We start from the raw sequence: 55,489 nt of genomic DNA, 5'->3' as shown, positions 1-55,489 counted from the left end.
CACCCCCAGCCAGACACCCACAACACGTCCATCCACCCCACCCACCAGAACCGGTGGATCAAGGCTCAGGGAACGACTCCGGGCGGCCGGCTCAGGGGGCGAATTCGGTCAGAGCAGCGTGTTGAAGTACTCGTACAGGTTCAGCACGCCCAGGAGGGCGGGGATGATCCCGATGATCGCGACCCATTCCAGGATGTCGCCCCAGCGGCCCCAGGTGGGGGCCATGATGCGCTGGTAGAGCGCCGCGGAGTAGTGGGCGAAGACGTAGGTGAGCACGAGCGCCACGGCGAAGAGCGTGACCATCCCGGCCAGCGACTGCACCGGGCCCATCGCGATGGCGTAGAGGCCGATGACGACGGTGATCGCGCCGCCGAGCAGGAGCGCCAGCCGCTGGGTGAAGCCGACGAAGGCCCGGGCGCGCAGCACGTAGGCGAAGCCGATGCACAGCACGAGCATCGTCGACCAGATCGTGGCCTGGCTGATCACCACGAAGGCGCCCAGCACCGTCACCACCGACATCGCCGCCAACATCGCGCCCAGCAGGCGGTCGGCGAACAGCGCCCGCTTCACGATGTCCGACTGCACCGGCGTCTCGTCCGCCAGGATGCCCTCCGCCGTCGTCGGCAGGTTGGGCAGCGCGATGCCGGCGATGCGGTACGCCAGCGTCGGCAGGAACGTGGTGAGCAACGACGTCACGGTCACCGCGATCGCGGCCACCTCGACGTCGCGGCCGGGGAACAGGAGCATGAAGCTGGAACCGGCCACCACGAGCAGCGCGGCCAGTGCCGCGCTGAACAGCGCCATGGGATGGACGCTGGCGGCCAGGGCGCAGGTGGCGGCGGCGATCAGCACGAGGCTGGCGGCCAGGATGATCCGCACGGCCAGCGGCACGATCTCCGAGATGGGGTCCGGCAGGAACCAGCCGGTGATGCCGGCCAGCGCGACGCTGCCCCAGGCCAGCGCGGCCGCGGTGCGCCTCTCGCCCGCCGCGCGGGCCAGTGCGATGGAGCCGATGGCTGCGGCGAAGCCCAGGAAGCCGGTGACGCCGACGGCCAGCGCCATGGGCAGGCGCAGCGAGGGGTCGAAGCGGGCCTCTGCCAGGTCGATGGGGGGCTGGCCCAGGATGATCAGCAGCGGGATGCCGATGAGTGCCAGCAGCATCAACGTGATGCCCACGCGTTGGGAGTGCGCGGCCTGCCACGAGGGACGCGAGTTGGTGGCGCCTGCGACGGCGTCGACCACGTCGTCGAAGGCCGCGTCGGGGATGGCGTTCTCGCGCTGCCGCAGGTGGAGGGTCTCGCCGTCGCGGATGCCGAGCTTGTTCACCGGGGTGTAGAGGTCGAACGGGTCCGAACCGAAGCGCTGCAGCACCCAGGCATGCACGGCGTCGGTGGGGTTGTTCGACTCGAGGCCGGAGAACCGCAGGATGCTCGGCAGCAACTCGCTGAGCGAAACGGAGCCCGGCAAGGCCAGATCCACGCGACGGCTGCTCGAGATCACCGTGACGCGCGACAGATCTTCCTCGGCCGGGGTATTCACGTCGGATACCTTAACGGGCGGCAGGCGCAAGCGGGCCGCGTTGCCCCTCCGGTCGATTAAGTTGTACCCCCATGGGCCAGATCACGTTCCACCGGCCGAAGCGCGTGTCGCCCCCGGCGATGCCGCGCGGAGACCTGCTGCTGGAGTCGCCCCCGGAGATCCCACCTCCCGCGGCGTCGAAGCCGTTCGGCAACCTCCTGCGCATGCTGCCCATGGTGGCCGGCGGCCTGGCGATGGGCCTGATGATGTTCAACATGGGCGGCATGGGCGGTGGCCGCGGCGCGCTGGGCGGAGTCATCGGCGGCCTCTACGCCGTGTCGATGATGGGCATGATGCTCTCGCAGGTGGGCCGCCAGAACGACGACCAGTCGGCCCAGCTCGACGCCAACCGCCGCGACTACTTCCGCTACCTCGGCCAGGTGCGCCGCAACTTCGCACGGACGGCGGACGAGCAGCGCGAATCGGTCGCCTACCGCCACCCGTCGCCGGATTCGCTGTGGACCGTCGTCGGCGGCATGCGGATGTGGGAGCGGCGGCCCGACGCGGAGGACTTCGGGTCGGTGCGCGTCTCCGTCGGCCGGCAGCAGTCGGCCAAGCGCATCACGCCGCCGGAGTCGCAGCCCATCGAGGACCTCGAACCGCTCACCACCGGCGCGTTGCGCCGCTTCATCCGGACCCACCGCGTGATCCAGTCGGTGCCCCTTGCCGTCGACCTGCGCGGCTTCCGCGCCATCCAGCTCGTCGGCGACGATGAAGGCTGCCGCGCGCTGGCCCGCTCGATGGTCGCGCAACTGGTGACGTGGCACGCGCCCTCCGACGTGGCGCTGATGGTCGCCGCGGAGCAGGCCCAGCAGCCGTCGTGGCAGTGGGTCAAGTGGCTGCCGCACCTCCACCACCCCACGGAATCCGACGGCGTCGGCCCCGTCCGCATGTTCGCCACCGGCGCCGGAGAGCTGTCCCAGATGGCCACCTCCGCCCAGGGCGGCGACAACCCTCCGTCGTTGGCCGTGATCGTCTCCGACGGCGTGGAGGGCGTCGCCTCGCAGCAGTTCGTCACGCCCGACACCAGGGCCGTGACCATCGAGGTCACCGGCAACCGCGAGGTGCCCCGCGCCCTCGAGCTTGGCGTGGCGGTGTTCGAGGTGCGCGGCGACACCGTCGTCCTGCACCGCCGCACCACCCGCACGCCGCATGCGCAGACGCCCTTCGGCCGGCCCGACGACGTGCCGGTGGTCTACTGCGAGATGCTCGCGCGGGCGATGTCGCCGTACCGGATGCCGGTGCTGGCCGCCGGCGTGCAGGCCGACGACGGCCCGGCCGAGGTCGTCTTCGAGGCGCCGAAGGACTACCCGAGCATGCTGGGCGTCGGCGACCCCCTCACGCTCGACCCGCGCGTGGCGTGGCGGCCGCGCCCGCTGCGCCAGCACCTGCGCATCCCGTTCGGCACCGCCGACGACGGCAGCCCCGTCGAGCTCGACATCAAGGAGTCGGCGCAGGGCGGCATGGGCCCGCACGGCATCTGCATCGGCGCCACCGGCTCCGGCAAGTCGGAGTTCCTCCGCACGCTGGTGCTGGGGCTGGCGATGACGCACTCCACGGAACAGCTCAACTTCATCCTCGTCGACTTCAAGGGCGGCGCCACGTTCCTCGGCCTGGAGCACCTGCCGCACGTGTCGGCCGTCATCACCAACCTGGAGGGCGAGCTGGGCCTCGTCGACCGCATGCAGGACGCCATCGGCGGCGAACTCGACCGGCGCATGGAGGTGCTGCGCGCCGCCGGCAACTTCAAGAACCGCGAGGACTACGAGGCGGCCCGCCAGAACGGCGCCGACCTGCCCCCGATGCCCAGCCTGTTCATCGTCGTCGACGAGTTCTCGGAGCTCCTGTCGGCCAGGCCCGAGTTCATCGACCTGTTCGTGCAGATCGGCCGCGTCGGCCGCTCGATCGCCGTCCACCAGTTGCTCGCCTCGCAGCGCCTCGAGGAGAACAAGCTGCGCGGCCTCGACACGTTCCTGAGCTACCGCATCGCCCTGCGCACCTTCTCACCCGCGGAATCGCGCACCGTGATCGGCGTGCCCGACGCCTACGAGCTGCCCACCCCGCCCGGCAACGGCTACCTCAAGTACGACACCACCGGCATGACGAGGTTCAAGGCGGCCTACGTCTCCGGGCCGTGGCACGGAAGCTCCGAGCCGGTCGCCGCACCGCAGCAGCACAGCCCGCTCGACGACCTCGTCATCGAGCCCAGGTCCTGGACCCCGCCCGTGCTCGAGTTCACCGTCGACTACGTCATGCCCGTCCAGCCGCCCGCGCCCGAACCGGCGGCCGAGCCGGCCCGCGCCGCCCTCCCGGCGCAGGAGCAGGCCGAGGAGGACGGCGACGACGAGGACGAGACGCTGCTCAGCATCTCCGTCGCCCGGCTCAAGGGCCACGGCTGGCCCGCGCACCGGGTGTGGCTGCCGCCGCTGGACGAGCCGCCGACGATGGACCAGCTGCTCGGCGGGCTCGCCGAGGTCGACGCGCGGGGCCTCCAGGTCGCCGAGCCCGGCATGCGCGGCAGGCTGCAGGCCCCCGTCGGGCTCATCGACCGGCCTCGGCAACAGCGTCGCGACCCCTGGTGGATCGACTTCTCCGGCTCAGGCGGCAACCTCGGCGTCGTGGGCGGCCCGCAGTCGGGCAAGTCGATGGCGCTGCGCGCCGCCATCGCCGGGCTGGCGCTGACCCACACCCCGCAGGAAGTGGGCTTCTACGTCCTCGACTTCGGCGGTGGCGCGCTCACCTCGATGCGCGACCTCGCCCACATCGGTTCGGTCACCGGCCGCCTCGACGTCGACCGCGTGCGGCGCACCGTCGCCGAGCTGATGTCGCTGCGTTCCGCGCGAGAGGCGCAGTTCGCGGAACTCGGCATCGACTCGATGACCACGTACCGCCAGGGCCGTCGTGACGGCTCGGTGCCGGCGGACCGTTTCCCCACCGACGTGTTCCTCGTCGTCGACGGTTGGGCCACCCTCAAGACCGAGTTCGAGAACCTCGAACCGCAGATCCAGACCCTGGCCAACAGCGGCCTGGGCTTCGGCATCCACGTGTGGGTCAGCGCGTCGAAGTGGATGGAGGTGCGTGCGGCGACGAAGGACGCGCTGCAGTCGCGCATCGAGCTCAAGCTCGGCGACGCCTTCGACTCGGAGGTCGACCGAAAGCTCCAGGGCGCCATCCCCGTCGGCCGCCCCGGCCGCTCGATCACCGCGGGCGGGCTGCACGCGCTGATCGGCCTGCCCCGCATCGACTCGGTCGAGGACGCCGACGACGTGGCCGCCGGCCAACGCCAGTTCATCGAGGCCGTGAACCGGGCATGGAAGGGCCCGCGCGCCGCCGAGGTGCGCATGCTGCCGGAGAGCCTCGAGTTCGGCGAGCTGCCCGTCGTCGGCCACGACCCGGCGGACCGCCGCATCCCGTTCGCCATCGACGAGCTGGAACTGGCGCCGGTCTTCCTCGAGACGATGACCGAACCGCACCTGGTGGTGTTCGGCGCGCCCGAATCCGGCAAGTCGAACCTGCTGCGCGTGCTGCTCAAGGGCATCACCACGCGGTTCACGCCGAAGGAGGCCAAGATCATGATTGTCGACTACCGGCGCTCGCTCCTGGGTGAGGTCGAGACCGACCACCTCATCGGCTACTACCCGTCGGCCTCTGCGGCGACCCCGATGCTGCAGCAGACGGCGGAGGCCGTCCGCGCCCGCCTCCCAGGCCCGGACGTCACGCAGCAGCAGCTGCGCGACCGCTCCTGGTGGACGGGTGCAGAGGTGTTCCTCATCGTCGACGACTACGAGCTGGTGGCCACGCAGTCGGGCAACCCGATGGCGGTGTTCTCGGACCTCATCAACCAGGCCGGCGACATCGGCCTGCACATCATCATGACCCGCGCCTTCGGTGGCGCGAGCCGTGCGGTGTTCGGCGACCCGCTGATCACCAAGATGAAGGACGCCGTCAACCCGGCGCTGATCCTCAGCGGCAACAAGGAGGAGGGCAAGCTCTACGGCGACGTGCAGGGCTCGCCCATGCCCCCCGGCCGCGGCACGCTGGTCACCCGCACGTTCAAGGGCCTCATCCAGACGGCCCAGCTGCCGTCCATCAACGACTGAGCGGTCAGCGGGCGCGGCGGGTGGCGGCGGGGATCGCGATGGCGGCCACCACGCCCAGCCCCACCGCGAGGACGGCCCCGACGGCGACGCCCAGCCCCAGCACCGGCATGCGGGCGTCGACGGGCTCGGCCTCCGGGGTGGGCGGCGGCGGCGCGGTGAACCCCGCGGCCTCCGTCGACATGGGCGCGGGCCGGGTGTCCATCAGGGCGCGCAGCGGGTTCACGATGCCCCACCCCAGCTGCCTGTCGGGCGCCGAGGCGGGCGGCGGGTCCGCCGTCGCCTGCAGCCGGGTGACGATCTCTTCGGCCGTGGCCCGTTCGCGGCCCATGGCCTGGTCGTAGTCGAGCATCAACGCGATGACGCCGCTGACGATGGGGGCGGCGAACGACGTGCCGGTGTCGAGGTGGAAGGCCTGGTTCGCCGTCGTGGCGTTGAGGTCCGGCTGCGACGGCGCCAGCCCGACGATGCCGGCACCCGGCGCGCCGATCTCGGCCTCCGACCACGCGTACGACATGCGGTGGGCCGACTCCTGCTCCGTGCTCATGCCCACGGCGACCACGCCGGGGAACGACGCGGGGAAGAGGGGACCGACGTTCTGGTCGCCGTTGCCGGCGGCCGCCACCACGATGATGCCCGCGCTGACCGCGCGGTTGATGGCGGCCTCGAACTCGTCGAAGAACGGCACGTTGCGCTGCACCGTGAGCGAGAGGTTGATGATGTCGGCGCCGGCGTCGATGGCCGCGTTGACGGCGTTGACCGCCGGTTCCAGCGACTCCGGCGGCGGCGCCTGCCCGCCCTCCTCAGGCGGGAGCGCCGAGTGGGCGAGCGCGCGGTAGGCGAGGACGTCGACGTCGGGGGCGATGCCGGCGAAGTTCGTCAGCGGGTTGACCGACCCGCCGTCGGGGCGCAGCCCGGCCGCCAGCAGGGACGTCACGAACGTGCCGTGCAGGCAGTCGACCTTGACCTTCTTGTCGCGCTCGTCGTCGCTGACGCCCACGAAGTCGAAGGCCCTGACCCGGTCCGGCGCGTAGTAGAGGCTGCCGTCGGTGCTGACGCCGGTGTCGATCACGGCGACGGTGACGCCCTTGCCGGTGGCCAGCGGCCAGACCTCCTCCATGCGCAGGCGCTGCAGGTGCCACGCGTCGAGCAGTTGGCCCTCCTGCGTGGGCTGGTTGAAGTCGCAGCGCGAGGCCCGGAAGACGTCGGGCTCCTCGGCGGAGGCCACGACGGCGGCGTTGGACAGCAGCACGCCCGCCGCCACCGCGCTCGCGGCGGCCCGCCAGAGGTATCGCTTCACGCGGGTCAGGGTAGCCGCAGGCCGGTCCACGCCCGAATCCGCGGGCGTCCAGCTGCGGGGCCCGGTTGGCGGGCACGGGTGCTGAGGGGGAGGATGGGCAGGTGCTCGGATATTTCGGTCCCGCAGGGACGTTCACCCATCAGGCGTTGCGCACGATCACCGACGACGAGGCGGTGGCCTTCTCCAGCGTCCGCGAGGCGCTCGACGCCGTGCGTCGCGGGCAGGTCCGCGGCGCCGTCGTGCCGATCGAGAACTCAGTGGAGGGCGGCGTGTCGGCCACGCTCGACGAACTGATCGCCGGCGAGCCGTTGGCGATCCGCGCCGAGATCGTGATCCCGGTCGAGTTCGGGCTGTACGCCCGCGAGGGCACGCGGCTCGAGGACGTGCGCCAGGTGCTGACGCACGGGCATGCCGCCGCCCAGTGCCGGCAGTGGCTCGCGGAGCGGGTGCCGTTGGCGCAGGTCACCGAGGCCGGGTCGACGGCGGGTGCAGCCGCGGAGGTCGCCCGGCCCGAGTCGCGCTACGACGCGGCCGTGTGTGCCCGCGTGGCGGGTGAGACCTACGGCCTGACCGAGCTCGCCTACGCCATCGAGGACAACCCGGGCGCCGTCACCCGCTTCGTCGAGGTGGGCAAGGCCGGGCCCGTCGCCGACCGCACCGGCGCCGACAAGACCACGCTGGTCGCCTACATGCGCGAGGACCACTCCGGCGCGCTGCTGGAGATCCTCGAGCAGTTCGCCGTGCGCGGCGTGAACCTCACGCGGATCGAGTCGCGCCCGACGAAGACCACGCTGGGCTCGTACTGCTTCTCCATCGACGTCGAGGGGCACCTGCACGACAAGCGCGTCGGCGAGGCGCTCGAGGGCCTGCACCGCGTCTGCCCGCGGGTCCACTTCCTGGGTTCCTACGCCCGCGCGGACCAGTCCCGGCCGAAGATCGCCGACGGTTTCACCGACGACTCCTACGACGCCGCGGCCGCCTGGGTGGAGAGCCTCGGCTCGCCGTACCTGGGCTAGGCCGACACCACCCGGGCCACCCCCGGCAGCACCTCGAACCGGACGCGACGCACGGAGCCGAGCACGTCGCCGTCGACGTGCCACGGCACTGGCTGGGCGCAGTCGACCACGATGTCGCGGCCGGCCCTGCGGTCGATGAACGGCTCACGGTCGGCCCGCAGCAGCACGCCGGCCATCATGCGCAGCACGTCGCCGGTGTGCCGGGGTGAGGCCACCAGCAGGTTCAGCACGCCGTCGGAGCCGTCCGCGTGCGGCAGCAGGCGTACCCCGGCGCGGAGCTCGCCGAGGTTGCCGACGGTGACCAGCGAGGCGTCACGCGCGAGCACCTCACCGTCGACGGCGACACGGCTCGCCACCGGCCGCGCATGGACGTGCCGTAGCCCCGCCAGCACGTAGCCGAGCTGCCCGAACCGCTTGAGGCGGGCGTCGGCTCCCGCCACGACGGCGGCGTCGGCGCCCAGGCCGGCCATCACGGCCGCGTAGCCCTGGCGTTCGGTGTCGAGGTCTGTGCAGCGCACCAGGTCGAACTGCCGCGGGCGCCCGAAGAGGCCCTTGACCAGCGCCGGGCGCAGCCGCAGCGGCAGCCGGAGGTTGCGGGCCAGCAGGTTGCCGGTGCCCGACGGCAGCAGCCCCACCGGCAGCCCCGTGCGGCGTAGCGCGCCGAGCACCATGCGCACGGTCCCGTCGCCGCCCGCGACGAGCACGCGGTCGGCGCCGTCCTCCAGCGCGGCCCTGGCCTGGCCGGCTCCCGGGTCCTCGACGGTGGTCAGCAGGTACCGGGCCTCGGGCAGGCCCCGCGCCCCGAGTTCACCGTCGATGGTGGCGCGGAAGCGCTCCTCGTCCCCGATGGTGGCGGGGTTGGCGATGACCGCGACCCTCACCTTGCGGCCCTCGGGCGCTTCACCAGCAGCCACGGCACCACGGCGGAGGCGAGCACGAACGCGGTCACGGCCCAGGCCCAGCCGAAGCCGAGCAGGTCGGCGATGGCACCGGCGAGCAGCGTGCCGGTGATGGAGCCCAGGTCGGTGGCCATCGAGAAGGTCGACAGCGCCTGGCCGCCGTTGCGGTTGGAGCCGATGAGGTCTGCCAGCAGCGCCTGCGACGCCGGCGCGATGAACGCCGCGCCCGCGCCGGCCAGCGTCGACAGGGCGAGGAACCAGCCGATGGTGTCGAACCAGCCGAACGGCAGCGTCACCAGGGCCGACAGCCCCAGCCCGATGACGAGGAACGGCCGGCGCCCCATCCGGTCGATCAGCCGCCCGGTGGCCTGCTGCGTCACCGCGTTGCCGACGGCGAACAGAGTGAGCGCGATGCCCGCGGCCGCCGCGCCGATGGTGGGCACGGAGGCGGCCATCAGCGGCAGCAGGGCGATGCGCACGCCGAAGTTCGACCAGCCGTGCGCGAAGCCCGTCACCAGCAGTGCGCGGTAGTAGGGCAGCGCCATCGCCTCGCCGAGCGTCATCTTGGGCTGTGCGTGCCCGGCGAGGTCCGGCCCGCCGGTGTCGCGGCGCAGGAAGACCATGACCACCAGCACCGACGCGAACACCGCCCCCGCGTAGAGGAAGAACGGCACCCGTAGGCCCAGCCCGGCCAGCGCCGAGCCGAGGATGGGGCCGAAGATGTTGCCGAGCAGGAACGCCGAGCCGTACAGCGACGCGGTGTGGCCGCGCTGGGCCGGCGGCGACAGGCGCACCAGCAGGCCCATCGACGAGACGGTGAACATCACCGAGCCGATGCCGCCCAAGCCGCGGAACAGCAGCAGGGTCCAGTAGTCGGGGGCGAGGCCGCTCAGCGCGCTGGAGAGCCCGACGATGCTGAGGCCCCACAGGTAGATGCGCCGCTCGCCGAACGTGCCGATCAGCGCGCCGCCGGCGGGGGCGAAGATGAGCCGGACGAAGGCGAAGACCGACACGATCGCGGAGGCGGCCATCACGCCGACGTCGAACGACGCCGCGAACTGCGGGAGGATCGGCGCGACGATGCCGAAGCCGAGCGCGATGAGGAACGCCGCCGCCACCAGCACCCAGATCTCGGCCGGGATCGGCTGCCTTCGCTCCGCCTTGGTCACGTGTCCGCCTCTCCGCCGGTCCTGCCTGAACACCCTATCCCCGGGCGGAAATGCGCAGGCCCCGACGCGCTGTCCACCGCCCGCCGGCAGCGTCGTCCCGCACGCTGGCGTCGCCGTCGGCTCGCTAGAGTGTGCACATGATTGATCCCAAGGTGCTCCGCTCGGATCCCGACCGCGTCCGCCGCTCGCAGGCGCTCCGGGGCGACTCGGTGGAACTCGTCGACGAGCTGCTGGCCGCCGACGAGTTGCGTCGCTCGTCCATCGCCTCGTACGAGCAGCTGCGCGCCGAACAGAAGTCGATCGGCAAGGACGTGGCACGCGCGCAGGGCGACGAGAAGGCCCAGCTCCTGGCTCGCACCAAGCAGCTGGCCGCGGACGTCAAGCAGCTGCAGGCCGACGCCGACGCCGCCGGTGGCCGCTTCGACGAGCTGATGAAGCAGGTGGGCAACCTGGTCATCGACGGCGTGCCCGAGGGCGGCGAGGACGACGGCGTGGTGGTGGAGACCGTCGGCACCCCCCGCGACTTCGCGGCCGAGGGCTTCGAACCCAAGGACCACCTCGAGCTGGGTGAACTGCACGGCGCCATCGACATGGAGCGCGGCGCCAAGATCTCCGGCTCCCGGTTCTACGTGCTGACGGGCATCGGGGCCCAGCTCGAGATCGCGTTGCTGAACCTGGCGATGAGCAAGGCGGCCGAATGGGGCTTCACGCCGATGATCCCGCCGGCGCTGGTGCGCCCGTCGGCGATGGAGGGCACCGGCTTCCTCGGCCAGGCCGCGCAGGACGTCTACCACCTGCCGGCAGACGACCTCTACCTCGTGGGCACCTCCGAGGTGGCGCTGGCCGCCTACCACTCCGACGAGATCCTCGAGGCCGACACGCTCCCGCGCCGCTACGTCGCCTACTCGCCGTGTTTCCGCCGTGAGGCCGGCTCGCACGGCAAGGACACGCGCGGCATCTTCCGCGTGCACTGGTTCGACAAGGTGGAGATGTTCGTCCACTGCGACCCGGCGGACGCGGAGGAGTGGCACCAGAAGCTGTTGGGCTACGAGAAGGACTTCCTCACCGCGCTCGAGGTGCCGTTCCAGGTGCTAGACGTCGCCTCCGGTGACCTCGGCCTGAGCGCCGCCCGGAAGTACGACTGCTACGCGTGGCTGCCCACCCAGAACAGGTACCGCGAGGTCACCTCCACGTCGAACTGCACCGAGTTCCAGGCCCGCCGCCTCGGCATCCGCGCTCGTTTCGACGACGGCGTGCGCCCCGTCGCGACGCTCAACGGCACCCTCTGCGCGATGACCCGCATCATCATCATGCTGCTGGAGAACCACCAGCAGGCCGACGGCTCGATCCACGTGCCGGAGGCCCTGCGCCCGTTCCTCGGCGGCCGCGAGGCCCTCGTCCCCTGAGCGTCCGGTCCCTGAGCGTCACCTGCGAGCTGGTCCCTGAGCGTCGCCTACGAGCTGGTCCCTGAGCGTCGCCTACGAGCTTGCGAGTCAGCGACGACGAAGGGCCCACCGTCGTCGGACTCCTCGCGTTTCGCCTCCGTCTACCGCTTGTTCACCCGGCAGTGGCATGCTTGATCGGGTAACACATCAAGCAACCAGGCGTCCCTGAAGGCAGGGAAGAGAGGCAACGCCATGGAATTCACACCACAACTTGTTGCGCTGGACATCGACGGCACGCTCGTCGACGCATTCGGCGTGATGCCGGCCGAGGTGCGCGCCGCAGTGCGCCGGGCCGTTGACCGGGGGGTCACCGTCGTCCTGTCGACCGGCCGCTCGTGGCTGGCCACGCAGCCCATCGCCGACCACCTGGAGCTGCCGGACGGCTGGCACGTGTCGGCCAACGGCGCGATGGTGGTCACCTACCCCGAGTTGGAGATCCGCCACGAGACGCGGTTCGACCCGGCAGACGTGATCCGTCAGGTCACGCAAATCGCGCCGCACGCGCGCATCGCCGTCCAGGACGGGCTGCACTGGCGGGTGTCGCAGGAGTTCCCACCCGGCGAGCTGCTGGGCAACGTCGAGGTGGTGCCGGTCGAGCAGTTGGCCACCGAGGAGGTCTCACGCGTGATCATCCGTGACCCTGAGACCACCGAGGAGGCGTTCAGCGAGATGGTCGGCAAGTTGGGCCTCCAGGAGGTCGCGTACTTCGTGGGCTGGTCCGCCTGGCTGGACATCGCGCCGAAGGGGATCGACAAGGCGTTCGGGCTCGAGATGGTCTGCAAGAACCTCGGCATCGGCCGTGAGTCGGTACTGGCGATCGGCGACGGCCGCAACGACATCGAGATGCTCGAATGGGCCGGACGGGGAGTCGCCATGGGCGACGCACCCGACGAGGTCAAGGCCGCTGCAGATGCGGTGACCGGCGGCTTCGAGGAACTCGGCGTCGTCGAGGAGCTCAACCTCTGGTTCCCCGTCCTGGAGACCGAGGGCGCTGCCTGACCCTGGCTCGAGCCCCCGCGACGGGGGAGCGGGCTCGGTGTCGAAACCACCCGGACAGGAAGAAAGGGCCACCCTTGGGGGAGAGGGCGGCCCTTTCGGTCTGTGGGGGCGTCAGGCGGCGGCGACCCGGCGGGTGCCGCGCTTGACGTCGTTGGCGACGGCCATGATCTGGGCCGGCGTCGGGTTCTTCTTCTGGACCGGGCGGGCAACTCCGCCCTCGGCCTCGATGCGGCGCAGGTGACGCTTCACCGTGGACACCGAGCAGCCGACCTTCGCGGCGATGGCGCTCAGCGGCTGGTCGGGGTTGGCGGCGCGCATCCGGTGGATCTCGTAGCGGTCGAACTGGCGGCCGGAGTTGACGCCGGCGAACGTGTCGAAGTCCTCAGCGGCGACGGTGACGCCCAGCCGGGCGCGGATCTCCTGGCGCTGACGCTTGGTGGTGCCCGCGACGAAGCCGGAGACGTCGAACTTCACGACGGCCTCGGTGAGGCACTGGGCGAGCAGCGGGCAACCGGCGCACATCTTCTCTGCCTGCGAGCGCAGCATCTGCTGTTCGCGGCGTTCGCCGCGCGATGTCGGCGCGGTGCCGTCGTCGAGCAGCGGGTGCAGGTACACGTTCGAGTAGGCCACGCAGGCGGTGGTCGGTTCAGTCATGTCAGCCCTTCCGTAGATCCCCTGTAGGAGTGCTGGTTCAAGACTGTCGGTAAAGCGCCGTCGATGGGGGCCTGAGGCGTGGGGGGATCTACCCGTCTTTGCTGGGTATCCGGCGTGGGTGGGTCTGAGTACCGATGCTCAGTGAAGGTGCTCGGCTTACTCGGTCACAACGCGGTCAAATGCGTCTGACAAGGGCGGCAGTGCACTGTTCCCCTTGGCGATGACTCGTGCCGGGGTGAGTACTCATAGGATGTCGCCGTGTCCTATAGAGAGTCTGCCACCCACCCCGGGTCACGTTGGGCCGGGGTCGGTTTGGTCGCGTTGCTGGCCGCCGACGTCGCCATCCTCGCGAGGGCCTGGTGGATGAGCGCGCGGGGCCTGGACCTCACCGACGAGGGCATGTACCTCACCTGGATGACGTCGCCATGGGACTGGCCATGGGCCAGTACCCAGTTCGCCTTCTTCTTCCACCCGTTGTGGGAGCTCCTGGGGCAGGACCTCGTCCTGACGCGGCGGATCACCGTCGCCCTGCTGCTCCTGGCGGGGGCTGGCTTCTTCGCCGCGGTGCTGCGTCGGGCCTTCGGCCTGGGGCGGGCCCGCAGCTTGTTGACGGGTGCGCTGTTGGCGCCGTCGGTGCTGCTGGCGGTCGGATCGCAGTCGGTGTTCTTCACGCCCAGCTACAACATGCTGGGGATGTTCGGGCTGTTGGCGGCCGGGGCAGCGCTGGCCGGCATGCTGCTCCCCGGCCCGCGGGATGCCGGGCGCCACCAGCTGCGCCACTGGCCTTGGGTCCTCCTCGGGCTCGGCGGCGTGCTGTGTTTCGCGTCGCGACCGACGGCGGGCGCCTTGCTGCTCGTCATCGTCATCCTGGCGCTCCTCGTCGCCGGCACCTGGTTCTGGAAGGGGATCGGCATCGCGGCCGGGACGGCGGTGGCCGCGTTCCTGGCCATGGCGCTGGCCATCGACGGCAACCCGGTCACGTTCGTCGAACGCGTGCTGGAGGGCCTGCACCTGTACAGCCTCCAGACGCAGCGCTCTGCACTCGATGCCCTGGTCAACACCTTCACCTACGACCTGAACTGGCAGCAGGCCGACATCGTCTGGGGAGCCGGCCTCGCCGTACTCCTCGCCGCCGCGGTGCTACTGCGCCGGGCCGGCCGCCTCGCTCCCGCAGCGCTGGTGGCCGTCTGCGTCGCGGCGGCAGGCGCCGCCGTGTGGGCGGGGGTCGCTGGCGCGACCCCTCTGACGGGCCGTGTCGGGCGCTCGGCCACCGTCGCGTTCTTCCTGTGGGCCGGGGTCACCGTCGCCTCGCTCGTGGCCGCTCGAGGGATGGGTCGCCGCGCGGTCGCCGCCGTCGGCGCACTCTGGCTCCTCCCGTTTGCCTACGCCTTCGCCACGCACTACAGCACCGTCGCCCTGGCCGGCTCCGCCGCGTTCTGCTGGCTGGCGAGCTCGTTGGTCGGAGTGGGCGCCGTCGCGAAGGGCGAGCGCTCGCTGCCGGCCGTCGGGGCCGTGTGGCTGCTGGCCACCGTGCTGTGCCTCAACGCAGCCGCCGGTGCCGCGCCGAGGCAGGAGCCACTGGGGGCCCAGGACGTGCCGTACCCCCTCGCGGGCCGCGGCGACGTCCTGCTGTCGGCCGACATGGCCAGGTACCTCGACTCCGTGGCCGCGTCGATGGCCGACGCGGGGTTCCGCCCGGGCATGCCCGTGTTGGATCTCACCGGCGAGTCCCCGGGACTCGTCTACCACCTGCAGGCCCGCGCCACGGCCGACTCGTGGGTGATCGGCCGCTACCCCGGCTCCAGGGACCGCCTCGCCCGAGAGTTGGCGCTGCACACACCGTGCGAACGCACCGGGGAGTCGTGGCTGCTGGTCAGCCCGGATGGCGCGCGGGCCATCGACCCGGAGGTGCTCGGTGACCTCGGCATCGCGTTCCCGACCGACTACGGGCTCGTGGCCACCGAGGCCGCCCCGAAGCGTTCGGGCGCGTTCACCCTGGAGGTGTGGGCCCCGCGGGAGCCCGCCGACCTGGTGGCCGGATGCCTCAGCGCTCGGCGATAGCGCGCAACGACTCCGGCGGCGTGAAGCTGTGGTCGCCCAGCTCCCGGACCAGTTCGATCAGGCGGAGGGTCGACGAGCGTCGCATGAACGGCGCGGCTCGATCGGGGTCGCGGTGGCGCCGCGGCTCGTAGGTTGTCAGGAACTCTCGGACCGAGTCGACGTCGTCATGCACCCAGTAGACGCCGTCGACACCGTGCAGCATGTCCCACATCGCGGTGCCCTCGAGTTTGTCGCGGTGCAGGATCAGCACGTCGAGGCCCAGGGCGAGGTAGTCGAACATCTTCGTGGGCGTCTCGATGCCGGACTCCCCCACGAACGTCACGCCGCAATCGGTGGCAGACAGGAGCCGCAGCGCCTCCTCCCGCGGGACGCGCGGATGGAGCACGACGTGGGCGCCGAAGTCCTCGGCCTGCGGGGCGCCGATCTGGTGGAACTCCATGTCGGTCCCCGCAATCGCCTTCAGCAGCGAGTCTGGAGGGGTGATCCGGTAGATCTGCCCGGCGTGCGAGAACCGCACCGGTGACCCCGGTTCGCGGTCGAACAGCGGTGGTGACGCGACGCGCTCGTCGAAGCCGTTGGGCACGATCTCGATGCGGGTCTGCGCGCTCCCGCGGACCGTCACGTCCTTGCAGCCCTGGTTGACCACGGTCACCACGTCGGCGTCGAGGTTCCAGCCCGCCTCCAGGTACTCCGCGTCCTTCCTGGCCTCGGCTCCCCACTTGTGTCGGGGGTTGCCGACGAAGGGGTCGCGGTAGTCGAGGATCACCCGGGCGTGCCATGTGCGGCGGGCGAACGCGGCGAAGTCGAAGTAGGGGTACGGGTTGCCGGAGAGGATCACGACGTCGTACTCGTCGTCGCGCGGAGTGAAGTAGCGCTCCAGCGCCCACGTCCAGAAGCCGGCCACCTGACGCGTGTACGGGTAGGGGCGGTTCAATCCGTCCTCGAGCAGGGTGGTGGCGGCCGGGCCCAGGGGGGACCCGTTGACCACGAGATTGCCCGTCCAGAGGTCTGGCACCCGGTGCACGTGGCCGGGGGCGTCGGGCCACGGGGTTGCGACGGCGTAGTCGACGGTCACGGTTCCGCCGGAGAGTTCCTCCATCTGCTCGAACCAGTAGTTGACCCGCTGGACGCCGACGGTGGGGGAGGGGCCGCCGTAGTAGGCGACGAGCAGTACCCGGGTCACCCCCTCGAGGGCCTTGCGGTTCGGCACGGGCGAAGGGGGCGACACGTCCACCAGGGTGGCGTCCTCCAGTTCGCGGACGGGGGCCGGCCAGCTGCGGGTGAAGGCCTCGCCGACGCCGGCGTCGGGAATGAAGAAGCCCTCCGCCGCCGTCATCAGCGCGATGGCCTGCGGCGAGAGCACCGGCTGTTCGGTCAGCAGCACACCGAAGGGCCACCCGCGCGAACCCGCCGCCCACAGGGCCAACTCGGTGAGCCAGTCGTTGGGCGCCACCACCGGCAAGGGGCGCGGCACGTGCTGGCCCAGCCAGTTGAGCACGTAGTTCCACACGGGTGTGGACGTGGCGTCGAGCGACCCGGTGGCGATGTTCATCGTGGGCTGGGGGATGCCGCACAGGACGGGGTTGCCGGTCAGGCGGATGACCTGCGGGTTGTCGGGGTGCCGGGAGACCACCCGCCATCCGCGCGCCAACGACTGCGCGGCGACGGCCGGGTCGTCGGTGAAGACCACCGGGGAGTAGAGCGTCATGCGAAGGTCCTGATCAGCTCGAGTTCGCGGTTGATGGTCGCGTCGAGCCCGCACTGCTGTTCGACGCGGGCCGAGGCGTTGCGGGACATCTCGGGCAGCAGCTGTGGGTGCTCGACGAGGTACCAGATCGCGTCGGCGAACGCTCGGGGGTCGTCCGGCCTGGGCAGGAGGCTGCAGGACCAGTCGGTGTACTCGGGGATGGCGGCCACCGGGTTGGTGATGGTGGCCATGCCGCTGGACATGGCCTCGCCCAGCATGACGCCCTGGGTGTCGTAGCGCGACGGGCACAGGAAGACGCCGTGGTCATAGTGCAGCGCAGCCATCTCCGCGGGGCTGGAGTAGCGGTTCTCGACGGTGACGTTGGGCAGGCCGTGCAGCGTGGCCACCTTGCGCTGGAAGAGTCGGCCGAAGCCGCGGACCGTGAACTGCAGGTCGAAGAACCCGGGGCGGGACTTCAGCAGGTCGATCGCCTTGATCGCGATGTCGTTGCCGTAGTTGCGCTGCTCGAAGCTGCGCATCAGGAGGATGCGGCCCACCTCGTCCGGCCGCCGCTCACGGGGCCGGAACAATGAGGTGTCGATGTGGTTGGGGATGACGTGGGAGTTGACCGCCTCGACGCCGACGTCCCACTGGGAGTTCTGGCGCTGCATCTCCGAGACGAACACGACGGCGGCATCGGGGCAGGCGAAGAGCCCCCGCGCGGCCTGGAAGCGGACGCGGTTGAGTCCGTCCAGGGTGGTTCGTCGCTGGGCCAGGTCGGCCGTCGTGAAGTTGGCGGAGAGCCTGCGGTAGTCGCGCACCTCGTACCCGTGGTACCAGACGATCAGCCTCAGGTCGGGGAGCCGATCCTGCAACATCCCCGAGACGACAGGGCTGGGGGAGTGGGCGAGGACGGGGACGCCGCGGCGCTGCAGGACGTCGAGCGCGGCGGGCAGCTGCTCGGGCTCCGCGACGAAGATCTCCGTGGCCGCGTCGCGGGCCTCGAGGATGCGGGGTCCCTTGCCGGAGGTGTCGATCACGGCGCCCTTGAGGCCCTGGGCGACGTAGGCGTGCACCCGGGAGCGGATGAACTCGCCCCCGTGGCGCCAGGCGCGGGGATAGGTGGGGGCGACCACGGCGAAGTCGAGGTCTTCGGCGAGCAACTGCTCCCAGCGGACGGGTTCAGCCATGCCCGCGCCCGAGTGCCCTCTTCGCCAGCGCACGCACGGGCCGGCTGAGCTGCTTCTTGAGGCGTTCGATGTGGCGCTTCTGGGCGGCGATGGTCTCGAGCGACTCCCGGTTCACCGCCTCCTGTTCGGATAGCTTGTCGCGGAGTTCGTCGTAGGCGATGTCGCGCTCAACCAGCCGCTCGGCGATCACGCGGGCGTCGTCCCTGGCCGAGGCGAGTTCCGCGACCAGGGTCGTCATCTCGCCGCGCATGCCTTCGAGTTCAGCCACGAGTGCCTTCCGCAGCCGTTCATTGTCCTGGGCTGCCTGTTGGAGGGTCACCAAATCCGAATCCACGCGCGGCACTCTACCAGCGGCCCCAGGCCGACGGCCTGGCGCGGCCGGCCGGTCAGTCGGTGCCGGTGTCCATCGAGGCGCGCTCGACGGCCTCGTCGACGTCCGACGGGCCCGTGGCGCCCAGCTCCGCGATCGCCGCGGCTCCGCCGCGCTCCAGCTGCCCGATGAGGTCGGCGTGCCCGGCCAGCAGGGTGCCCTGCTGGGCGTAGAGCTCGAGCTTCTCGCGGGAGTCGGCGATGTCGAGGTTGCGCATGGTCAGCTGCCCGATGCGGTCCGTCGGGCCGAAGGCGGCGTCCTCCACGCGCTCCATCGACAGCTTGTGCGGCTGGTAGCTGAGGTGCGGGCCGCGGGTGTCGAGGATGGTGTAGTCGTCGCCGCGGCGCAGGCGCAGGTCGACCTCGCCCGTGACGGCGGAGGCCACCCAGCGCTGGATCGACTCGCGCAGCATCAGCGACTGCGGGTCCAGCCAGCGGCCTTCGTAGAGCAGACGGCCGAGGCGCAGGCCCTGGCTCTGGTAGTTGGCGAGGGTGTCCTCGTTGTGGATGGCCGAGAGCAGGCGCTCGTAGGCGATCCACAGCAGCGCCATGCCGGGTGCCTCGTAGATGCCGCGCGACTTGGCCTCGATGATGCGGTTCTCGATCTGGTCGCTCATGCCGAGGCCGTGGCGGCCACCGATGGCGTTGGCCTCCATGACGAGCGAGACCGCGTCGTCGAAACGGGTGCCGTTGATGGCAACCGGGCGACCCAGCTCGAAGCGGATCGAGACGTCCTCGGTGTCGATGTCCACCGACGGGTCCCAGTACTTCACACCCATGATGGGCTCGACGGTCTCGAGCGAGACGTCGAGGTCCTCCAGGGTCTTGGCCTCGTGCGTGGCGCCCCAGATGTTGGCGTCCGTGGAGTAGGCCTTCTCCTTGGAGTCGCGGTAGGGGAGGTTGCGCTCGGTGAGCCAGGCGCTCATCTCCGCGCGGCCACCCAGCTGGTGCACGAACTCCTCGTCGAGCCACGGCTTGTAGATGCGCAGCTGCGGGTTGGCCATCAGGCCGTAGCGGTAGAACCGCTCGATGTCGTTGCCCTTGTAGGTGGAGCCGTCGCCCCAGATGAAGACGTTGTCCTCGGCCATTGCGCGCACGAGCAGCGTGCCGGTGACGGCGCGCCCGATCGGCGTGGTGTTGAAGTAGGCCTTGCCCGCGGAGCGGATGTGGAAGGCGCCACACGCGAGGGCGGAGAGGCCCTCGTCGACGAGCTGAGGACGGCAGTCGACCAGGCGGGAAAGCTCAGCGCCGTACTCCAGCGCACGTCCGGGGACGGACTCGATGTCGGGCTCGTCGTACTGACCGATGTCGGCGGTGTAGGTGCAGGGCACAGCACCGGCTTCGCGCATCCAGGCGACGGCGACGGACGTGTCGAGGCCACCGGAGAACGCGATACCGACGCGCTCGCCGACGGGCAGGGAGGTGAGAACTTTAGCCACGGCGCCACTGTAGCCGCACGGGTCGGGGCAGTCGTGCGGCGTCCCACCCATGCGGCGGCGCCTCGGGGTGTGGTGGGGGTTGTGCTTCACTACGCCCCCGTCGTCGCAGACCTTGGGCTGGTCGTCGCAGACCTCAGCCCGTCGTCACAGACGGCCGGTGGTGTCGCAGACCTTGGGCCCGTCGTCGCAGACGGTGGCTTGTCGTTGCAGACGGCCGGTGGTGTCGCAGACAGAGGACTGTCTGCGACGTTGGCTTAGGTCTGCGACGTGGTGAGGGTGGTCCGGGGTCCGACGGTGTGCTTAAGGACCTCTTGGGCTTGGGCCCGTCGTCGCAGACCTTGGGCTGGTCGTCGCAGACCTTGGGCCCGTCGTCGCAGACCTTGGGCTGGTCGTCGCAGACCCTGGGCCCGTCGTCGCAGACGGTGGCTTGTCGTTGCAGACGGCCGGTGGTGTCGCAGACAGAGGACTGTCTGTGACGTGGGCTTGGGTCTGCGACGTGGGCTCCGGTCTGCATCGTTGGCCTAGGTCTGCGACATTGGCCTAAGTCTGCGGCGTGGTTGGCCCTGCCCGACGGCGCGCTCGCTGTCGATCAGGAGCCGGGGCGCACAACGCGAGCGGCAAGTTCCATGCCGGCTCGCATCATTGCGATGAACGTCGCCGGGTTCTTGAGGTCGGCCCACGTCCACCGGATGACGAGGTAGCCCTGGGCACGCAGCCCGTCTTCCCGTCGCTTCTCGGCGAAGACGACCTCGCCCGGATCCTGGTTGGGCTTCAACGTCCGGCCGTACTTCACCTTTCCATCGAACTCGCCGATCAGCCCGAGCTCAGGCCAGAAGAAGTCGACACGGGCCAGTTCACCGTGGGACGTCAACTCAACCTGTAGTTGCGGCATCGGCAGGCCGCTCTGGCTCAACAACCACCGACTGATCGACTCACCCGCACTTTCAGATAGCCCGTCCAGTAATCCCACCACCCGCCGGGCCTGCCTGATGCCCGGTCTCTTGGCTGCGCGGATGAGTTGGAGATCCAGCTCGTGCTCGCTGAGTCCTGCCCTGAGTGCGGCGTCGCCGGCTGCCAGCGCCCACTCGGGCGGCTCATGTCGCGCCAGATCGACGACGGTGCGGCCCAGGTTGGTCACCTTTAGATCCCCGATCTTGACGATCTCGTCCTCCTGCACGGGGCACGAGTAGAGGTGCACGTCGCGGTCGTTTCGCCCGCCCGAGGTGCGAGTGCGCGTCAGGTGGACCGTCTCGCTGGCCTTCCGTCGTACGGGCAGCTGGTGGAGGAGGGCCGCGGAAGCATGGCTGACAACGGACTTGGGTGAGCATGCCTTGACTCCCGCGTCGATCCGGGCTCGGTTCGCGTTGGTCGATTGGGTGAACGCGCCGCGACGAAGTCGGGTGAGGGCGCCGGAGACGATTGCTTGGGGGACCTCGGCTTCCTTCCAGCCCTGCTCGAAGAGTTCCTGCATGGTGAAGATGTGTCGCATGCCATCACCTTTGGCAAAACCCCCCGGGATTTTCGATGCCCAAGGCAATCTGTGGATAACTCCGGGTGGTCGTCGACGGCGGCCCGGACAGATCTCGCGGCCTCCTCGGGCACGTTGCAGACGGCCGGTGGTGTCGCAGACGGAGGAGTGTCTGCGAGGACGCCTCGGGTCTGCGACGGTGGGCGAAGGTCTGCGAGGACGCCGAAGGTCTGCGACGGTGAGGGCCGAGCCTCTGGTTCGGGCGCGAGCCGCCGTCGGGGAGGGGTTTGGAATCACGTTGCAGACGGCCGGTGGTGTCGCAGACGGAGGAGTGTCTGCGAGGACGCCTCGGGTCTGCGACGGTGGGCGAAGGTCTGCGAGGACGCGCAAGGTCTGCGACGGTGAGGGCCGAGCCTCTGGGTCGGGCGCGAGCCGCCGTCGGGGGAGGTGCTTGGAATCACGTTGCAGACGGCCGGTGGTTCGCAGACGGAGGAGTGTCTGCGAGGACGCCTCGGGTCTGCGACGGTGGGCGAAGGTCTGCGAGGACGCCCCAGGTCTGCGAGGACGCCTCGGGTCTGCGACGGTGGGCCAAGATCTGCGAGGACGCCCAACGTCTGCGACGGTGGGCCAGTCTGCGACGGGCGGCAATGCGCCGACACGGGGGAGGAGCAGGTCAGAAGGTAGGATGCACGCCAGTACCGTCGGCCAGGCTGGAGGACAGGCATGCAGCGACCCCATGCTGTGATCGCGCTACCCAACAACATCGAGATCGACGCCCGGGCACAGCGCAACGCGCTGGCACTGGTCGCGGCGGGTTATCGCGTCACCATGGTCGGCTTCGGCACGGGCATCCCCAACGAGGGCGTCATCGCCGGCGTCCCGTACGTCCTCTGCCAGGCCAAGCCGAAGAGCGGCGGGCCGGCCCCGGCCACCGGCCCCAAGCCGCCGTCGATCCTCTACCGCATCGTCCGCAAGCTGTTCCACCTCGCGCTGCGTCGCCGCCCGCCGCAGAAGGTGGCCAAGGCCATCGCGCGCGTCGAGGAGACGGCTGGCGCCGTGGTGAAGCAGGCCAACAGGCGACTCGTGCGGCCCGCCCAGGGCCTCGTCACGAAGACGGCGCAGAAGGTCAACCCGCCCAAGGACGACCCCAACGCCCCGTTCGACTGGCGCGCCGCGCTCCCGCACGTGCCCGTCATGACGGAGGCGCTGCGCGACGTCATCGCCGGCCTCGAGCCCGACGTCATCGTCACCGACGTCCACCTGCTCCCCATGGGCGCCGAGGTGGCCGACATCCAGCGCGCCAAGGGCAAGCAGATGGGCCTCCTGTACGACGCCCGCGAGTACGTCTACGGCCTGGCCAGCGACGACCCCAACATCACCAAGGGCTTCCCGGCGCTCGAGACCGAGGCCATGCCGAAGGTCGACGCCACGGTCACCGTCTGCCAGCCCATCGCCGAGTTCCTCGCGGAGCAGTACCACCTCGACGAGGTGCCGCCGCTGGTCCCCAACGCCCCCATCGGCAACCTGCCGGAGACGGGCAAGACGCTCACCATCCGCGACTTCCTCCACATCGACGACGACACCCCGCTGCTCGTCTACGCCGGCGGCCTCAGCTACCACCGCGGCGTGCACGACGCCGTCGTGGCGCTGAAGGACCTCCCCGGCGTGCACCTCGCCATCGGGGCGCGCCGGGAGAGTTCGTACACCGACGAGCTCGAGGCCATCGCCACCACCCACGGCGTGCGTGACCGCGTCCACTTCGTCCCGTTCGCCCCCACGCACGAGGTGGACGAGTACCTCTCGTCGGGCACCGCCGCGATCATGCCGTTCCTCCCCGTGGGCAACCACAACTGGGCGGCGCCCAACAAGTACTTCGAGTCGGTGCAGGCCCGCCTGCCCATCCTCACCTCCAACATGGACTGGCTCTCCGAGCGCGTCACCACGCTGGGCATCGGTGAGGTGTTCAAGCACTCCAACCCGCCGTCGATCGTCGAGGCCGCCACGAAGCTGCTGAACAACCTGGAGCACTACCGCGCCAACCTGACCGACGAGGTCGTCGCCGAGCACACGTTCGAGCACTTCGAGCACGTGATCGTCGACGTGGCCAAGCGCATCACCGACCCGGCGCTCCTGCCCGGCCTGCAGCCCACCAAGCTGCACGACAACCTCACCGCCATCCGCAGCGACATGCTCCGGCAGCGAGCCACGCTCGCAGATTCGAAGCTGTTCGAGCCGCGTCCCTGGATCCGCATCGGCTGCGCCAACACCGGGGGCCTGCCCCAGCTGTGGGCCAAGTCCCTCATGCGGGAGTACCCGGAGGCCATCGCCGAGTCGGTCTGGCGGCACCGGGAGCAGTCGCTGACGTTCCCCGTCGACGAGGTCATCACCTACGGCCAGTGGGTCTCGCCCGCGTGGCAGAAGCAGTTGCAGGCCAAGCTCGAGGACCGCGTCACGCACGTGCTCACCGAATCCGGCCGGTCGGTCATCGGCGCGAAGTACGGCGCCCACTTCTACGACGAGGTGGCCTGGTTCGCGCGCAAGGGCATCCGCCAGGGCCTCGTCTTCCACGGCTCCGACATCCGCAACCCCCGCATCCACGCCTCCCTGGAACCGGATTCCCCGTTCAAGGACCCGACGGAGGAGCTCACCGCCATCCTGCAGCGCCAGGTGGAGGACCTCACCCCGCACGTGCTGAGCTTCGACGGCCCCGTGTTCGTCACCACGAACGACCTCCTCGACTACCTCCCGCAGGCCACCTGGCTGCCGGTGGTCGTCGACACCGACGAGTGGCAGACGTCGACGGCGCCGCTGGCGCACGGCGGCAAGCCCGTCGTGTTCCACGTGCCGTCGCGGCGCTCGATCAAGGGCTCGGAGGACGTCGACGCCGTCTGCCGCCAGCTCGAGGCCGAGGGCCACATCGTCTACCGCGGCCTGGGCGAACTGACCCGTGACGAGATGCGCCGCGAGATGCTGGCCGCCGACATCGTCGTCGACCAGATCAGGCTCGGCGACTACGGCATCACCGCCGTCGAGGCCATGTCCGGCAGCCGCGTGGTGGTGGGCCACGTCGCAGACCGGGTGCGCCAGCGGATCAAGGACGAGGTGCCCGTCGTCGAGGCCACGTCGCAGACGCTGCGCGACGTGCTGCTCCAGGTGGCCGCAGACCCGGCCCGGGCAGCGGTCCTCGGCAACCAGGGCCGCGAGTACGCCACGCGCTGGCACGACGGCCGCCACAGCGCCGACGTGCTGGCCGACTTCATGGGGCTGTCCAAGCCGGTCCGCTGATGAAGATCCTCATGCTGGTGGCCACCTCCGTGGCCACGGACACCCGGGTGCTGCGCGAGGCCCGCACCCTCGTCGACGCCGGGCACACCGTCCACATCATCGGCCGCTCCGTACCGGCCGACTTCGTGCCGGGCGACGGCATCACGGTCTCGTCCGTCGGCACGTCGTCGGTGTTCCGCAGCGAGGGCGGCCCGTCGCTGGCGGGCAGGAAGCTACCCCCGCACCTGAGGTTCGCGCGCTGGCTGCTGCTGCCGGAGCACCGCCGCTCGTCCTTCGGACGCTGGGCCGCCGGCGCCGTCAAGGACGCCCAGGCCCGCGAGTTCGACGTGGTGCACGCCCACGACTTCACTGCCCTCGCCGCCGGCGACCAACTCGCCCGTGAGCGCAAGGTGCCGCTGGTCTACGACTCCCACGAGCTCTGGACCGGCCTGCCGCGCGAGTTCCGCCCCACGCCGCTGGCCGACGCGCGCGAGAAGCGCGTCGAGGCCGAGTGCGGTGGCCGCGCGTCGGCCATCATCACGGTCGGCGACGGCGTGGCCGACGCGCTGAAGGGCGTGCACGGCTGGGACGACGTCACCGTCGTGCGCAACACGTTCCCGCTGCGCGACAGCCACCCGGCGGTGCCGGAGCAGCCCACCGGCCTGGTCTACGCCGGCCGCATCGCCGCCTACCGCGAACTCGAGACCATCGCCGCGGCGAGCCGCCACGTCGACCTGCCGATCACGCTGTGTGGCCCGGCTGACCAGACGTGGCTCACGTCGTTCGACCCGGGCCGCGTCACCGTGCTCGGCGCCCTGCCGCTGGAGGAGGCGTCGGCGTTGATGTCGGCGGCCGGCCTGTGCCTGGTGACGCACTCCGACAAGTGGACCAACCACTGCCTGGCGCTGCCCAACAAGCTGTTCCACGCCATCAGCCTCGGGTTGCCCGTCGTTGCCACCGATGTCGGCGAACTCGGCAAAGTGGTGCGTCAACACCAACTCGGCACCCTGTACGCGCCCGGCGACGCCGCAGACCTCGCCCGCGCGATCAGGGAGGCCGTTGCTGATTTCCCGCGCTACGTGTGTAATGTCGAGGCGGCACGCCCGGCCCTGTGCTGGGATGCCGACGCCGCCCGCCTGCGGGCCGTCTACGAGAAGCTGGGGTCCGCACAGGCGGACGACCGGGGAGAAGGTTAAGTGGCCAAGGACACTGTTGAGAGGTCCACGCGGCGGGTGTACACCCCGCACAAGGCGGGCATCCCCAACCTGCGCGAGTACTTCACGGAGCTGTGGCACCGCCTCGACTTCGCGAAGGAGATGAGCGACACCAACATCCGGGCCGGCAACACCAACACGTTCCTCGGCCAGGCGTGGCTGGTGCTCAACCCGCTGCTGCTCGCCGCGGTGTACTACCTGCTGGTGATGATCATCGGCGGCGGCAGCAGGCTCGACGCCAACGGTGTGCCGCGCGCCGACTTCCCGCAGATCGCCGGCGGGCTGTTCCTGTTCTTCCTCATCTCGGGCATCGTGCAGGCCTGCGCCACCTCGGTGACCAACGCCGGCTCGCTCATCCTCAACATGAGCTTCCCGAAGCAGTTGCTGATCTTCGCCAACACCTACCTGGCGTTGCGCCGCTTCGTGCCGACCATGGTGGTCTACGCGGCGATCCACCTCCTGTCGGGCAAGCCGATCAGCTGGACGCTGCTGTGGGTCCCGGTCGTCGTGGTCCTCGCGGCACTGATCGGCATGGGCTTGGGCTCCATCATCGCCACGTGGCACGTGTACTTCCGCGACACCGCCAACTTCCTGCCCTACGTCATCCGCATCTGGCTGTACGCCTCGCCGGTGCTCTACACCGGCGAGCAGTTCCTGACCAACCCCATCGGCAACGTCACGGGCGAGTGGATCTTGCTCAACCCCGTCTTCGGCCTCCTGGGCACGTGGGCCGACGCCCTCCACGGCCACAACCCGCCGTGGTACTACGTCGCCACCGCTGCGGCGTGGGCCCTCGTGCTGAGCATCGGCGGCATCCTCTACTTCATCTCGAGGGAGCGTGATTTCGCTGTCCGCCTCTGACGAATCCCAGTTCCTGGAGCGCCAGCCCGGTGCACCCGAGCCGGAGGTCCACGCCTCCGTCGCGCCCCCCACCTCCGACGATGGCGCTGCCATCGTCATCGACGACCTCCACATCACCTACAAGGTGTTCATGGAGCGCAAGAACACGCTCAAGAACGCCATGGTCAAGCGCCTGCGCGGCCAGCAGGTCAACTACCGCGAGGTGCGCGCGCTGCGCGGCGTCACGTTCAACGTCCAGAAGGGCAAGTGCACCGGCGTCATCGGCGCCAACGGCGCGGGCAAGTCCACCCTGATGCGCGCGGTGGCCGGCATCCTGCCGCCGTCGCAGGGGCGCATCGAGATCGACGGCAAGGTCTCGACGCTGCTCGCGCTCGGCGTCGGCTTCAACTCGGCCCTCACCGGCCGCGAGAATGTGGTGCTCGGCGGCCTGGCCGCCGGCCTCACCCGCCAGCAGGTCACGGAGCGGTTCGACGAGATCGCCGACTTCGCCGACCTGGGCGACTTCATCGACATGCCCATGCGCACGTACTCCTCCGGCATGTTCTCGCGGCTCGCGTTCTCCGTCGCCGTGCACATGGACCCCGACATCCTCATCATCGACGAGGCGCTGTCGGCCGGTGACGCGAAGTTCAAGGACCGCGCCAACCAGAAGATGGCCGAGCTCATGGGCCACGCCGGCACCATGCTGCTGGTCTCGCACGCGCTGGGCACCATCCAGGAACTCTCCGACGAGGTGGTCTGGCTGCACAAGGGCAAGCTCATCCGCCGCGGTGACCCGAAGGAAGTGTGCCAGGCGTACCTGGACTTCCTGAAGGTGGGCGACGACTCCATCGTCATGGAGGACTTCTGAGCCTCCGGGTCGGGATCGTCACGACGGGCCACGACGTCGCAGACGCCCGGCTGCACCGCACCGTCGCCGCGCTGCGGCGCGCCGGTTGCGAGGTGCACGTCAGGGGCCTGTCCGCCACCGGCGGGGGCGCGCAGCCCGCGGGCAAGCTGCGGCGCGGCCTGCGGGCGCTGCTCTGGCCGTGGCAGGCCCGCTGCGACGTGCTCCTCACCATCGACCCCGACACCGCGCTGTCGGCGTGGCTGTCGTCGACGGTGTTGCGCCGCCGCTGGGTGGCGGACGTGCACGAGGACTACCGCGAACTGCTGCGCGACCGCGCCTGGGTGCCGGGGCCGCTGCTCGCGGTGCTGCGCGGGGCCGTGTCCGTCCTGAACTCGATCATCACCCGGGCAGACCTGGTGCTGGTGGCCGACGACCACGTGCCGCCGCGCCACGCCCGTCGTCGCTTCGTGATGCGCAACGTGCCCGACGTGACGCTCCTGCCCCCGATGCCTGCCGGCTCAACCAGCGTGGCGGCGGTCGGCTCGGCCCGGGCGCCGCGCGCGGTCTACATCGGCGACAACCGCACCACCCGCGGCCTCCGCGACATGGTCGAGGCCGTCGCCGCCACCGTCGACGACCCCATGGCGTGGCGACTCGACCTCGTCGGCCCTGTCGCCACCTCGGACCGCGACTGGCTCGACGAACGCCTCGCGCGCCCGGATGCGCGCCTCGTCACCTGGCACGACCGCCAACCGCCGACGGAGGCGTGGCGCATCGCGGCCGGGGCCGACGTCGGCCTCTGCCTCCTCGCCGACACCCCCGCCTTCCGCGACGCCATGCCCTCCAAGGTCTACGAATACCTCGCCATGGGCATGCCGACCGTCGCCACGCCGCTGCCCCGCGTCCGCGAACTCATCGAGGGGACGGGCGCAGGCGTGATCGTCGACGGCGTGCCCGCCGTCGTGGAGGCGCTCCGCGCGTACGCCCGGGACGCCGCCCACCGACAGGCCCTCATCGCCAACGCCCGCGCGGCGGGCGAGGAACTGCGCGAGCGCCCGAGCCCCTACGACGAGGCTGCCGGGCTGATCGCCGGGCTCGCGGCATACTGACCCCATGACCAGGCCACGCTTCCCGCAGTTCGTCTACGGCGCCGGCCAGGAGCCGGACGCGCGGTTCTCGATGGCCAACGAGCGCACCTACCTCGCGTGGATCCGCACCTCGCTGGCGCTGCTGGCCGGCGGCATCGCGCTCGAGGTGCTCGGCCTCGGCATCCACGACGGCTTCCGCATCGCCGCGTCGCTCATCCTGCTGACCGCCGGCACGGTCGCCGCGCCGCTGGGCTGGTGGAGCTGGGCACGCTACGAGAAGGCCCTCCGGCAGGGGCAGCCGCTGCCGTCGACCTTCTTCGCCCTGCCGGTGGCCGCCGTCGTGGGGCTGGTGGGCGTGCTGGTGCTGCTGGGCTTCCTGCTGGCATGAGCGTCTTCGACCCGGGCCTCCAGCCCGAACGCACCGGCCTGGCGTGGCAGCGCACCTGCCTGGCGCTGGGCATCGGGGCGCTGGTCTACGCCCGCATCGCCGCCACCACCGTCGGCGGCTGGGCCTGGGCGTTGGCGGGCGCGGGCATGCTGACCGCGCTCGTCCTCGGGTTCGCGTCCAGGCGCCGGTACCGCTACACGCACCGCTCCCTGACCTCCGGCGTGGTGAAGTTGCCCGACGGCGCGCTTCCCGCGGCACTGGCCCTGGCCATCCTCGCGGGCGGGGCCGTCGTGCTGGTGCTCACCGTTGTCACGGCCGTCTCGTAGCACTCATGGTCACTGACGGCAGCCGGGTGCAGGTGCGGGACGCGCAGCCGGTATGCTCGCTTCCAGCGATATCGCTCTTGACTGAGCTGTCGAAGTGCTCGCACTGAGCTTGTCGAACGTGAAGGGACCCAAGCATGGTTCGCATCCAGGATTCGGCGGACGTCTCACCCGACGCCGTCATCGGGGAGGGCTCCTCCATCTGGCACCTGGCCCAGGTGCGGGAGAAGGCCGTCCTCGGTGAGAACTGCATCGTCGGGCGCGGCGCCTACGTCGGAACCGGCGTGCAGATGGGCAACAACTGCAAGCTCCAGAACTACGCACTGGTCTACGAACCGGCAGTGCTGGAGGACGGCGTGTTCGTCGGCCCCGCCGTCGTGTTCACCAACGACTACTACCCCCGCGCCATCGACCCCGAGGGCAAGCTGAAGCGCGGCGACGACTGGGAGCCCGTGGGCGTGACCTGCAAGCAGGGCTCCTCCATCGGTGCGCGCGCCGTGTGCGTGGCCCCGGTCACGATCGGCCGCTGGGCCATGGTGGCCGCCGGCGCCGTCGTGGTGAAGGACGTGCCTGACTTCGCGCTGGTGGCCGGTGTGCCCGCCAAGCGCATCCGCTGGGTCGGCCGCGCGGGCGTGCCGCTCGAGGCGGGCGACGCCGAAGGCCTGTGGGTGTGCCCGCAGACCGGCGACAAGTACCAAGAACAAGACGACAACACTCTCGTGGAGGTTTCTTAAGTGAACGACTTCATCCCACCCGCCAAGCCGATCGTCGGCGACGAGGAGCGCGAGGCGGTTGACCGTGTGCTGCGCTCGGGCATGCTCGCGCAGGGTCCTGAGGTCAAGGCCTTCGAGGAGGAGTTCTCGGCGCACTTCGGCCTGGGCCGTGCGTGTGTGGCCGTGAACTCGGGTACCTCGGGTCTGCACCTGGGTCTGCTGAGCTCGGGCATCGGCGCGGGCGACGAGGTGATCGTCCCGTCGTTCACGTTCGCGGCGACGGCGAACTCGGTGGCGTTGACCGGTGCGACGCCGGTGTTCGCCGACATCGCGCTCGACGATTTCACGCTGGATCCGGCGTCCGTCGAGGCGTCGATCACTGAGCGCACGAAGGCGATCATGCCGGTGCACCTGTACGGTCACCCGGCGAAGATGGCTGAGTTGCAGGCGATCGCCGACAAGCATGGCCTGATGTTGTTCGAGGATGCGGCGCAGGCGCATGGCGCGTCGCTGAACGGTACGCCGGTGGGCGCGTTCGGCACGTTCGCGATGTTCTCGCTGTACCCGACGAAGAACATGACCTCGGGTGAGGGTGGCATGGTCTCGGCCGCCAACGACGAGGTGGAGCGCAACCTGCGGCTGTACCGCAACCAGGGCATGTTGCAGCAGTACCACAACGAGGTCGTGGGCCTGAACAACCGCATGACCGACATCCATGCCGCGATCGGGCGGGTGCAGTTGACGAAGGTCAACGCCTGGACCGAGCAGCGTCAGAGCAACGCGGCGTTCCTGTCGTCGAACCTGGAGGGCGTGGTGACGCCGCCGGTGGCCGACGGCGCGGTGCACGTGTACCACCAGTACACGATCCGGGTGGCGGAGGACCGTGACGGTCTGGCGAAGGCGTTGAAGGACGAGTACAACGTGGGTTCGGGCATGTTCTACCCGGTGCCGAACCACCGTCTGAAGCCGTTCCAGGCTGATGTCGACCTGGCGAACACGGAGCAGGCGGCGCTGGAGTGCCTGTCGCTGCCGGTGCACCCGTCGCTGTCGCAGGACGACCTGGAGCGGATCGTGACCGCGGTCAACGCGCTGGCGAAGGTGGGTGCGTGACGGTGGGGAACCTGCGTGCGGGCCTGATCGGCCTGGGGTCGATGGGGCGTCACCATGCCCGTAACCTTCGGGCCATCGACGGCGTGGACCTGGTGGCCGTGGCGGATCCGGGCGGTGACCCGTTCGGGGTGGCCGGTGACCTGGAGGTGCTGCCGAGCGTCGAGGCGCTGATCGAGCAGAAGCCCGACTACGTCGTGGTCGCGACGCCGACGGTGTACCACGAGGAGATCGGTTTGGCGTTGGCCGGGGCCGGTATCCATGCGCTGGTCGAGAAGCCGCTGGCTGCCGACACCGGTGCCGCGCGTCGGCTGGCCGAGGCGTTCGCGTCGAAGGGCCTCATTGGTGCCACCGGTCACATCGAGCGGTACAACCCGGCGCTGCAGGAACTGCGCAAGCGGTTGGAGCACGGTGACCTGGGGGACCTGTACCAGATCTGCACCCGTCGTCAGGGGCCGTTCCCGGCCCGGATCGCCGACGTCGGCGTGGTGAAGGACCTCGCGTCGCACGACATCGACCTGACCGCGTGGGTGACCCAGCGCAAGTTCGAGCTGGTGGCGGCCCGCACGATGAGCAAGGCCGGCCGCGAGTACGAGGACATGGTCTCGGCCACCTGCCAGCTCGAGGGTGGGTTGATGTCGAACCACCTCGTCAACTGGTTGACGCCCACCAAGGAGCGCCTCACGATCGTGACCGGCGAGAAGGGCATGTTCGTGGCCGACACGCTGACGGCGGACCTGACGTTCTACGCCAACGGCAGCGTGCAGACCACGTGGGCAGACATCGCGCAGTTCCGCGGCGTCTCGGAGGGTGACGTCACCCGTTTCGCGATCCCGAAGCCAGAGCCGCTGCGCACCGAGCACGAACAGTTCCGCGACGCGGTGCTCGGGCTGGAGGCCGACATCGTGACGATGGAGCAGGGCGCCCGCGTCGTCGAGGTGTGCGAGGCGATGATCGAGTCCGCCAAGACGGGCCAGTTCATCACCGTCTCGTAACGGGACAGGCATCGGAAGAGGATGGTCGCGGCACGTCGCCGCGGCCACCCTCAGTCGTCTACCGGGACGAGGGCCACGTGGTCAGGGAGCCCGTAGTAGATGCGCAGCGTGGGCAGGTAGCCCGACACGAACGCGCGAGGGTAGGTCATCTCCGGGTGGGGCAGTCGGTGCGGCACCGCGACCTCCACGGGTGCGTCCGCGTCGACGGCGGCCTCGATCGGCCCGACGATGCGGCCCTCCACGAAGCGCTCGTTCTCCCGGACACCGCGCAGGGTCGCGTCGAACCAGACGGCCGACGGCACCACGAGCAGCAGCGCGAGGCCGCCGGCGACCCGACGGTTGGCCCGCCGTCCGACCGTGAGGCGGGCCAGCGCCGCCGCCACGGTGAGCGCCAGCAGCGCGAGCGGCATCAGGTGGACCCGCGTGTTGGCGACCCCGGACGCGAAGACGAACACGCAGGACCCCGCGAAGCCCAGCCAGGCGAGGGCGGTGGCGGTGCCCAGCCGTCGGGCCGAGAGCGTCAGCGCGACGCCGACCGCAGCCATCGCCAGGACCATCAGGGCGAACACCACCGCCATCAGGGGCAGCCGGCCGCTCGGGAACTCATCGAGCGACAGTGAGGGCACGCGGATGCGGAACATGCCGGCGACCACGAAGAACGCCGCGGCGATCGCCGCCGCCCCGGCGAGGAACCACCTCTCCCACCGGGGCAGTTCCTGACGCATCGCGGTGGCTGCCAGCAGCGCCACGACGGCGAACCACAGCGGCCATCCCCGCGTGAGCAGCATCGACGCCGAGACCGACGTGCCGTGGAGGACGCGCTCCACCACCGTCGCCTCACCCACGACCCGCCCCGAGCGGAGCCAGAGCCCGGGCGAGGACATGTGCACGACGAAGGCCACCACCGCACAGGCCACGAGGAACCAGGACTTGGCGCCCAGGCGTAGCCGGCCGAGGGCCACCACCCCCACGGCGACGGCCAGGCTGGCGGTCGAGGAGACCTCTTGCATGGCGTCGGCCAGGAGGATCGCCACACCGGCGAGGGCGACGGTGGGCCAACCCACCGTCGACCCGGTGAGCAGCCGCTGGTGGACGCCGATGGCCAGCGCCAGCAGCCCCAGCGGGGCCACGTAGTTGACCGCGCCGGCAGCCCAGAAGATGCCGTCGCCGAACATGCCCGGCGCCAGCCAGCAGACCACCGGGAGGACGCCCAGCCCGACGGCGAGGGTCCAGCCCTGCCGGGCTGGGTGGCGGCCGACGGCGGCCCAGCCCAGCCCGAGGCCCGTGGCGGTCAGCATGAATGGCGCGAACAGCGGGTAGAACCACTCGCCGGGGCGGAGCAGCAGCCGGAGGACCGCGTCCGAGAGTCGCCCGTTGCGTCGCGCCCAGTCGTCGACCAGGGAGTCCCACCAGTAGTCGGGCGTGAACGTGCCACGCGGGTGGCCCGGGTCCGCGAGGAAGGCGTAGTCGTCGCCCGCCAGGAACCAGTGCCGGAAGAGCCATCCCCAGGCGGCCACGCTGAGGAGGGCGATGCCGACGATCACGAGTCGTCCACCCCACCGCACGTCCCGCTGCACGGTTTGCGAAGTCATGCCAGGCCCCCTCTGGTCGCTACCCCCGCAGGCTAACCCATCGAGGGCCCGCCGACGTTCCGCACGATGCCCTCGCGTCGCCGCACCCCACCCCGTGGCGAGGGTGGGGTAGCCGTGTCGCAGGGCGTCGAGGCCGGCCAACCGCGCGGCGGGCTGTATGGTGTGGCGGAACATGGCTGGTCGGGGCAGTCGAGAGGAACGGGGGGCCGCGGTGGCGGGGATCTTCATGTCGGGCGGATGCGTGATTCGCGACACCTTCGAGCAGTTGAAGCATGAACACGAGTTGACGGGGTACGTGGCTCGCCAGTCGCTCATCAGCGCGGCGTCGGCCCCGACTGCGCTGGGCACGGACTTCGAGCCCAAGGGCTTCGAGGACCGGCAGGTGCTCGGCGACCTCACGTCGTCGCTGTTCGGCCGGATCGAGGAGGTGCACGCCACCACCGACCTCCTGGTGCTCGACCTGCTCGTCGAACGGCTCGGCGTCGTCGCACTGCCCGACGGCACCCACGTGACCCGCACCCCGCACCTGAACCGAACCGGCATCCTCGGCGACCTCTTCGCCTCCTCCCCGATGATCAAGCTGGGCACCCGGGAACACTTCGACCTCTGGCGCCCGGCCGCCCAACAACTGGTGGACCTGCTGAGGTCCTTGGGGATGCTCGAGCGCACGATGCTCCTGGAGACCCCGTTCGCCACCACCACCATCACGGGCACCCCCGTGAAGCCCTACGCGGGGTGGACGCCCGAGATCGTCGTCGCCAAGTACTCGATCTACTACGGGTTCCTGCGCGACGCCGGCGTGCCGAGCGTGCGCATCCCCGACGAGCTGGTGGTCTCGGACGACAACCACAAGTGGGGCGCATCGCCGTTCCACTACGCCCCGGAGACCCACGACTGGCTGCGCGACACCATCCGCGCCGCCCTCACGGTGTCGCCTGCGGGCCCCCCGCTGGTTCCCGCTGCGTAGCCCCATCCTCCGACGCTGTAGGCTGTGGCCTGTGTCCGGCGAGGGCCGGAGTGTGAGGAGAATCTCAGGTGAAGATCACCGTCGTAGCGCTGGGGAAGATCGGTCTGCCGCTTGCCGTGCAGTTCGCGGATGCCGGGCATGAGGTCATCGGCGCGGACGTGCAGCAGGGCGTGGTCGACCTGGTCAACGCCGCCACCGAGCCGTTCCCGGGGGAGGCCCACCTGCAGGAGAAGCTGTCCGAGTTGGTGCCCGCCGGCCGGTTGCGCGCCACCACCGACACCTCGGCCGCCGTGGCGGAGTCCGAGGCCGTGGTCGTGGTGGTGCCGCTGTTCGTCAATGCCGAGGGCGTCCCGGACTTCGAGTGGATGGACGACGCCACGCGCTCGATCGCTGCGGGGCTGAAGCCGGGCACGCTGGTGTCGTACGAGACCACGCTGCCCGTGGGCACCACCCGCAACCGGTGGAAGGGCATGCTCGAGGAGGGCTCGGGCCTGACCGAGGGTCAGGACTTCCACCTGGTGTTCTCCCCGGAGCGGGTGCTGACCGGCCGGGTGTTCGAGGACCTACGCAAGTACCCCAAGCTGATCGGTGGCCTGTCCGAGGAGGGCGCCCGCCGCGCGAAGGACTTCTACGAGGCCGTCCTGACGTTCGACGAGCGCCCGGACCTGCCGCGCGGCAACGGCGTGTGGGACCTGGGCTCGGCTGAGGCTGCCGAGATGGCCAAGCTGGCCGAGACCACCTACCGCGACGTGAACATCGGCCTGGCCAACGAGTTCGCAAAGTTCGCCGGCAAGAACGGCATCGACGTCTACCAGGTCATCGAGGCCTCCAACTCGCAGCCCTACTCCCACATCCACCGCCCGGGCATCGCGGTGGGCGGCCACTGCATCCCGATCTACCCGCGGCTGTACCTGTGGACCGACCCCGACGCCACCGTCGTGGAGACCGCCCGCAAGGCCAACGCCGGGATGCCCGCCTACGCGGTGCAGATGCTGGCAGACGCCGTGGGCGACCTCAACGGCAAGCGGGTCGCGGTGCTCGGTGCCTCCTACCGTGGCGGCGTGAAGGAGACGGCGTTCTCCGGCGTGTTCCCCGTGGTGGCGGAGCTGCGTGAGCGCGGCGCCGAGGTGGGCGTGCACGACCCGATGTACACCGACGAGGAACTGGCCAGGTACGGGTTCGCTCCGTACCACCTGGGCGAGCAGGCGGACTACGCCGTGGTGCAGACCGACCACGTCGAGTACCGCACCCTGAGCAAGGACGACCTGCCCGGCGTCTCCGTGATCGTCGACGGCCGCCGCAGCCTCGACCCGGTCGACTTCCCGGGCGTCGACATCCACGTCATCGGCCTGGGCTGATCCGCGCTGGTTGAGCCCGTTTCGCTCCTCGAACAAGTCGAAACCCCCGGGGGTTCCTGCAACCTGGATTCAGGTGGTGGGAACGCTTGGGGGTTTCGTCGCGCTCGCGCTGCTCGTTCCTCGCAGGCGACCGGCTCAACCAGCGAAGGCGACCGGCTCGACCAGCGAAGGCGACCGGCTCAGCCGGCGAAGTTGAGCAGGGCCTCGATCACGCGCTCCGACGCCTTGCCGTCACCGTAGGGCTGGCCCTGGTCGCCGGTGGGGGCGGGGCGCACGATGACGTCGGAGAGTTGCGCCAGCTCGGGGTCGAGGATGTTCCACCCGTCGTCGAGCGTCTCGGTCCATTCGGTCTCGGTGCGGATGGTGGTGGTGGGGGTGCCGAGGAGGAACGCCTCCTTCTGCAGGCCGCCGGAATCCGTGACGACGCCGGAGGCGGCCATGACGGCGCGCACCATCTGCGGGTAGGCCAGCGGCTCGACGGCGAACAGTGAGCCGTTCGACAGCGACAGCCCGTGCTTCTTGGCCAGCGCCACCAGCCGCGGGTGCGCCAGCAGCACCACGGGCACGGGGGCGGCCTTCAGGGCTTCGAGGATGGCGCGGAGGCGGTCGGGGTCGTCGGTGTTGTCGGCCCGGTGGATGGTGGCCAGCGCGAACGGCTGCGACGGGTCCACCTGCGCGGGCAGCTGCGGGGCGTCGTCGGCCACGGCATCGCGGGTGGCCAGGCACACGTCGGTCATCACGTCGCCGACGAGCAGGGCGCGGTGGGCCAGGCCCTCCTTGGCGAGGTTGTCCATGCCCACCTGCGTCGGCACCAGCAGCAGGTCCGACAGGTGGTCGGTGATGATGCGGTTGTGTTCCTCGGGCATGCGGCGGTTGAACGAGCGCAGGCCCGATTCGAGGTGCGCCAGCTTCACGTGCATCTTGACCGCAGCCATCGCGGCCGCGGCGGTGGAGTTGGTGTCGCCGTAGGCCAGCACCCAGTCTGGCTGGTACTTCTCCAGCACCGCGTCCATCTCCGAGAGCATCGCGCCGGTCTGCCGGCCGTGCGTGCCCGAGCCCACCCCCAAGTGGGCATCGGGGGCGGGGATGCCCAGGTCGCGGAAGAAGACGTCCGACAGCAAGGGGTCGTAGTGCTGCCCCGTGTGGACGATGACGTGCTCCACCCCGTCGTACTGCTGCGCGGCCCGCACGATGGGGCCGAGCTTGACGAACTGGGGGCGGGCACCGACGACGCTCATGAACTTCACGCGCCCAGTCTGGCACAGCGCGGCCCGCGCACCGTGCAGCCGCGACGGAGGGTCAGTCCTCGCGGCCCTGCCAGGTGCAGACGCACACCTCGTTGCCCTCCGGGTCTGCGAGCACCCAGAAGCTGGGCGCGTGCGAGTCGTCGACGATCCTGCCGCCCGCCCCGGTGGCCGCGTCCAGACGGGCCTGCGCCTCGTCGTGCGGGACGGTGAGGTCGATGTGGATGCGGTTGCGCTGCGGCCGGGGCTCGTCCATCTGCTGGAACCAGATGGCTGGGCTGATGAGGTCGGGGTCGGAGAGGGCCACGCCCTTCAGTTCCCACCCGGTCACCGCCGCCCAGAACTTCGCGACGGCGGGGATGTCTAGCGCGTCGATGGCGATCTCGTACTGGGCCAGCCGCTGTGGCTGGAGCTTCAGGCCACGCTCGGCCACCAGGTCCGCCACCGCCTTGCCGAGGCGGACATCGCGCTCGGTCAGCGCGCCGACGTCGTGGCTGGCGACGGCGAGGTGGACGAGGTTGTAGCGCAGGTCGATCTCGGGGTGGTGGTCGTGTTCCGAGGCGATCGCGGCAACGGCGTTGACGAAGCTGAGGGCCTCGTCGAACGTGCCCGCGTCCACCATGAGGTGCATGCGGCCGAGGAGTGGGCGCCACTGGGGGAGCGCGTCGTGGGCCTGCTGGCTGGTGAGGTTCGTCATGCTTCACCCTAAGCCGCCGGCCGCGCACGGAAAAGACTCCTTGGGGCCCATCGGCCACTCGGGCCGACGGTGGTGTCGCGCGCGCCAAGTAGAGTTGCGCGTGGCTCGTCCACCGGCAGAAAGGCGCATCGTGACCGAACGCAAACCCCGTGTCGTGCTGTTCCGGCACGCCCCCGTCGACTTCGACTCGCGGGCAAAGCGCATCGCCGGCACCCTGCACCGGGGCGGTTTCGAGCCCATCATCATCTCGCTGGAGCCGGCGGGCGGGAAGTCCGAGGAGTTCCTCCTCGACGGCGCCATCCGCGTGATCCGGGTGCCGCTGGCGTTCCGGCCGAAGGAGTCGCTGCTGAAGGGCGGCACCGCCGACCCCGCCGCACCCGACGCGGCCGGCGAGCGGGTCAGGGCGCTGCGCCGCCGTCGTGGCGTGTACGCGGAGCGGATCAAGGGCGCCGACCCCGCGTCGGCCAAGGCCGCCGCCCACTACGCGAAGCTGACCGCCCAGATGGCCCCGTTCGCCGCCCAGCGCATCGGGCGCAAGGTGGCGCACAAGGTGGGCGGCGCGCTCGAGACGGCCACGGCCCCGCTACGGTCGGGGCACGCGCGCAAGGACCTCTACCGCGACCTCGACCTGGCCACCACGCTGCCCATCGCGGACCACGCCACGTACACGCTGCGCGACCTGCTGATCTCGCTGCGCCCCGACATCCTCCACGCGCACCACCCCAACGTGCTGCCCGCCGCCTGGCAGGCGCTCGACGCGCTGCGCTCCGCAGGCCACCCGGTGCGCGTCTCGCTCGACATCCGCGAGAACTTCACCGGCCTGCCGGAGAAGGAGATCGGCGACGTCGTGGGCCACCGCACCCTCCTCGAGGTGCAGCGCCGCTTCATGCCGTACGCCGACTTCGTCACCTCGGTCAACCAGCAGATCGCCGACATCGTCACCGAGCAGTACGCGCTGGAGCGCCCCGCCGTCGAGCTGCGCAACTACCCGGTGCTGGCAGAGCCCACCGGCCCGCGCACGGTCCGCGAGGCCGCAGGAGTCGACGACGGCACGCCGCTGATCGTCTACTCCGGCGTGATGAGCCGCGCCCGGGGCATGGACACGCTCATCGACGCCATGGCGCACGTGCCCGCCGACGCCCACCTGGCCATCGTGACCATGCCGCTGCCGCACCCCATGGAGCCCGAGCTGATGGAGCAAGCCGAGGGTCTGGGGGTGGCAGAGCGCATCCACTTCGTCCCCGCCGTCGACCAGGGCGAACTCATCCACTACCTCGGCGGCGCCGATGTCGCCGTGCACCCCATGCCCGGCGGGTCGCCCAACCACGACCAGGCCATGCCGAACAAGCTGTTCGAGTACCTCCACGCCGGCCTCACGTTCGTCACCTCCGACGCCAAGCTGCTGGCGCAGTTCGTCACCGACAACGGCATGGGCCGGGTGTTCCGCTCCCACGACGCGCAGGACCTCGGCCGGCAGCTCACGGCCGCGCTGGCAGAGCCCGTGCCGGCCGAGCACCTGAAGGCGCTGGCGGAGCGCTACTCCTGGCAGCACAACGAGGGCGTCATCCTGCGCGAGTTCTCCCGGCTCGCCACGCTCGCCCAGGCAGACCCGCGCGCCGGCCGCGCCAGGATCGTGCCGGCCGAGGCGCCGTTCCGCGCGCCCGGCTCCACCGTCGAGCCGCCGCACGTGGTGCTCTTCCGGCACGCGCCGGTGGACATCGACACCCGCGCGAAGAAGATCGCCCAGACCCTCAGCCGCGGCGGGTACCGCGTCACGATCGTGTCGGTCGAGCAGCCGGGGACGCAGCCGGGCGAGGCCGTGATGAACGACGTGCGGATCATCCGCGTGCCGCTGAAGGACGCGCAGGCGCCCGCGGCGAAGCCCACCTCGATCCCGGAGCGGCTGGTCGCCAAGCTGCAGCGCGACGCGCCCGCCCGCATCCGCGCGCTGGTCACCCCGCCCGAGCAGCGCCCCGAGGCCATCATCGACGCGCACACCAGCACGTTGGCAGACCTGCTCGTCGGCCTGGAGCCGGACGTGCTGCACGTCCACCACCCCTACGTGTTCGACGCGGCCCGCGTCGCCATGCGCCGCCTCGGCCCCGAGGCCCGCCTGGTCTACGACGCGCGTGAGAACTGGGCCGGCCTGCCCACCGTCGAACGCGGTGCGCGCGCCCGGCACGAGATGCTCGTGCACGCCGAGGCGGGCGGCATCGTCCACGCCGACGGTGTGCTCACCGTCGCCGAACCGCTCGCCGACGACCTCAAGCAGCGCTTCCACCTGCCCCGCCGCCCGCTGGTGGCGCTCCACTACCCCGTGGAATATCCCCTGGCGGGCACCCGCACCGTGCGCGAGGCGCTGGGCCTGGGCGGTGACGTGAAGCTGCTGGTGTACTCCGGCGTGCTCAGCCGCGCGCGCAACATCGACCTGCTCATCAAGGGCCTCGCCGAGCTGCCGGAGCACGTTCACCTGGCGCTGGTGGCCGTGCCGTACCCGCACCCGCAGGAGGTGGAGCTGCGCAAGGTGGCAGACGCCGCCGGCGTGGCGCAGGGCCGCCTGCACTTCGCGCACCCGGTGGACCAGCACGAGCTGGCGTACTACCTGAGCGGCGCCGACGTCGCGGTCTCGGCCATCCCGAAGGGTTCGCCCAACCACGACCTGGCGCTGCCGAACAAGCTGTTCGAGTACCTGCACGCCCGCCTGCCGCTGGTGCACGCCGACGCCGCGGCCATGCGGGCCTTCACCCGGCGAGAGGGCACCGGCACGGTGTTCCGCAGCGGAGACCTGAATGACTACCTGCGGGCGGTGCGGCAGAACCTCGAGTCGCCGGTGCCTGCGGACCTGCTGGCGGAGAAGGCCGCCGAACGCACGTGGCAGCGCCAGGAGGCCGACATCCTCGGGCTCTATGACCGCATCACCGGGTTCGTGCACACGCCGCCACCGCCGGAGTTCCCGCCGATGACCGTCACCGAGGCGGTGCCGGGCCGGGATTAGTCGCCCAAACGGGCAACTCGCCTGCGCATCGGCGCGAACAAAGTGCGGTTGGCTGAGGCTGTTGCTTGACTTAAGGCTCACTCGAGATCGACGAAGATGGCCTCGAGCATCTGCTCGCCGGTCCTTCGACCGCTCGTAGGACTCGCGGCTCAGGAGACGTTCCCTGAGCCGGGCGCCCAGCGCCCGGTCGAAGGGCGCCAGGCCTGGTCTCGGCCTCGAGCATCTGCTCGCCGGTCCTTCGACCGCTCGTAGGACTCGCGGCTCAGGAGGCGGCCAGCCGCCAACGACGAGGGCCCCGGAGCAACAGCTCCGGGGCCCTCATCAGTTGGTGGGGATCAGGTCCAGATGATGTTGACGCCCAGCGCAACGAGGACGTCGAGCACTGCGCGCAGGGCCAGCGGGATCTCGTTGTCGCTCAGGTCGAGCGTGGTCAGCCCCGTGAGGGTGACCAGCGCCGAGGGATTGGTGATGTCGTTGCCGCTGAGGTTCAGCACGTCGAGCTTCACCAGACCGTCCAGCGCGGACAGCTCGACGATGCTGTTGTTGCTGAGGTCGAGCACCTCGAGGTCCACGAGGCTTTTGAGCACCGACAGGTCGACGATCGCGTTGCCGCCGAGGTTCAGGTCGACGAGGCCGGTCAGCTGGTCGAGGCCCTCGAGGGAGACGATGCCGAGGCCGCTGCAGTCCAGCACGGTCAGGTCGACGGTGGCGTCGACGACGGTGTCGGCCGCGATGGCCGCCTCGATGCACTCGCGCAGGTTGGCGTCGACGATCAGGTCGAGGTCGATGCCCTTCACCTCACTGGGGTCCGACGGGCCGGTCGGGCCGGGGGTGCCGGGAGTGCTGAAGCGGACCATGTTGTTGAAGATCCACTGGCGCTGCCATTCGTAGCCGCCGGGCGTGCTGGCGATCACGTCGGCCTCGATGTAGGACCGGCAGCCGCCGCGACCCGTGGCGGGGGTGTCGCACTCGGTGCGCCACTTGCGGCCGTCGGTGGCCGTCCACGCGCCGGTGTAGCCGAGGGGGTTGCCCGCCCACAGCGACCTCGGCGATGCCTTGTAGGTCAGGTTGTTGAACGCCCAGTCGGTGGTCTGGACGAACTTGCCGTCCTCATATTTCACGACCGTGGCCATGATTTCCGTGCGGCAGCGTTCGGTCTGCGAGTAGGGCTCGCAGGTGGTGCGCCACTGGCGGTTGTTGACGTTGTGGTTGCCAGGCGTGATGTAGATGTCCACTTCTGCCTGGGCGGGCTGTGTTGCAAAGACGAATCCTGCAGCGGTGAGTGCGAAGCCTGCCCCCAGAGCTGCGAGGTTCTTGATCCTGTTGGTCATGTGGATCTCCTTCCTTGCGGTCGAGTCGAACACGACGACGGGGTCAGGCTCGCCGCAATGGTGCGGCCCGTTAGGGTGGTTTCATGCGCGCTGTCATCGTTGAAGCCCCTGGAGACGTCGACGTCCTGACCCTGGGGGAGGCGGACACCCCCACGCCCGGCCCCGGCGAGGTGCTGGTCCGGACGGTGGCCTCCGGCGTGAACCGCGCCGACATCCTGCAGCGCCAGGGCCACTACCCGCCGCCCCCCGGCGTCACCGACATCATCGGGCTCGAGGCCAGCGGCGTCGTCGAACGGGTCGGCGAGGGGGTCGAGCGTTGGAAGGAGGGCGACGAGGTGGTCGCCCTGTTGTCCGGCGGCGGCTACGCGGAGTTCTTCGTGGCGCCCGAGGGCCAGCTCATCCCGCCCCCGCCCGGCGTCGACCTCGTGTCGGCTGCGGGGGTGCTCGAGGTGGCGGCCACGGTCCTGTCGAACCTCCGCGTCGGCAACCTGGCCCACGGCGAGGTGTTCCTCGTGCACGGCGGCGCCGGCGGCATCGGCACGTTCGCCACCCAGTACGCCAAGGCTTTGGGCGCCGTCGTCGCGGCAACGGCCGGCAGCGAGGACAAGCTGCGGCACTGCCGCGAGCACGGTGCCGACTTCGCGTTCGACTACCACGGCGACTGGGTCTCGGCCCTCAAGGAGGCCACGGGGGGCGCCGACGTGATCCTCGACATCATCGGCGCCAAGTACCTCGAGGCCAACGTCAAGGCGCTCAAGAAGCGCGGCCGCATGGTGGTGATCGGGCTGCAGGGTGGCGTCAAGGGCACCCTCAACCTGGGCCTGCTGCTGTCGAAGCAGGCGACGATCAGCGCCACCTCGCTGCGTTTCCGTCCTGCGGCCGAGAAGGCGGAGATCTGCGCGGCCGTCGAGGCTCAGGTGTGGCCCATGCTGGGGGACGGCCGCATCCGCCTCTCGCCGGAGACCCGCATCGCGTTCGACGACGTGCGCGCCGCCCACGAACTCCTCTCGGGTGGGAGCAACGTGGGCAAGATCGTCCTGGTCCACTGAGCCCGGCTGAGGGGCGCCCAGCCCCGACACGCCGAGGTGCAGGAGTGTTTCCACTTTGCTCGCGGAATTTTAGTACCGCCACCAAACAGCGGCCGACAAGCGCCTGAGGGCTGACGAACCTCCGTCTCCGCCGCGAGCGGCGAATATGTCAAATTCTTGGGGTATTGACGCTTTCGTAACGGCTGTTCTAGCGTCGGCCTCAGCCAGTGCTGGCCAGGGGGAGCAAGGTGCGGCCCCCGTACGTCTAGGCCCCGCGGAGCATGCCCTCACGCTCTCCGCCGTGCCTTTTTCGATTCTTGGGGAAGTCATGGAACAAGTCAGCATTCGTCGACCCTTGGCATGGATCATCGCCATCGCAGTCCTCGTCAGCGGTATTTTCGCCGCCTCATTCAACCGGGCCTGGGCCGCAGACCCGGGCGTCAACACCATCAAGGGATTCCTGTCGACGAACGGCACGGGAAACCTGGCCGCCTGGTCGAAGGACCTCGGCAAGGTGGGGGCGTTGGCCCTCCCGCTGCCCCTGGTGACCTCGTCGCCGGGGGCCTTGTTGGGTTCGGACGACGTCATCCAGAAGGTGGTCGCTGACACGATCTCCGCCATCGACAACTTCACGGAGCTGACCACTGGCGAGTTCGACTTCACGCTGCCTGACGGACGCAGCGGCACGCTGTTCACCGACGCCAACCAGGTCGGTGACGGCTGGCGGGTCGACTTCCGCGCCGCCGTCAACCGCACCGTCTCCGGCCTCGACCTCCACCTCGCCGACGACGGCGCCGGCATCGACCTGTCGGTCACCGCCGGAGTCAGCGCGGCCGTCACCGCAGAGCTGAAGTTCAGCATCCAGGAGGACGGCGCGGGCGGCGCCTGGCTCGTCCATGACGACGCCCCGGCCACCCAGACGCCCCGCATCTCCATCGGCGTCGACGGCACCCTGACCGCCAACGCGAAGGCCGCCGTCGGCATCCTCGGCGTGACCCTGACCAACTCCACCCTGTCGGTCAAGCACCACACGGTCGCCACCATGAACGACCCCAACAACGACGGCAAGCTCGCCTTCGTCGGCAACCAGGGCGAACTCGCCGCCACCGGCTCGCTCGAGGGCCTCGTGCAGGCGAACCTCGACGTGAACTCCACCAGCTCCGTCTCCGGCCAGTTCACGCTCGGTGCGGACACCAGCATGACGGTCCCGGGCTTCCCGACCTCGGTCAACGCCACCGTCGCCGTCAACTGGGCCGACATCACCCAGGGCACGCCGTCGATCACCACCACGGGCTTCGACGCCACCCTTGGCCGGTTCCAGAACATGAACCTGCAGAACCTGGCCGACGGGCTCGCCCGCGTCATCACGGCCGTGACCGCCATCCAGCAGCGAAAGTTCGACAGCGGCGGCGGCGTGCTCAGCGGCAACCTCGACCTGCCGTTCATGCGCGGCACGCTCGCCGACGTCGTGGCGATCGCCGGGCCCCTGAAGGACTTCCTCGCCGACAACGTCTGGTCCGACGGCGACCCGGCCCGAATCGGCACGCCCAAGTTCAGCTCCCTGCAGGACCTCCTGACCAAGCTCAACGCCAGCCTCGACCTGGGCACCGTGAGCTGGGACTCCACCAACAACAAGTTCGTCATCCCGCTGGAGTTCGAGGGCACGGCATCCGGCGCCCTGGACAAGGCCGCCGAGGACCTCTCCGGCTCGACGAGCACCTTCACCGCCACCACCATGACCGTGGCCGGCAGCCCGTGGGCGGACATGGACCTCACCGGCCGGCGCGTCGTAGCCGGTTCCTCCGGCGGTGAGATCGCCAGCAACACGGCCAACTCCATCACGCTCACGTCCGAGTGGACGCCCGAGGTGCCGACCGGCACCGTCAACTGGGTCATCTCCGGCCCCGAGGAGCGCACCGGTGCGATCTCGTTCGCCGACGTCCTGACGAACGACGACGGCGCGGGCATCCTCGGCGCCAACGCCGAGGCCAGCGCGGCCGTGGTCAGCGCCACGCACAAGGCCACGATCACCGTCGTGCTCGACCTGGCCGACCCCGTGACCGGCGCCGCGTGCGCGCCGGCCGACAAGGCGGGCCAGGCCTGCCCGTACGAGACCACCGTCGCCGGGATGAAGACGACGGTCGACCAGTGGCCCATGCCCACGGACCGCGTGATGCTGCGGACCGGCACGACCATCTACACCGCGGACTTCCCGATCGAGTCGGCCATCGACCTGCAGGCCCGAGCGGGCTTCTTCAAGGTCAACATCAAGGGCGACCTCAAGGTGTGCCGCTCGACGCAGAACGACACGTGCAGTGACACCGGTACCGCACCCATGGTGTCGATGGCGCTCAAGCCCATCGGCGACGCCCAGCACGACATCCGGCTGAGCGAGCTGGTGGCCATGCTGGTGACCGCTCCCGGCAGCGTCCTGACGCCGTCGGTCAAGATCAGGGCGAAGGCGACGGCGACCATCACCGTGCCTGAGCTCGAGGGGTTCGTGGGCAACGACGTCACGTTCACGCTCAACTGGACCGACCTCGCCGACCCCGACACGATCGCGTTCACCGCGCCGAACTTCTCGAAGCTGACGTCGCTCGACTTCTCGACCGACAACCCCAAGGCCCTGTTCAACATGGTCATCAAGCAGCTGCAGACCCTGGTGCACAACATCGCCGAGGCCGACCCCGGCACGGGCAGCGCTGCGTACAACACCAAGCTGCCCGGCATCGGCCGGTCGCTGCGCGACCTGGTCCTCAGCGACCAGGCCAACGGCGACGCGGGCGTCACCTACGGCGCCAAGACCCTCGTCGACAGCACCCGCACGACGGCCGCGGCTAAGTTCACCGAGGCCATGGTGGGCCGCGCGATCACCGTCGGCACGCAGGTCAACATGGTCGAATCGGTGAGCGCCGACGGCACCACGCTCACCATGGTGAAGAACTGGGATGCGTTGCCCGTGGCAGGCACCCGCTACACGGCCCGCGCCGCGCTGCTCGACGCCGTCGACTGGCTGGTGGCGAACAACCCCGACACCATCCAGGACCTCGTCAAGCAACTGAACTCGCGTCTCGGCGGCACGCCGCTGTCGGTGGCCTACGTTCCGGCTGCGGCGCCCAACCCCGCCAGCCTCGTGCTGAAGGTGGCCTGGGACCGCAGCTACCGCACCGACACCCCGATCGCGGTGGACCTCGGCGCGCTCGGCGACGTCGTCACGGTCAAGGCCGCAGGCCAGGCGCAGGCCAGCGTCACCGGCTCGATCAACGTGGGCGTGGTGGTGCCGCTCAGCACCGCCGACCCCGGCTTCAAGGTGATGCAGGACTCCAACATCTCGGTGCACGCCAACGCCTCTGGCGAGGGTGTGCTCACCGGCAGCCTCGGCCCGCTGTCGCTGTCGCTCGGCGACCCCTCGGGCGCCGAGGGCGCACAGAAGGCCAAGGTCGCCGTCGACCTCGGGATGCGCATCGGAGTCGACGGCGCCACCGCCAACAACCCGGTGGACTGGGCGACGTTCCTCAGCAGCGCCGGCGTGAAGCTCAACCCGACCGGCATGGCGACGCAGGGCGTCAGCTGTGAGACCGGCATCACCACCGAACTCATGGCCTGCGCCAACGTGCCGCTCTTCGCCAAGGGCGTGAGCGACTACAGCTCGGTGGGCGCGCTCAAGGTGCGGCTGCCCCGGTCCTCCGACCTGGCCGACCTCGTGCCCAGCGGCAACCTGCCGGCACCCGACGACGCGCTCGAGCAGCTCGACATCCCGGACGACCTCGCCGCCCGCATCGCCGCGGCCGTGCTGGACTTCAGCAAGTTCGAACACGGGCTCGACAGCTACCTGAGCATGACCGAGCTCGCGCTGCGGGCAGCGTCGTTCGAGGGCAAGCTCCCGCTGGTCGGCAAGGACCTGCAGCAGGGTGCCGACTTCCTCGGCAGGCTGCGCACCACCCTCAAGACCACCCTGGGCGGCCTCACCACCGCCAGCCCGCGGGCATGGGTGGACGAGCTCAACGCGACCCTCGCGCAGAAGCTCACCGACGCCGGCCTGACCGCGGTCACGCCCGAGATCGGGATGGAGTGCAAGCTGTTCCTCGAGCCCGTCACCGGCCTGACGGCGCAGGCGCAGCCGGTGCCGGAGGCTGGCGCCGAGGGCGTGGGCACCTACAAGTACCAGGTGGTCGCCTATCAGGGCCCGCCGGATGCCAAGTCCGAGACCGTGCCCAGCGCCGCGTCGGCACCCGTCCAGCAGTTGGCGTTGTCCGCCACCAACACGGTGGCGCTGACGTGGACCGCGGTGGAGGGCGCCATCGGCTACAAGGTGCTGCGCAGCGGTCCCGCCGACGGCGCCGACTTCAAGTTCGTCGCCGACGTCACCACCACCAGCTACACCGACACCGGCGTGGCGTCGTCGGAGTACGACCCCGTGGGCGAGAAGCCGCAGCGGTACGACTGCCCGGCAGACCAGGTCAAGGGGGTCACGCTCGAGATGACCGTGCGCGACACCGTCAGCGCGGCCTCGCGCCCGCTCGACATCGGCATCCCCGGCCTGTCGCTCAAGGCAGACCCCGCCAGCGGCCAGAGCACCGTCAACGTGGCGGCCGAGTTCGCGCTGCACATCAAGGTGGGCATGAACCTCGACGACGGCTTCTACGTGGCCACCCAGGACGGGTGGGACGTCGTGGACGGCACCGCCGTCGCCAGCCCTGAGCTGGGCGTCGAACTGACCGTGACCATGCCCGCCCAGTTGCAGGCGAAGCTCGCGTTCATCGGGGTGGACATCACGCCACAGGGCTCCACGCAGGTGTTCGGGGGCCACTTCAAGGTGGACCTGAAGAAGCCCGGTCAGACCGGCAGCTGCTTCGAGGCCGGGGCCGCGCTCTGCTCGCCCAGCGACTCGTCCAGGCTGACGTTCGCGGACATGGCCACCGCCTCGCCGTCGGCGATCTTCGCGATCTCCATCGGCGCCGCGGTCACCATCGACTGGGACATCGTGTCGCGCATCGAGATCAACGGCGACAAGTCCCTCCTGCCCGGGGTGAAGGTCAACTTCGAACTGGGCTGGACGATCTCGGCCGACAACGACGGCGGCTCGCTGCAGGCGAGCATCGGCACGCCGACCATCGCGTTCAAGGACTTCGCGATCGACGCCGGCGCGGTGTTCGCGGAGATCCTCGGCCCGATCCTGGAGAAGGTCAAGAGCGTCACGGGCCCCGTCCAGCCGATCATCGACGCGATCTACGCGCCGCTGCCGGTGCTCTCCGACGTCAGCAAGGCCGCAGGCGGTGGCGACATCAGCCTGTTCACGCTGGCGCAGACGTTCAGCACGCTCGCCGGCGGGCCGGACCTCACGATGGTCAAGCGCATCACCAACGTGATCGCACTGATCAACGCGATGCCCGAGTGCACGGTCAGCGACTGCTGGATCCGGCTGGGCAGCTTCAACGTCGACGGCGCCTCGGCGCTGAACACGAGCCTGACGCCTGACGTGGCCGGCGACCTCATCACCGCCCCGCAGCCCGAGGCCGACGTCCTGGGCAAGCTGAACCAGGCCTCCGGCAAGACGGTGTTCAGCTCGGGGACCGCCACCGGCAGCGCCAACGAGGCAGGCATCACGTTCCCGATCTTCCAGGAACCGACCAAGGCGTTCTCCCTCCTGATGGGCGGCGACGTCGACCTCGTCAAGTTCGACTCGGGCAACCTGTCGCTGGGCTTCTCGTTCAGCCAGGAGTTCGGGCCGGTCTACGCCCCGCCGCCGGTGCTCATCACGCTGTCCGGCTCGGCGTCGATCACGGCTCGGATCCGGGCCGGCATGGACACCTACGGCATCCGCAAGGCCATCGAGATGCGCGACTCCGCGAACGCGGGCGAGCTCGTGGTCAGCGTCCTCGACGGGCTCTACTTCGACACCAACGACGAGAACGGCAAGCCGCTGCCGGTGGTCACGCTCAAGGGCGAGATCGCGGCGGGCGCGATGGTCAGCGTCGTCGTCGCCTCCGTCGGGGTCGAGGGCGGCATCGGCCTCACCGTCGGCCTCTTCTGGAACGACCCGAACAACGACGGCAAGTTCCGGCTCACCGAGTTCGTGCAGGCGCTGCTGATCAATCCGCTGTGTCTGTTCACGGCCTCCGGACGGGTCTACCTGTTCCTGGAGCTCAACATCAAGATCGGCGTCAGCATCTTCGCCGTGGAGTTCTCGGTGCGGCTCGTGGAGCTGACGCTGCTGGACTTCACGGTCAAGGTGGACTGTTCGCCGCCACCGCCCAACGTCGGCGGAGTGGTGGGTGACACGCTGTACGTGTTCACCGGCAAGCTCGGCACCGACGGGTACCGCGGCGCCCCCTGGGGCGCCAAGGCGGGCAACGACCCGGAGGTCATCAAGGTCACGCAGCTGCACTACGCGCAGACCGCGGCCGACCCGACGGGCGCCAACGACAACTACGACGGCGTCAAGGTGCAGATGCTCGGCATCACCCGTGAGTTCCACGACCCGGCCATCACGCGTGTCGTGGTGGACGGCACCAACAGCCCCGTGGGCATGAAGTTGACGTTCAGCGGTGAGGGCAAGCGCCAGTCGGAGACGTCGGCGCCGGATGCACCGCCGCCGCCCACGAAGGTGTTCGACCGCGAAGTGGTCGTCAAGGGCACCAGCTCCGCAGACCAGATCACCGCGGGCAACGGGCGCGCCCGGATCGACGGCGCAGGTGGCGACGACGTCATCACCACCGTCGACACGGGCAAGACCTTGGGTTCCGTGGTCTCCGACGCATGGGTCGCCGGTGGTGCCGGCATCGACAACATCACCGTCGGCGACGGTGACGACCTGGTCGCCGGTGACGCCACCCTCGCCTTCACGGCCAACACGGCTGCGCTGGTCACGGCCAAGGCGACGGACGCCGAGAGCGATCCGCCGGACATCCCGGCGGGCACCGTCATCGACCCCGCCTCCGCCAAGAACCCGACGACGCAGGCCGAGGGTGCCAACACCGGCAACGACGTCATCCGGGTGGGGCTGGGCAAGAACACCGTGCGTGGCAACGCCGGGGACGACACGCTCTCGGTGACGACCAACACGCCGACGCTGTCGTCGAAGGGCAACATCCTCATCGGCGACAACGGCAGCGACAAGATCAACGGCGGCGCCGGGAACGATGCCATCTTCACGGGCTCCGTCTCGATGGACCTGAGTGATCCACTCAAGGCCGACCTGCTCGACGTCGACGGCGACGGGACGACGGATGTCGCCCCGGCCGGGAACCGGGTCAACTCCGGCGAGGGCAACGACAAGGTCTGGGGCAGCACCGCTGTCGACTTCCTGACCAGCGGCTCGCTGTCCAGCCAGTCCACGCAGCTCGTGGGTGGCTCGGCCAACGACGTCCTCGTCGGCGGCCTCGGCACCGACAAGCTCTACGGCGGCCCGGGAGACGACTACCTGTCGGCTGAGCCGGCCACGGTCGGCGAACCCGACGCGAACCCGCACACGATCGACGGCGTGGTCTACGGCCCCCTGCGGACCGTCACCTCGGTGGGTCTCCCGGCGGGCGCGACCCCGAGCACCAAGACGCTGGTCGGCGGCTACGGCAACGACCACATCTACGGCGGCGACGGCGCGGCGTTGGTCTACGGCGACAAGTTCATCGCGGCCCAGCAGTGCAAGGCCGGCACGACGGTGGCCTCGGATCCCGTGGCGGAGACGAGTCCGGCTGACGCGCAGGACGGCAACGACTTCGTCATCGGCGGCGCCGGTGTCGACACCGTCTCCGCCGGCGGCGGTCATGACCGCGTCCAGGCCGGCGGCGGCGCTGACCTGGTCTGTGGCCAGGCCGGCAACGACAAGCTCGACGGGCAGGGCGGCGACGACCACCTCTGGGGTGGCTCGGGCGTCGACACCGCGTGGGGCGGCGACGGCGCGGACAAGGTGTTCGGCAACGCCGGCAACGACGTCCTCTACGGCGGCAACCACGTCGACGTCATCGAGGGCAACGACGGTGATGACTGGGCCTCCGGTGGCCACGGCGACGACCTGGTCGTCGGCGGCACCCGGGCCGCCGCCAAGGCGGACGGCGCGGACCAGTTGTTCGGTGACGAGGGCGAGGACCGGTTGATCGGTGACAACGCCACCGCCACGGCTCCCGGCGTGCCGGTGGACCTGGCGACGACGGACCAACCGTCGACGCTGGGCGGCAAGGACACCATCCACGGTGGCGACGCCAACGACACCGCGTTCGGCGGCCTCGACGACGACACCGTCTTCGGCGATGCCGGCGAGGACCACCTCGAGGGCAACAACGGCTCCGACGTCATCTCCGGCGGCACCGGCCACGACATGATCGCGGGCGGCTCGTGGGAGCAGGCCTCGGCAGGCGTCGGCCGGCCGGATGCGGGCGACCGCATCTACGGCGACGAGGGCGACGACCTGATCGCCGGCGACAACGCCATCATCACGGCGGTGCCGCTGGCCCATACGGAGGCGATCCTCGTGAACCGCATCGGCCTGGGCCGCACGATCGTGCCGCTCGACCTCGGTGACTCGCCGACGGCGGGCACGTCGGGGGCCGACGAGGTCCACGGCGGCGACGGAACCGACGTCGTCCTGGGCCAGGGCGGTCACGACCGCCTGATCGGCAACGGCGGCGACGACCTCATCGAGGGTTGGGCAGGCTCCGACTGGATCGAGGGCAACGACGGTGACGACGACCTGGTCGGCGGCTCCAGTTGGGCGCTCTCGGGCAGCGGTGACGCCACCGTCGGGCAGCCGGATGCGGCGGATGCCGTCTTCGGCGGCGACGGCGACGACGCCCTGCTGGGCGACAACGGCCGCATGACCCGTCCGTCCGCCGGGCAGGCCAGCGTGGCCGCGCTCAAGCGGATCGGCTCCGTCAGCGGCGAGCTGGTGACGGCCCGTCAGATCACGTGGTTCGACCTCGCCGCCGGCGGCGCGGCCACGCGGTACGGCGACGACCGGCTCTCCGGCGGCGCCGGCGTGGACGGCGTCTGGGGCCAGGACGGCAACGACGTCATCTCCGGTGACGGTGGCGGCGACTACCTCGAGGGCAACGGCGGCGCGGACACCATCCGCGGCGACCTCGCCATCGGCCTGGGGTCTGCCAAGACGCCGGGCGCCACGGTGCTCACCGATCCCGGCTGGCCGGGCACGCCCAGCACCGGCACCCAGTTGATGGGCCCGGCTGCGGCTGACGGCCAGGACGACATCGTCGGTGGCAGCTCGCGTCGCGCGCACCGCGACGCTGGCGACACCGTCGAGGCCAACGGCGCCGACGACGTGGTCATCGGCGACAACGGCACGATGCTGCGGGTGCTCCAGGGCATGCCGGGCAGCCTGTCCGAGGCGGTCTACACGGAGCGCTACCCGATCGGCGGCGTGCCGTCGACCGCGACGGCGATCCGGATCGCAGACCCGGCGTCGGGCGAGCCGACCACCAGGTTCTGCAGCTCCGGCGGCACCACCTGCGAGCCGGTCGGTGCCTTCGGCGGCGACGTCATCCACGGTGACGACGGCGACGACGGCCTGTGGGGCCAGGACGGCGACGACCTGATCCGCGGCGGCAACGGCAACGACGAGGTCTACGGCGAGCTGGGCAGCGACGAGCTGTACGGCGAGGCGGGCGACGACGCGATCCTGGGCGACCGGGGCGGCGTGAAGACCACCTACCTCGACGGTGACCGCGGCCCGGCGGAGTTCACGATGTCGCTCAACCAGCCTCCGGCAGAGACCTTCACAGGGTTCCGCCGGGGCGTGCTGGATCGACGCATCGACCTGCACAACGACACCGACGGCGGCGCGTTCCTCGGGACGGGCGGCCAGGTCACCATCGCCCACCCGGGGACGACCGAGGGCGCCCGGGACCGCATCCGTGGCGGCCTGGGCTCCGACGTGATCGACTCCGGCGCCGGCGACGACCTCGTCAACGGCGACTCCGGCGGCGACCGCATCTTCGGCGGCAACGGCGAGGACGTCCTGTGGGGCGGCCGCGGGTGTGACCCGGTGGCCGACGCCGCGACGGCGGACTGCCTCACCGGCGGCGTGTTCGACCCGTCATCGCGTGGCGACAACGACCGGTTCGTCGACCTCGTGTTCGGCGGCGCGGGCGAGCTTGACGAGAGCAAGCAGGACGTCATCGGCTCCGACATCATCGACTGGGCACCGCGCGGTGGGTTCGCCAACTGCGTCACCGCTGACTGGCCGGTGGACATCGGCGGCCAGACGGTGGACCCGTGTGCCTGGTTCGAGATGACCGACACCACCGACACCCACACGGCCGACGACGCCCAGCACCACCAGGGCGTGGACTGGCTCTACGGCGGTCTCGACCGCGACGTGCTGCAGGGCGACGTCACGGCCAACGGCCCCAACGCGGGTGACAGGCTGATGGACACCACCGGTGCCTACAACCTGTTCTCGCACTGCAACGCGGCCTACGGCGGCTTCAACGACCTGCGGATCATGTCGCCGGACGTGCGGGACTTCGTGCACCAGATCGCGTGGGCCTCCGGAGCCGGCCAGGTGTCGACGGACGTCACGACGAAGGGCACCTCCGCCTTCGTCGAGACGGCCATGGTCTACAACACCGACATGAAGCGGGCGGCAGGACCTGCCTACCCGAACACTCCGGGTCACTTCGACATGCCGGCCTGCGCGCCGTAAAACATGGACCATTCGGCCCCATCCCGCTTTCGGGCGGGGTGGGGCCGTCTGGCGGATCGGCAACCGGGTGTGTCCCTGGCGAAGATTTGAGGCGTGCCGCCGTCGGTGCTGCACCTGGGTTGGCGCAGCCAGGTCAAGCGGGCCCGCGACTGCTACGTCCGGCTCGACAGCGGTGACTACTCCGTTGACCCGTCGGTGATCGGCACACCCGGGTCGACGTCGCCGCCGCCCACCAGGGCCACCGGATCCTGTTCGCCACCGCCACCGACTGGATCAGCCGCCTCACCGACGCCCACAACCGGGGCCGACTCGCCGCAGAACTGGCTCGGCTGCGTCGCTACGAACTGATCATCAAGTCGTCGCCGCCGCGATGATCGACCGCATCGTCCACCACGCCGACGTCATCGCCCTCAAGGGCGCCTCCTACCGACTCATTGGCCTTCACTCCGGTTCGGCACCTCGTAGTGGGTTGCTGGGAAACACAGCGGGTCGTCAGGGATGTCGAAGTACGTGTCATAGACCGTTCGGTAGTACGGCTTCACTTCCGGTGGTAGTCCCGGCAAGGGTTGGCACAGGTTCTCGTGGGAGCTGAAGGCATAGAGGAACTCGATCCCGGTGGCGATGGCCTTCGCGCCGCGTGTGAAGTCGGTGTTGCACTGCTTCACGCTGACCGATCCGCTGAGATTGGTGACGCTGATATCTCCGCCAGAGGGGCACTGCCCGCTGATCTTGCCCTCCAGCGTCCCTCCGCTGATCGTGATGGTGCCTCCGACCGTTTCAATGGTGCCCTGCAGGCTGTTCTCCCCGGCCTTGATGTGCGCCCCCGATGATTCCCACTTCGACACCGTGACCATTCCCCTCAGGATGACGGTGGACTTGTCGGCTTTGATGGAGCCGGTCGAGGTGATGCCTTCCAGCTGGTAATGCGCGTTGGCAGACTCCGCCAACGTCCAGTTACCGGAGTTGGCGCTCCAAACCACCAAGAATGTGCCGCGGCCCTCGCCGTTCACCCCGACGGCGGCCGTGTTGTCTGGTGCGAAGCCCTCCAGGTTCGCCGCCGCAGAGATCCCCAGCGGGTAGGGGTTATCGTTGAACTCGTTCTTGGCCAGGATCGGCGCCAGAACTGCGAAGAGGTTCAGATGCGACGTGCCGTTGTGTTTGTTCTCCCGGTAGATGAGCGCAGGGAACTTCTGGTGGCTGACGGATGTATCAGTGAATTCGTTCTTCTGCCAGACGACGTTGGCCATGTCAGTCCTGATGCTGGAATTCTCGAACTTCGCGCTGTCCACCGCGCCGTTGGCCGGGATGGGGTTCTCCGAGGCGTCGCGCCAGGTGCCGACCGAGATGGCCGAGTCCCGGAACTTCGCCGCCAGCACCATGAGGATGGCTCCATTGTCGACGTTGATGAGGGCGGGGTTGTTGGGGTCGGACCAGCCGCATCCGATGGTGGCGGGCCAGTCGGGGCCT

At 70.2% G+C, this 55,489-nt stretch carries 36 protein-coding genes; 21 read left to right on the top strand and 15 right to left on the bottom strand.

Going from position 1 to position 55,489, the window contains the following annotated elements:
- Window positions 1-108 precede the first annotated feature (108 nt).
- Window positions 109-1,539, bottom strand: a complete 1,431-nt coding sequence (eccD, locus tag ABEA30_RS05655; RefSeq protein ID WP_345580274.1) for a type VII secretion integral membrane protein EccD — start codon at window positions 1,537-1,539, stop codon at window positions 109-111.
- A gap of 71 nt (window positions 1,540-1,610) precedes the next feature.
- On the opposite strand from eccD, the gene eccCa reads away from it, so the two are divergent.
- Complete coding sequence (gene eccCa / locus ABEA30_RS05650) at window positions 1,611-5,678, top strand: type VII secretion protein EccCa (protein ID WP_345580271.1); 4,068 nt, start codon at window positions 1,611-1,613, stop codon at window positions 5,676-5,678.
- A gap of 4 nt (window positions 5,679-5,682) precedes the next feature.
- On the opposite strand, the gene ABEA30_RS05645 is transcribed toward eccCa, so the two are convergent.
- Window positions 5,683-6,975, bottom strand: a complete 1,293-nt coding sequence (locus tag ABEA30_RS05645) for a S8 family serine peptidase (protein ID WP_345580268.1) — start codon at window positions 6,973-6,975, stop codon at window positions 5,683-5,685.
- A gap of 101 nt (window positions 6,976-7,076) precedes the next feature.
- Between ABEA30_RS05645 and pheA the strand changes: the two genes are divergently transcribed.
- Complete coding sequence (pheA, locus tag ABEA30_RS05640) at window positions 7,077-7,991, top strand: prephenate dehydratase (protein ID WP_345580265.1); 915 nt, start codon at window positions 7,077-7,079, stop codon at window positions 7,989-7,991.
- Here the strand turns inward: pheA and ABEA30_RS05635 are convergent.
- Together ABEA30_RS05635 and ABEA30_RS05630 are read right to left on the bottom strand one after the other, a co-directional pair.
- Window positions 7,988-8,905: a diacylglycerol/lipid kinase family protein gene (locus tag ABEA30_RS05635; protein ID WP_345580262.1), complete on the bottom strand. Its 918-nt coding sequence runs from the start codon at window positions 8,903-8,905 to the stop codon at window positions 7,988-7,990. The two genes, pheA and ABEA30_RS05635, sit on opposite strands and share 4 nt — an antisense overlap.
- Window positions 8,869-10,059 carry an MFS transporter gene (locus ABEA30_RS05630; RefSeq protein WP_345580259.1) on the bottom strand — a complete coding sequence of 397 codons (1,191 nt, stop codon included), beginning with the start codon at window positions 10,057-10,059 and terminating at the stop codon, window positions 8,869-8,871. Before ABEA30_RS05630 ends, ABEA30_RS05635 begins: the two co-directional genes overlap by 37 nt.
- Before the next feature lie 137 nt (window positions 10,060-10,196).
- Here ABEA30_RS05630 and serS point away from each other — a divergent pair, with 137 nt between their 5' ends.
- Together serS and ABEA30_RS05620 are read left to right on the top strand one after the other, a co-directional pair.
- On the top strand, window positions 10,197-11,465 hold the full coding sequence (gene serS / locus ABEA30_RS05625; protein ID WP_345580256.1) for a serine--tRNA ligase: 1,269 nt from the start codon (window positions 10,197-10,199) through the stop codon (window positions 11,463-11,465).
- Window positions 11,466-11,696: 231 nt separating this feature from the next.
- Window positions 11,697-12,503 carry an HAD family hydrolase gene (locus ABEA30_RS05620; RefSeq protein WP_345580253.1) on the top strand — a complete coding sequence of 269 codons (807 nt, stop codon included), beginning with the start codon at window positions 11,697-11,699 and terminating at the stop codon, window positions 12,501-12,503.
- A 111-nt stretch (window positions 12,504-12,614) separates the two neighbouring features.
- On the opposite strand, the gene ABEA30_RS05615 is transcribed toward ABEA30_RS05620, so the two are convergent.
- Window positions 12,615-13,157 (bottom strand): WhiB family transcriptional regulator, encoded by a 543-nt coding sequence (locus ABEA30_RS05615; RefSeq protein ID WP_345580250.1) that lies wholly within the window; start codon window positions 13,155-13,157, stop codon window positions 12,615-12,617.
- A gap of 258 nt (window positions 13,158-13,415) precedes the next feature.
- Between ABEA30_RS05615 and ABEA30_RS05610 the strand changes: the two genes are divergently transcribed.
- Entirely contained in the window at window positions 13,416-15,218 is a 1,803-nt protein-coding gene (locus ABEA30_RS05610) for a hypothetical protein (protein ID WP_345580247.1), read from the top strand.
- On the opposite strand, the gene ABEA30_RS05605 is transcribed toward ABEA30_RS05610, so the two are convergent.
- From ABEA30_RS05605 to ABEA30_RS05585, 5 genes are all read right to left on the bottom strand, one after another.
- Window positions 15,202-16,926, bottom strand: a complete 1,725-nt coding sequence (locus tag ABEA30_RS05605; protein ID WP_345580244.1) for a glycosyltransferase family protein — start codon at window positions 16,924-16,926, stop codon at window positions 15,202-15,204. The two genes, ABEA30_RS05610 and ABEA30_RS05605, sit on opposite strands and share 17 nt — an antisense overlap.
- Complete coding sequence (locus tag ABEA30_RS05600; protein WP_345580241.1) at window positions 16,923-18,095, bottom strand: glycosyltransferase family 4 protein; 1,173 nt, start codon at window positions 18,093-18,095, stop codon at window positions 16,923-16,925. The genes ABEA30_RS05605 and ABEA30_RS05600 overlap by 4 nt, the downstream gene beginning before the upstream one ends.
- The gene (locus tag ABEA30_RS05595; protein ID WP_345580239.1) at window positions 18,088-18,429 is read right to left on the bottom strand and encodes a hypothetical protein; all 342 of its coding nucleotides are present in this window, start codon (window positions 18,427-18,429) and stop codon (window positions 18,088-18,090) included. Before ABEA30_RS05595 ends, ABEA30_RS05600 begins: the two co-directional genes overlap by 8 nt.
- Window positions 18,430-18,481: 52 nt before the next feature.
- Window positions 18,482-19,954, bottom strand: coding sequence for an argininosuccinate synthase (gene argG / locus ABEA30_RS05590; RefSeq protein ID WP_345580236.1), 1,473 nt, complete (start codon window positions 19,952-19,954; stop codon window positions 18,482-18,484).
- Window positions 19,955-20,492: 538 nt separating this feature from the next.
- Window positions 20,493-21,392: a hypothetical protein gene (locus ABEA30_RS05585; protein ID WP_345580233.1), complete on the bottom strand. Its 900-nt coding sequence runs from the start codon at window positions 21,390-21,392 to the stop codon at window positions 20,493-20,495.
- Window positions 21,393-22,094: 702 nt separating this feature from the next.
- Between ABEA30_RS05585 and ABEA30_RS05580 the strand changes: the two genes are divergently transcribed.
- The 10 genes from ABEA30_RS05580 to ABEA30_RS05535 all read left to right on the top strand — a co-directional run bounded on the left by ABEA30_RS05580 (window position 22,095) and on the right by ABEA30_RS05535 (window position 32,153).
- A complete protein-coding gene (locus tag ABEA30_RS05580; protein ID WP_345580230.1) occupies window positions 22,095-24,656 on the top strand; it encodes a glycosyltransferase family 4 protein in 2,562 nt (853 codons plus the stop codon).
- Entirely contained in the window at window positions 24,656-25,831 is a 1,176-nt protein-coding gene (locus ABEA30_RS05575) for a glycosyltransferase (RefSeq protein WP_345580227.1), read from the top strand. The genes ABEA30_RS05580 and ABEA30_RS05575 overlap by 1 nt, the downstream gene beginning before the upstream one ends.
- Window positions 25,832-26,710: an ABC transporter permease gene (locus ABEA30_RS05570; protein WP_345580224.1), complete on the top strand. Its 879-nt coding sequence runs from the start codon at window positions 25,832-25,834 to the stop codon at window positions 26,708-26,710. It begins immediately after the preceding gene.
- Window positions 26,688-27,560, top strand: a complete 873-nt coding sequence (locus ABEA30_RS05565; protein ID WP_345580221.1) for an ABC transporter ATP-binding protein — start codon at window positions 26,688-26,690, stop codon at window positions 27,558-27,560. The genes ABEA30_RS05570 and ABEA30_RS05565 overlap by 23 nt, the downstream gene beginning before the upstream one ends.
- The gene (locus tag ABEA30_RS05560) at window positions 27,497-28,648 is read left to right on the top strand and encodes a glycosyltransferase (RefSeq protein WP_345580218.1); all 1,152 of its coding nucleotides are present in this window, start codon (window positions 27,497-27,499) and stop codon (window positions 28,646-28,648) included. Before ABEA30_RS05565 ends, ABEA30_RS05560 begins: the two co-directional genes overlap by 64 nt.
- Before the next feature lie 4 nt (window positions 28,649-28,652).
- Window positions 28,653-29,015, top strand: coding sequence for a YidH family protein (locus ABEA30_RS05555; RefSeq protein WP_345580215.1), 363 nt, complete (start codon window positions 28,653-28,655; stop codon window positions 29,013-29,015).
- Window positions 29,012-29,341: a DUF202 domain-containing protein gene (locus ABEA30_RS05550; protein WP_345580212.1), complete on the top strand. Its 330-nt coding sequence runs from the start codon at window positions 29,012-29,014 to the stop codon at window positions 29,339-29,341. Before ABEA30_RS05555 ends, ABEA30_RS05550 begins: the two co-directional genes overlap by 4 nt.
- Window positions 29,342-29,475: 134 nt before the next feature.
- Window positions 29,476-30,072 (top strand): N-acetyltransferase, encoded by a 597-nt coding sequence (locus tag ABEA30_RS05545; protein WP_345580209.1) that lies wholly within the window; start codon window positions 29,476-29,478, stop codon window positions 30,070-30,072.
- The gene (locus ABEA30_RS05540; RefSeq protein ID WP_345580206.1) at window positions 30,073-31,161 is read left to right on the top strand and encodes a DegT/DnrJ/EryC1/StrS family aminotransferase; all 1,089 of its coding nucleotides are present in this window, start codon (window positions 30,073-30,075) and stop codon (window positions 31,159-31,161) included. It begins immediately after the preceding gene.
- A 2-nt stretch (window positions 31,162-31,163) separates the two neighbouring features.
- Window positions 31,164-32,153, top strand: a complete 990-nt coding sequence (locus tag ABEA30_RS05535; protein WP_345580277.1) for a Gfo/Idh/MocA family protein — start codon at window positions 31,164-31,166, stop codon at window positions 32,151-32,153.
- A gap of 50 nt (window positions 32,154-32,203) precedes the next feature.
- Here ABEA30_RS05535 and ABEA30_RS05530 read toward each other — a convergent pair whose 3' ends face one another.
- Window positions 32,204-33,745 (bottom strand): hypothetical protein, encoded by a 1,542-nt coding sequence (locus tag ABEA30_RS05530; RefSeq protein WP_345580203.1) that lies wholly within the window; start codon window positions 33,743-33,745, stop codon window positions 32,204-32,206.
- 241 nt (window positions 33,746-33,986) lie between these two features.
- Between ABEA30_RS05530 and ABEA30_RS05525 the strand changes: the two genes are divergently transcribed.
- Both ABEA30_RS05525 and ABEA30_RS05520 read left to right on the top strand, forming a co-directional pair.
- A complete protein-coding gene (locus tag ABEA30_RS05525; RefSeq protein WP_345580200.1) occupies window positions 33,987-34,712 on the top strand; it encodes a DUF6270 domain-containing protein in 726 nt (241 codons plus the stop codon).
- Window positions 34,713-34,780: 68 nt separating this feature from the next.
- On the top strand, window positions 34,781-36,070 hold the full coding sequence (locus ABEA30_RS05520) for a nucleotide sugar dehydrogenase (protein WP_345580197.1): 1,290 nt from the start codon (window positions 34,781-34,783) through the stop codon (window positions 36,068-36,070).
- A 179-nt stretch (window positions 36,071-36,249) separates the two neighbouring features.
- Here ABEA30_RS05520 and wecB read toward each other — a convergent pair whose 3' ends face one another.
- Window positions 36,250-37,317, bottom strand: coding sequence for a non-hydrolyzing UDP-N-acetylglucosamine 2-epimerase (gene wecB / locus ABEA30_RS05515; RefSeq protein WP_345580194.1), 1,068 nt, complete (start codon window positions 37,315-37,317; stop codon window positions 36,250-36,252).
- 52 nt (window positions 37,318-37,369) lie between these two features.
- Window positions 37,370-38,011: a VOC family protein gene (locus ABEA30_RS05510; RefSeq protein ID WP_345580191.1), complete on the bottom strand. Its 642-nt coding sequence runs from the start codon at window positions 38,009-38,011 to the stop codon at window positions 37,370-37,372.
- A 130-nt stretch (window positions 38,012-38,141) separates the two neighbouring features.
- Between ABEA30_RS05510 and ABEA30_RS05505 the strand changes: the two genes are divergently transcribed.
- A complete protein-coding gene (locus ABEA30_RS05505) occupies window positions 38,142-41,006 on the top strand; it encodes a glycosyltransferase family 4 protein (protein WP_345580188.1) in 2,865 nt (954 codons plus the stop codon).
- A 335-nt stretch (window positions 41,007-41,341) separates the two neighbouring features.
- On the opposite strand, the gene ABEA30_RS05500 is transcribed toward ABEA30_RS05505, so the two are convergent.
- Window positions 41,342-42,337, bottom strand: a complete 996-nt coding sequence (locus ABEA30_RS05500) for a leucine-rich repeat domain-containing protein (protein ID WP_345580185.1) — start codon at window positions 42,335-42,337, stop codon at window positions 41,342-41,344.
- 83 nt (window positions 42,338-42,420) lie between these two features.
- Here ABEA30_RS05500 and ABEA30_RS05495 point away from each other — a divergent pair, with 83 nt between their 5' ends.
- The 3 genes from ABEA30_RS05495 (at window position 42,421) to ABEA30_RS15930 (ending at window position 54,370) form a co-directional block, all read left to right on the top strand.
- Window positions 42,421-43,386: an NAD(P)H-quinone oxidoreductase gene (locus tag ABEA30_RS05495; RefSeq protein ID WP_345580182.1), complete on the top strand. Its 966-nt coding sequence runs from the start codon at window positions 42,421-42,423 to the stop codon at window positions 43,384-43,386.
- A 334-nt stretch (window positions 43,387-43,720) separates the two neighbouring features.
- Window positions 43,721-54,022: a calcium-binding protein gene (locus tag ABEA30_RS05490; RefSeq protein ID WP_345580179.1), complete on the top strand. Its 10,302-nt coding sequence runs from the start codon at window positions 43,721-43,723 to the stop codon at window positions 54,020-54,022.
- 93 nt (window positions 54,023-54,115) lie between these two features.
- Window positions 54,116-54,370, top strand: coding sequence for a Mu transposase domain-containing protein (locus tag ABEA30_RS15930; RefSeq protein ID WP_425584612.1), 255 nt, complete (start codon window positions 54,116-54,118; stop codon window positions 54,368-54,370).
- Window positions 54,371-54,453: 83 nt separating this feature from the next.
- Here the strand turns inward: ABEA30_RS15930 and ABEA30_RS05485 are convergent.
- On the bottom strand, window positions 54,454-55,489 hold a 1,036-nt coding region (locus ABEA30_RS05485; RefSeq protein ID WP_345580176.1), incomplete at its 5' end, for a hypothetical protein.

Source organism: Tessaracoccus lubricantis (assembly GCF_039544535.1).
Taxonomy (GTDB): Bacteria; Actinomycetota; Actinomycetes; order Propionibacteriales; family Propionibacteriaceae; genus Arachnia; species Arachnia lubricantis.
Note: the sequence above shows the minus strand (reverse complement) of the source record. Positions and strands in the feature narration are given on the sequence as shown.

Excerpts from the sequence above, each read along its gene's own strand:
- ABEA30_RS05550 (WP_345580212.1), top strand. The coding sequence starts at position 29,012 with ATGAGCGTCTTCGACCCGGGCCTCCAGCCCGAACGCACCGGCCTGGCG.
- ABEA30_RS05580 (WP_345580230.1), top strand. The coding sequence starts at position 22,095 with ATGCAGCGACCCCATGCTGTGATCGCGCTACCCAACAACATCGAGATC.
- ABEA30_RS05615 (WP_345580250.1), bottom strand. The coding sequence starts at position 13,157 with ATGACTGAACCGACCACCGCCTGCGTGGCCTACTCGAACGTGTACCTG.
- ABEA30_RS05530 (WP_345580203.1), bottom strand. The coding sequence starts at position 33,745 with ATGACTTCGCAAACCGTGCAGCGGGACGTGCGGTGGGGTGGACGACTC.
- ABEA30_RS05600 (WP_345580241.1), bottom strand. The coding sequence starts at position 18,095 with ATGGCTGAACCCGTCCGCTGGGAGCAGTTGCTCGCCGAAGACCTCGAC.
- argG (WP_345580236.1), bottom strand. The coding sequence starts at position 19,954 with ATGGGTGGGACGCCGCACGACTGCCCCGACCCGTGCGGCTACAGTGGC.
- ABEA30_RS05510 (WP_345580191.1), bottom strand. The coding sequence starts at position 38,011 with ATGACGAACCTCACCAGCCAGCAGGCCCACGACGCGCTCCCCCAGTGG.
- ABEA30_RS05585 (WP_345580233.1), bottom strand. The coding sequence starts at position 21,392 with ATGCGACACATCTTCACCATGCAGGAACTCTTCGAGCAGGGCTGGAAG.
- ABEA30_RS05620 (WP_345580253.1), top strand. The coding sequence starts at position 11,697 with ATGGAATTCACACCACAACTTGTTGCGCTGGACATCGACGGCACGCTC.
- ABEA30_RS05605 (WP_345580244.1), bottom strand. The coding sequence starts at position 16,926 with ATGACGCTCTACTCCCCGGTGGTCTTCACCGACGACCCGGCCGTCGCC.
- serS (WP_345580256.1), top strand. The coding sequence starts at position 10,197 with ATGATTGATCCCAAGGTGCTCCGCTCGGATCCCGACCGCGTCCGCCGC.
- ABEA30_RS05495 (WP_345580182.1), top strand. The coding sequence starts at position 42,421 with ATGCGCGCTGTCATCGTTGAAGCCCCTGGAGACGTCGACGTCCTGACC.
- ABEA30_RS05545 (WP_345580209.1), top strand. The coding sequence starts at position 29,476 with ATGGTTCGCATCCAGGATTCGGCGGACGTCTCACCCGACGCCGTCATC.
- ABEA30_RS05555 (WP_345580215.1), top strand. The coding sequence starts at position 28,653 with ATGACCAGGCCACGCTTCCCGCAGTTCGTCTACGGCGCCGGCCAGGAG.
- eccCa (WP_345580271.1), top strand. The coding sequence starts at position 1,611 with ATGGGCCAGATCACGTTCCACCGGCCGAAGCGCGTGTCGCCCCCGGCG.
- ABEA30_RS05575 (WP_345580227.1), top strand. The coding sequence starts at position 24,656 with ATGAAGATCCTCATGCTGGTGGCCACCTCCGTGGCCACGGACACCCGG.
- ABEA30_RS05500 (WP_345580185.1), bottom strand. The coding sequence starts at position 42,337 with ATGACCAACAGGATCAAGAACCTCGCAGCTCTGGGGGCAGGCTTCGCA.